Annotated in this window: 60 protein-coding genes and 1 other RNA gene (1 of these 61 running past the window's edge); 29 read left to right on the forward strand and 32 right to left on the reverse strand. The window is 45.0% G+C overall.

Annotated features, from left to right (window positions below; genetic code table 11):
- Positions 1–180: 180 nt before the first annotated feature.
- Entirely contained in the window at positions 181–636 is a 456-nt protein-coding gene (locus tag H6G17_RS21230) for a hypothetical protein (RefSeq protein ID WP_192160579.1), read from the forward strand.
- A gap of 52 nt (positions 637–688) precedes the next feature.
- Here the strand turns inward: H6G17_RS21230 and H6G17_RS21235 are convergent, their stop codons facing one another.
- Positions 689–1135 carry a DCC1-like thiol-disulfide oxidoreductase family protein gene (locus tag H6G17_RS21235; protein ID WP_192160581.1) on the reverse strand — a complete coding sequence of 149 codons (447 nt, stop codon included), beginning with the start codon at positions 1133–1135 and terminating at the stop codon, positions 689–691.
- Between the two features lie 83 nt (positions 1136–1218).
- The gene (locus H6G17_RS21240; protein ID WP_192160582.1) at positions 1219–1671 is read right to left on the reverse strand and encodes a clan AA aspartic protease; all 453 of its coding nucleotides are present in this window, start codon (positions 1669–1671) and stop codon (positions 1219–1221) included.
- A gap of 251 nt (positions 1672–1922) precedes the next feature.
- Here H6G17_RS21240 and H6G17_RS21245 point away from each other — a divergent pair, with 251 nt between their 5' ends.
- From H6G17_RS21245 to H6G17_RS21280, 8 genes are all read left to right on the forward strand, one after another.
- Complete coding sequence (locus tag H6G17_RS21245) at positions 1923–3527, forward strand: VOC family protein (protein WP_192160585.1); 1605 nt, start codon at positions 1923–1925, stop codon at positions 3525–3527.
- Between the two features lie 87 nt (positions 3528–3614).
- Complete coding sequence (locus H6G17_RS21250; RefSeq protein ID WP_192160587.1) at positions 3615–5282, forward strand: FAD-dependent oxidoreductase; 1668 nt, start codon at positions 3615–3617, stop codon at positions 5280–5282.
- 112 nt (positions 5283–5394) lie between these two features.
- Positions 5395–5625 carry a type II toxin-antitoxin system prevent-host-death family antitoxin gene (locus tag H6G17_RS21255; protein ID WP_192160589.1) on the forward strand — a complete coding sequence of 77 codons (231 nt, stop codon included), beginning with the start codon at positions 5395–5397 and terminating at the stop codon, positions 5623–5625.
- Positions 5625–6011 (forward strand): type II toxin-antitoxin system VapC family toxin, encoded by a 387-nt coding sequence (locus H6G17_RS21260; RefSeq protein WP_192160590.1) that lies wholly within the window; start codon positions 5625–5627, stop codon positions 6009–6011. The genes H6G17_RS21255 and H6G17_RS21260 overlap by 1 nt, the downstream gene beginning before the upstream one ends.
- The gene (locus H6G17_RS21265; protein WP_192160592.1) at positions 6011–7414 is read left to right on the forward strand and encodes an ATP-binding protein; all 1404 of its coding nucleotides are present in this window, start codon (positions 6011–6013) and stop codon (positions 7412–7414) included. Before H6G17_RS21260 ends, H6G17_RS21265 begins: the two co-directional genes overlap by 1 nt.
- Before the next feature lie 84 nt (positions 7415–7498).
- Positions 7499–8299 (forward strand): alpha/beta hydrolase, encoded by an 801-nt coding sequence (locus H6G17_RS21270; protein WP_192160594.1) that lies wholly within the window; start codon positions 7499–7501, stop codon positions 8297–8299.
- A 3-nt stretch (positions 8300–8302) separates the two neighbouring features.
- Complete coding sequence (locus tag H6G17_RS21275) at positions 8303–8569, forward strand: serine hydrolase domain-containing protein (RefSeq protein WP_192160597.1); 267 nt, start codon at positions 8303–8305, stop codon at positions 8567–8569.
- A gap of 2 nt (positions 8570–8571) precedes the next feature.
- Positions 8572–9996, forward strand: coding sequence for an ATP-binding protein (locus tag H6G17_RS21280; protein WP_192160599.1), 1425 nt, complete (start codon positions 8572–8574; stop codon positions 9994–9996).
- Positions 9997–10137: 141 nt separating this feature from the next.
- Here the strand turns inward: H6G17_RS21280 and ftsH2 are convergent, their stop codons facing one another.
- Positions 10138–12024 (reverse strand): ATP-dependent zinc metalloprotease FtsH2, encoded by a 1887-nt coding sequence (gene ftsH2 / locus H6G17_RS21285; protein ID WP_192160601.1) that lies wholly within the window; start codon positions 12022–12024, stop codon positions 10138–10140.
- Positions 12025–12347: 323 nt separating this feature from the next.
- Between ftsH2 and H6G17_RS21290 the strand changes: the two genes are divergently transcribed.
- The 3 genes from H6G17_RS21290 (at position 12348) to H6G17_RS21300 (ending at position 15296) form a co-directional block, all read left to right on the forward strand.
- A complete protein-coding gene (locus H6G17_RS21290; RefSeq protein ID WP_192160603.1) occupies positions 12348–13055 on the forward strand; it encodes an SDR family NAD(P)-dependent oxidoreductase in 708 nt (235 codons plus the stop codon).
- A gap of 214 nt (positions 13056–13269) precedes the next feature.
- The gene (locus H6G17_RS21295) at positions 13270–14481 is read left to right on the forward strand and encodes a VOC family protein (protein WP_192160605.1); all 1212 of its coding nucleotides are present in this window, start codon (positions 13270–13272) and stop codon (positions 14479–14481) included.
- Positions 14482–14597: 116 nt separating this feature from the next.
- Positions 14598–15296, forward strand: a complete 699-nt coding sequence (locus H6G17_RS21300; protein WP_192160607.1) for an HAD family hydrolase — start codon at positions 14598–14600, stop codon at positions 15294–15296.
- 15 nt (positions 15297–15311) lie between these two features.
- Here the strand turns inward: H6G17_RS21300 and H6G17_RS21305 are convergent, their stop codons facing one another.
- Positions 15312–15935: a CPP1-like family protein gene (locus H6G17_RS21305; RefSeq protein ID WP_192160609.1), complete on the reverse strand. Its 624-nt coding sequence runs from the start codon at positions 15933–15935 to the stop codon at positions 15312–15314.
- A gap of 704 nt (positions 15936–16639) precedes the next feature.
- On the opposite strand from H6G17_RS21305, the gene H6G17_RS21310 reads away from it, so the two are divergent.
- Positions 16640–17350 carry a response regulator transcription factor gene (locus tag H6G17_RS21310; protein ID WP_041462394.1) on the forward strand — a complete coding sequence of 237 codons (711 nt, stop codon included), beginning with the start codon at positions 16640–16642 and terminating at the stop codon, positions 17348–17350.
- Between the two features lie 190 nt (positions 17351–17540).
- Here the strand turns inward: H6G17_RS21310 and H6G17_RS21315 are convergent, their stop codons facing one another.
- A complete protein-coding gene (locus H6G17_RS21315) occupies positions 17541–17738 on the reverse strand; it encodes a DUF2811 domain-containing protein (protein ID WP_015153536.1) in 198 nt (65 codons plus the stop codon).
- A 649-nt stretch (positions 17739–18387) separates the two neighbouring features.
- Between H6G17_RS21315 and H6G17_RS21320 the strand changes: the two genes are divergently transcribed.
- From H6G17_RS21320 to H6G17_RS21335, 4 genes are all read left to right on the forward strand, one after another.
- Entirely contained in the window at positions 18388–19371 is a 984-nt protein-coding gene (locus tag H6G17_RS21320; RefSeq protein ID WP_192160611.1) for an alpha-ketoacid dehydrogenase subunit beta, read from the forward strand.
- Between the two features lie 85 nt (positions 19372–19456).
- Positions 19457–20881: a protein translocase subunit SecD gene (gene secD, locus H6G17_RS21325; protein ID WP_192160613.1), complete on the forward strand. Its 1425-nt coding sequence runs from the start codon at positions 19457–19459 to the stop codon at positions 20879–20881.
- Positions 20878–21846, forward strand: coding sequence for a protein translocase subunit SecF (gene secF, locus H6G17_RS21330; RefSeq protein ID WP_192160615.1), 969 nt, complete (start codon positions 20878–20880; stop codon positions 21844–21846). The genes secD and secF overlap by 4 nt, the downstream gene beginning before the upstream one ends.
- A gap of 83 nt (positions 21847–21929) precedes the next feature.
- On the forward strand, positions 21930–22289 hold the full coding sequence (locus tag H6G17_RS21335; protein WP_192160617.1) for a hypothetical protein: 360 nt from the start codon (positions 21930–21932) through the stop codon (positions 22287–22289).
- A gap of 70 nt (positions 22290–22359) precedes the next feature.
- Here the strand turns inward: H6G17_RS21335 and H6G17_RS21340 are convergent, their stop codons facing one another.
- From H6G17_RS21340 to H6G17_RS21365, 6 genes are all read right to left on the reverse strand, one after another.
- Positions 22360–23340 (reverse strand): HAMP domain-containing sensor histidine kinase, encoded by a 981-nt coding sequence (locus H6G17_RS21340; RefSeq protein ID WP_192160619.1) that lies wholly within the window; start codon positions 23338–23340, stop codon positions 22360–22362.
- Positions 23341–23442: 102 nt separating this feature from the next.
- The gene (locus H6G17_RS21345) at positions 23443–24021 is read right to left on the reverse strand and encodes an L-threonylcarbamoyladenylate synthase (protein ID WP_192160622.1); all 579 of its coding nucleotides are present in this window, start codon (positions 24019–24021) and stop codon (positions 23443–23445) included.
- A gap of 166 nt (positions 24022–24187) precedes the next feature.
- Positions 24188–24859, reverse strand: coding sequence for a glycerol-3-phosphate 1-O-acyltransferase PlsY (plsY, locus tag H6G17_RS21350; RefSeq protein WP_192160624.1), 672 nt, complete (start codon positions 24857–24859; stop codon positions 24188–24190).
- A 136-nt stretch (positions 24860–24995) separates the two neighbouring features.
- Positions 24996–26276, reverse strand: a complete 1281-nt coding sequence (locus H6G17_RS21355; protein ID WP_192160626.1) for a DUF3086 domain-containing protein — start codon at positions 26274–26276, stop codon at positions 24996–24998.
- A gap of 136 nt (positions 26277–26412) precedes the next feature.
- On the reverse strand, positions 26413–26805 hold the full coding sequence (locus H6G17_RS21360; protein WP_192160628.1) for a DUF3119 family protein: 393 nt from the start codon (positions 26803–26805) through the stop codon (positions 26413–26415).
- 176 nt (positions 26806–26981) lie between these two features.
- Entirely contained in the window at positions 26982–27770 is a 789-nt protein-coding gene (locus H6G17_RS21365; RefSeq protein WP_192160630.1) for an MlaE family lipid ABC transporter permease subunit, read from the reverse strand.
- A 483-nt stretch (positions 27771–28253) separates the two neighbouring features.
- Here H6G17_RS21365 and H6G17_RS21370 point away from each other — a divergent pair, with 483 nt between their 5' ends.
- On the forward strand, positions 28254–28547 hold the full coding sequence (locus H6G17_RS21370) for a hypothetical protein (protein WP_192160697.1): 294 nt from the start codon (positions 28254–28256) through the stop codon (positions 28545–28547).
- Positions 28548–29056: 509 nt separating this feature from the next.
- Here H6G17_RS21370 and H6G17_RS21375 read toward each other — a convergent pair.
- The 5 genes from H6G17_RS21375 to H6G17_RS21395 all read right to left on the reverse strand — a co-directional run bounded on the left by H6G17_RS21375 (position 29057) and on the right by H6G17_RS21395 (position 33983).
- Positions 29057–30322 (reverse strand): insulinase family protein, encoded by a 1266-nt coding sequence (locus H6G17_RS21375; RefSeq protein WP_192160631.1) that lies wholly within the window; start codon positions 30320–30322, stop codon positions 29057–29059.
- A gap of 173 nt (positions 30323–30495) precedes the next feature.
- Positions 30496–31761, reverse strand: coding sequence for a pitrilysin family protein (locus H6G17_RS21380; RefSeq protein WP_192160632.1), 1266 nt, complete (start codon positions 31759–31761; stop codon positions 30496–30498).
- Between the two features lie 214 nt (positions 31762–31975).
- A non-coding RNA gene (ssrS, locus tag H6G17_RS21385) (6S RNA) lies at positions 31976–32157 on the reverse strand.
- A 165-nt stretch (positions 32158–32322) separates the two neighbouring features.
- Entirely contained in the window at positions 32323–33489 is a 1167-nt protein-coding gene (locus tag H6G17_RS21390; RefSeq protein ID WP_192160633.1) for a 5-(carboxyamino)imidazole ribonucleotide synthase, read from the reverse strand.
- Entirely contained in the window at positions 33486–33983 is a 498-nt protein-coding gene (locus tag H6G17_RS21395) for a pentapeptide repeat-containing protein (protein WP_192160634.1), read from the reverse strand. The genes H6G17_RS21390 and H6G17_RS21395 overlap by 4 nt, the downstream gene beginning before the upstream one ends.
- A gap of 11 nt (positions 33984–33994) precedes the next feature.
- Here H6G17_RS21395 and H6G17_RS33540 point away from each other — a divergent pair, with 11 nt between their 5' ends.
- Positions 33995–34546 (forward strand): phage holin family protein, encoded by a 552-nt coding sequence (locus H6G17_RS33540; RefSeq protein WP_242038525.1) that lies wholly within the window; start codon positions 33995–33997, stop codon positions 34544–34546.
- Positions 34547–34669: 123 nt separating this feature from the next.
- Here the strand turns inward: H6G17_RS33540 and H6G17_RS21405 are convergent, their stop codons facing one another.
- Positions 34670–35455, reverse strand: coding sequence for an HAD family hydrolase (locus H6G17_RS21405; protein ID WP_192160699.1), 786 nt, complete (start codon positions 35453–35455; stop codon positions 34670–34672).
- Positions 35456–35640: 185 nt separating this feature from the next.
- Between H6G17_RS21405 and H6G17_RS21410 the strand changes: the two genes are divergently transcribed.
- Positions 35641–36447, forward strand: a complete 807-nt coding sequence (locus tag H6G17_RS21410; protein WP_192160636.1) for an SDR family oxidoreductase — start codon at positions 35641–35643, stop codon at positions 36445–36447.
- 80 nt (positions 36448–36527) lie between these two features.
- Here H6G17_RS21410 and lpxD read toward each other — a convergent pair whose 3' ends face one another.
- From lpxD to uvrB, 3 genes are all read right to left on the reverse strand, one after another.
- Positions 36528–37565: a UDP-3-O-(3-hydroxymyristoyl)glucosamine N-acyltransferase gene (lpxD, locus tag H6G17_RS21415; RefSeq protein WP_192160638.1), complete on the reverse strand. Its 1038-nt coding sequence runs from the start codon at positions 37563–37565 to the stop codon at positions 36528–36530.
- Between the two features lie 48 nt (positions 37566–37613).
- On the reverse strand, positions 37614–39017 hold the full coding sequence (locus H6G17_RS21420; RefSeq protein ID WP_192160640.1) for an NAD(P)/FAD-dependent oxidoreductase: 1404 nt from the start codon (positions 39015–39017) through the stop codon (positions 37614–37616).
- Positions 39018–39100: 83 nt separating this feature from the next.
- The gene (uvrB, locus tag H6G17_RS21425) at positions 39101–41098 is read right to left on the reverse strand and encodes an excinuclease ABC subunit UvrB (protein ID WP_192160642.1); all 1998 of its coding nucleotides are present in this window, start codon (positions 41096–41098) and stop codon (positions 39101–39103) included.
- Between the two features lie 269 nt (positions 41099–41367).
- Between uvrB and H6G17_RS21430 the strand changes: the two genes are divergently transcribed.
- From H6G17_RS21430 to H6G17_RS21445, 4 genes are all read left to right on the forward strand, one after another.
- A complete protein-coding gene (locus tag H6G17_RS21430) occupies positions 41368–41898 on the forward strand; it encodes a hypothetical protein (RefSeq protein WP_192160644.1) in 531 nt (176 codons plus the stop codon).
- Positions 41899–42328: 430 nt separating this feature from the next.
- Complete coding sequence (locus H6G17_RS21435) at positions 42329–42508, forward strand: CsbD family protein (RefSeq protein WP_015153559.1); 180 nt, start codon at positions 42329–42331, stop codon at positions 42506–42508.
- A gap of 111 nt (positions 42509–42619) precedes the next feature.
- Positions 42620–43057 carry a hypothetical protein gene (locus tag H6G17_RS21440; protein ID WP_192160646.1) on the forward strand — a complete coding sequence of 146 codons (438 nt, stop codon included), beginning with the start codon at positions 42620–42622 and terminating at the stop codon, positions 43055–43057.
- A 71-nt stretch (positions 43058–43128) separates the two neighbouring features.
- Positions 43129–43656: a hypothetical protein gene (locus H6G17_RS21445; RefSeq protein ID WP_192160648.1), complete on the forward strand. Its 528-nt coding sequence runs from the start codon at positions 43129–43131 to the stop codon at positions 43654–43656.
- An 82-nt stretch (positions 43657–43738) separates the two neighbouring features.
- Here H6G17_RS21445 and H6G17_RS21450 read toward each other — a convergent pair whose 3' ends face one another.
- Together H6G17_RS21450 and H6G17_RS21455 are read right to left on the reverse strand one after the other, a co-directional pair.
- Complete coding sequence (locus H6G17_RS21450) at positions 43739–44761, reverse strand: hypothetical protein (protein WP_192160649.1); 1023 nt, start codon at positions 44759–44761, stop codon at positions 43739–43741.
- 317 nt (positions 44762–45078) lie between these two features.
- The gene (locus H6G17_RS21455; RefSeq protein WP_347276457.1) at positions 45079–45810 is read right to left on the reverse strand and encodes a Crp/Fnr family transcriptional regulator; all 732 of its coding nucleotides are present in this window, start codon (positions 45808–45810) and stop codon (positions 45079–45081) included.
- Between the two features lie 523 nt (positions 45811–46333).
- Here H6G17_RS21455 and H6G17_RS21460 point away from each other — a divergent pair.
- Positions 46334–47059 carry a Crp/Fnr family transcriptional regulator gene (locus tag H6G17_RS21460; protein ID WP_192160651.1) on the forward strand — a complete coding sequence of 242 codons (726 nt, stop codon included), beginning with the start codon at positions 46334–46336 and terminating at the stop codon, positions 47057–47059.
- Between the two features lie 171 nt (positions 47060–47230).
- Here the strand turns inward: H6G17_RS21460 and H6G17_RS21465 are convergent, their stop codons facing one another.
- Both H6G17_RS21465 and aat read right to left on the reverse strand, forming a co-directional pair.
- Positions 47231–47476 (reverse strand): ChaB family protein, encoded by a 246-nt coding sequence (locus H6G17_RS21465; RefSeq protein WP_015153565.1) that lies wholly within the window; start codon positions 47474–47476, stop codon positions 47231–47233.
- A gap of 161 nt (positions 47477–47637) precedes the next feature.
- A complete protein-coding gene (gene aat, locus H6G17_RS21470; protein WP_192160652.1) occupies positions 47638–48219 on the reverse strand; it encodes a leucyl/phenylalanyl-tRNA--protein transferase in 582 nt (193 codons plus the stop codon).
- A gap of 169 nt (positions 48220–48388) precedes the next feature.
- Here aat and H6G17_RS21475 point away from each other — a divergent pair, with 169 nt between their 5' ends.
- On the forward strand, positions 48389–48718 hold the full coding sequence (locus H6G17_RS21475; protein WP_015153567.1) for a hypothetical protein: 330 nt from the start codon (positions 48389–48391) through the stop codon (positions 48716–48718).
- Positions 48719–48728: 10 nt separating this feature from the next.
- Here the strand turns inward: H6G17_RS21475 and rpsN are convergent, their stop codons facing one another.
- From rpsN to H6G17_RS21500, 5 genes are all read right to left on the reverse strand, one after another.
- Positions 48729–49031 (reverse strand): 30S ribosomal protein S14, encoded by a 303-nt coding sequence (rpsN, locus tag H6G17_RS21480; RefSeq protein ID WP_015153568.1) that lies wholly within the window; start codon positions 49029–49031, stop codon positions 48729–48731.
- A 238-nt stretch (positions 49032–49269) separates the two neighbouring features.
- Positions 49270–49938, reverse strand: coding sequence for an endonuclease III (nth, locus tag H6G17_RS21485; protein ID WP_192160654.1), 669 nt, complete (start codon positions 49936–49938; stop codon positions 49270–49272).
- Positions 49935–51026: an RIP metalloprotease RseP gene (gene rseP / locus H6G17_RS21490; protein ID WP_192160656.1), complete on the reverse strand. Its 1092-nt coding sequence runs from the start codon at positions 51024–51026 to the stop codon at positions 49935–49937. The genes nth and rseP overlap by 4 nt, the downstream gene beginning before the upstream one ends.
- Positions 51027–51183: 157 nt before the next feature.
- The gene (serS, locus tag H6G17_RS21495) at positions 51184–52470 is read right to left on the reverse strand and encodes a serine--tRNA ligase (protein ID WP_192160658.1); all 1287 of its coding nucleotides are present in this window, start codon (positions 52468–52470) and stop codon (positions 51184–51186) included.
- 196 nt (positions 52471–52666) lie between these two features.
- Positions 52667–53245: a DUF3611 family protein gene (locus H6G17_RS21500; RefSeq protein ID WP_192160660.1), complete on the reverse strand. Its 579-nt coding sequence runs from the start codon at positions 53243–53245 to the stop codon at positions 52667–52669.
- 357 nt (positions 53246–53602) lie between these two features.
- Here H6G17_RS21500 and H6G17_RS21505 point away from each other — a divergent pair, with 357 nt between their 5' ends.
- Together H6G17_RS21505 and H6G17_RS21510 are read left to right on the forward strand one after the other, a co-directional pair.
- Positions 53603–53950 carry a PadR family transcriptional regulator gene (locus tag H6G17_RS21505; RefSeq protein ID WP_015153573.1) on the forward strand — a complete coding sequence of 116 codons (348 nt, stop codon included), beginning with the start codon at positions 53603–53605 and terminating at the stop codon, positions 53948–53950.
- A gap of 69 nt (positions 53951–54019) precedes the next feature.
- Entirely contained in the window at positions 54020–54550 is a 531-nt protein-coding gene (locus H6G17_RS21510; protein ID WP_192160662.1) for a cofactor assembly of complex C subunit B, read from the forward strand.
- A 187-nt stretch (positions 54551–54737) separates the two neighbouring features.
- On the opposite strand, the gene H6G17_RS21515 is transcribed toward H6G17_RS21510, so the two are convergent.
- Both H6G17_RS21515 and H6G17_RS21520 read right to left on the reverse strand, forming a co-directional pair.
- On the reverse strand, positions 54738–55052 hold the full coding sequence (locus H6G17_RS21515; protein ID WP_015153575.1) for a DUF3155 domain-containing protein: 315 nt from the start codon (positions 55050–55052) through the stop codon (positions 54738–54740).
- A 192-nt stretch (positions 55053–55244) separates the two neighbouring features.
- Positions 55245–55391 carry a hypothetical protein gene (locus H6G17_RS21520; RefSeq protein WP_192160664.1) on the reverse strand — a complete coding sequence of 49 codons (147 nt, stop codon included), beginning with the start codon at positions 55389–55391 and terminating at the stop codon, positions 55245–55247.
- A gap of 30 nt (positions 55392–55421) precedes the next feature.
- Here H6G17_RS21520 and H6G17_RS21525 point away from each other — a divergent pair, with 30 nt between their 5' ends.
- On the forward strand, positions 55422–56768 hold the full coding sequence (locus H6G17_RS21525) for a HAMP domain-containing sensor histidine kinase (protein WP_192160665.1): 1347 nt from the start codon (positions 55422–55424) through the stop codon (positions 56766–56768).
- Positions 56769–56840: 72 nt separating this feature from the next.
- Here the strand turns inward: H6G17_RS21525 and H6G17_RS21530 are convergent, their stop codons facing one another.
- Positions 56841–57281, reverse strand: partial view of an FAD-binding oxidoreductase gene (locus H6G17_RS21530; RefSeq protein WP_192160667.1) — the final stretch only. It continues 705 nt past the right edge of the window; the window shows 441 of its 1146 coding nt (coding positions 706–1146); the start codon falls outside the window, past its right edge; its stop codon occupies positions 56841–56843.

Consider the following 57281-nt stretch of genomic DNA (forward strand, 5'->3'; position numbering starts at 1 on the left):
CGCCTAATTAGTACAATGAATCAATTCAAACCCTTTTATTCTTCTGGATGAAAGGGTTTATCTAGTACTTGTTGACCTCGGAAAGTGACAGAAGAGGGATAATAGCAGCGAGCTTTCTAGAAATCTTGCTGCCCTCACTTCTCTCATCTATATTTATTTCAATCTACAGGAGTGTTTCGCGTGAATGCAGCCGAGCAAGCGATTAATCTGGAGTTTACAAGTAAGATTGCTACGGTGGTGAATTTACTCAAAGCAGAGTTTCCTGAAATTAGAGCCGATCTCAAACCTTGGACGAACGATCCAGAAACACTAGAGTTAGTCGATCCTGACTCGATCGATATTGGCTTTCATTTTCCTGGTTGGAGTAAATCGTTTCAGAGTCGCAGTATCCTAATTCAGATTCGGTTTTATCAAGATCCCATCAGCGATGTCCGGCGTTGCATCGGCGTGGAGGCTGCTGGATTCGATCATCGTGGCAAACAGTGGCAATTTTCTACTGTTGAGGAATGGCGTTGTGAAGGCGAAACTAGACCTAAACCAGAATCTAGCGACAAGTTAAAGCAGATTTGCCGTAAGATTATGGAAGTGTTTAACAGTCAAGGGAGCAGGGAGCAGGGAGCAGGGAGCAGCGAATAGTTATCAGTTGTGCGTGGTGCGTGACTTCTCTCCCCCAGCTTCCCCAGCCTCCTCAGCCCCGCGACTCTCTCTTCCCCCGACTCCCGACTCCCACAGAAGCGCAGCCACAATCGGCGGCATATACAGTTTTATATGTCGTGTCGCGTTTGCCAAATAGAGTGTAGCGGTTGTCGCGGATTTGTTCGTAAGTGCGATCGCCCATCCATTTTAAGCCAGGTAGAGAACGGTAAGCATTGACAAATATTTCACCCATCGGTAATAGTCTGCCAATTTCTTCAGCGGCGGCTGTACCTTGCCAACGACGATTGAGAGTATTAGCATCAATTAAAATCATCCCGAGTTCGCAATCTTGAGATGTAATTCCTAACTGTTGCAAAGCAGTTTCGTCTTGCATGGATATATAGCGAAATTTTTGTCCTTGGTCTAGTTTTTCTAATAATTGAACGAGAGTAGTACAGAGATTGCAATTGCCGTCAAAGATAACGATATATTGGTTCATTGGCGTAGTAATGGGTAATGGGAAGTTGTAAGTCGTAAGTCGTAAGTCGTAAGTTGGAATTAGCTGATAACTGACAAAAATATCTAAATCCGAAAAACAGGTTGGTCGGGATGAGCAGGATTGGGAATTAAGCGCTGATTTTTACAGTCTACTAGTAAATCTAATGTTTCTAATACAGTCTGACCGATTAAGACTTCATCACCAGTTACTAACACCGCTTCGGTTGTCTCCCGTCCCATAATTTCAATTATTACAGGGCTAGTTATTCCTACCATTTCCTCTCTACCATCAGCATACCTCGCAAGTTGCTGAGCGCGAATTCTTAATCCTAACTGCTGTACGATCGCCATAGGTACAACAGTGCGAACCGCACCAGTGTCTACTAATGCTTCAGTCTCATACACGCGCAATCTATCGGGATTCAGTAATCCTCGACTAATTAAATCTTCATCGGTGGCATTCGTAAGCTTAACTGGTACACGCACTGCTCCCATATTTTCACTGACTGCAACATCGATTCGATTGAAATTTACCATATTCAAATTCCTATACATTCAAGACTTTACTTTTTGATAATTTTATGGTATGCCTTGCAAGATATATTAGGCAGACAATTTAGACGAAAAACAAGGTATAAATTAAGTAATTTGCATGAGTCTGCGCTGTTCGATTTTAGTGGCGAAAATAACTAAATAGGTACTCTTAAGAGTTTGAAAACTATATAGAAAACTTAGAAACAGAGTGTACGGGCTGGTCATAGTGTCCTCACAGCAAGCAGAGAAACGACATGAGCCAAGAAATCCTGGGAATTCACCATGTGACTGCGATCGCCTCAGATCCACAGAAAAATCTCAACTTCTACGCTGGTTTTTTGGGGCTGCGTCTAGTCAAAGTTACTGTCAATTTCGACGATCCTGAAACATACCATTTCTATTACGGCGACGAATTAGGGCAACCTGGTACGATTATGACGTTTTTCGTCTGGTCTGATGCGCCCAAGGGTCGTCAAGGAACGGGACAAGCGACAATTGTATCCTTTGCTATTCCCCAAGCATCGTTGGGTTATTGGATCGAACGCTGTATTAAATATGGCATCCGCTACGAAAGTCCCGAAGAAAGGTTTGGTGAATCTGTCTTGAGTTTTAAAGACCCAGATGGATTGATATTAGAACTAGTAGCTACAGCCAATCCTCAAGCTTCATCACCTTGGTCTACTAACGGTATTCCCGCAGAACACGCCATCCGTGGAATTCATACAGTCATGCTATGTGAGGATGGCTACGAACTGACGGCAAAGTTGCTGACAGAAACGATGGGGTGGAATTTTCAACAACAAGAAGGGAATATATTTCGCTACCAAATTGGTGCGGGAGGATCGGGAAAAATTGTCGATGTCAGGTGTGCGCCAGATTTTTGGAAAGGTGCAGTCGCCGTGGGAACAGTCCATCATGTAGCGTGGCGGACTCGTAACGACGAGGAACAGGAAGCTTGGAGAAGCGCGATCGCCAATTTAGGATTTAACGTTACCCCAATCTTGGATCGTCAATATTTCCACTCAATTTACTTTCAAGAACCAGGGGGAATTATTTTTGAATTAGCTACCGATGCCCCAGGTTTTACCGTTGATGAAGCACTAGCAGAACTGGGAACTCACCTGATGCTACCCCCTTGGCTGGAAAAGAAACGGCAGCGAATTGAGGCAATCTTACCATCACTATATTTACCGCAAACTGGTACTTCTCCCATTCGTAGCAACCATCGTCCCCAAACCCAACTCGGATTTACTCACCGTTTTATCCCCGCTGCCGAGCCAAATATACCGCATACCCTGCTACTACTACACGGTACTGGAGGTGATGAAACCGATTTACTTTGGCTGGGGGAAGAATTAATCCCAGATGCAGCCATACTCAGCCCACGCGGTCAAGTTTTAGAAAATGGAATGCCGCGATTTTTCCGACGCTTAGCTGAAGGAGTATTCGATCCCGAAGACTTAAAATTCCGCACCCACGAACTTGCTAACTTTGTTGCCACTGCTGCTGACAGCTACGGATTTGAACCAGATCGAGTTGTTGCTGTAGGCTATTCCAATGGAGCAAATATCGCTGTCAGTATGTTGTTACTCCGTCCCTATATCTTGAGTGCAGCAGTATTATTCCGTCCGATGGTTCCCCTCGAACCGTCACAACTACCTAGTCTTGCTGGTATCTCCATTTTTATTGCAGCCGGACGCAACGATTCCATTGTCAGTCCAGAAGAAACAGAACGATTAGTCAAAATATTGCAAACTGCTGGTGCTGATGTAACCCTCACTTGGCATTCTGGCGGACACGCCTTGAGTGGAGAAGACGTGCAAGCAGCTAAGCAATGGCTGTTGACAGTTATCAGTTAATAGTGGCTAGTGGCTGGTGACTAGAAAGATTCTGGTTCCACTGGTTCCACTAGCTACCAGCCACTCACCAACTACCAATTACCAATCATGACAACCAAGCCTGTCATTTTAACAGTTGACGACGATCCAGAAGTTTTGCAAGCGGTGGCGCGGGACTTGCGACGTGAATATGGCGATCGCTTCCGCGTTTTACGGGCGGAATCTGGGGCAGTTGCTTTAGAGGCGCTGCAACAGCTTAAACTGCGGAATGAGCCTGTAGCATTGTTTTTAGTAGACCAAAGAATGCCGCAAATGTCTGGGGTAGAGTTTCTGGAACAGGCTTTACAGATGTTTCCAGAGACGAAAAAGGCATTACTCACGGCGTATGCAGACACGGATGCAGCAATCCGCGCTATCAATACGACTCGGATCGATTATTACTTAATGAAGCCTTGGGACCCGCCAGAGGAAAGGTTATATCCAGTATTGGACGATCTCCTCGATGATTGGTTGTCGCAATTCCGTCCGCCTTTTGATGGGATTCGCGTTATTGGTAATCGCTGGTCGCCCCATTCTCACGAAATTAAAGATTTTCTCGCCCGCAACCAGTTACCTTATCAGTGGTTAGATATTGAGTTATCAGAGGAAGCGCGGGATTTAGTTAAATACGCCGACTGCGATAAATTAAATTTGCCGCTGGTGCTATTTTCCGATGGTTCCAGTTTACTTAAACCTTCGCCTTTGGAGGTTGCAGCTAAAATTGGATTGCAAACTCAAGCTGGAAAACCATTTTACGATTTGGCGATTGTAGGAGGAGGACCAGGAGGTTTAGCGGCGGCGGTTTATGGTGCTTCAGAAGGGTTGCATACGGTATTGATCGAACGAGAAGCCCCTGGCGGACAAGCGGGAACGAGTTCGCGCATTGAGAATTATTTGGGATTTCCTGTGGGTTTGAGTGGCGGCGATTTAGCTAGACGGGCAGTCACGCAGGCTAGGCGTTTTGGTGTAGAGATCCTCAATCCCCAAGAAGTGCAGGGAATTCGGATAGAAGAACCCTATCGGATTATAACTCTCGCCGATGGCAGCGAAATCAGCTGTCATGCTTTAATTTTGGCGCTAGGTGTTTCTTGGCGGCGGCTGAACGTCCCAGGAATGGATCGGCTGACTGGGGCGGGCGTGTACTATGGTGCAGCGCAAACCGAAGCCCTAGCTTGTCAAGGGGAAGAAGTCTATATCATTGGAGGTGCAAACTCCGCCGGACAAGGGGCGATGTATTTTTCGCGGTATGCCCACCACGTCACGATGTTAGTACGGGGCGAGTCTCTGGCTAGTAGTATGTCGCAATACCTGATCGACCAAATTGCCGAGACACCAAATATTACAGTTAAGGTGCATTCTCAGGTGGTGGAGGTAAAAGGGGAGACAAATTTAGAGGCGATCGCCATTCAAAATACCCAAACAGGTGAAACCGAAGTCGTTCCGGCTAATTCCCTATTTATCTTCATCGGGGCTGTTCCGCGCACGGAATGGTTAGATGGAATTGTCGCACGCGACGATCGCGGTTTTGTTTTGACTGGAACAGATCTCAGCCAGAACGGACACCGCCCGAAAGGATGGACGTTAGATCGAGAACCCTTTTTACTAGAAACTAACGTACCTGGGATTTTTGCCGTGGGCGATGTACGTCACGGTTCCATCAAGAGGGTAGCTTCTAGCGTTGGTGAGGGATCGATATGCGTCCAATTCATCCATCGTTATTTGAGTAATGTGTTGTAGGTGGTAATGGGTAATGGGTAATAGGTAATGGGAAAGCTACAACTACCGATTACCAACTACCAATTACCAATTTTTGCGCCAGGATAGAAGTAGAAACAGCGAGGTTTTAGCTATGCAACGAGTTAATCTTATTGAGGCATCTCAGCACTTATCAGAATTAATTGAAGCTGCAATGCGCGGTGAAGAAGTCATTATCACAAAAGACGAACAGCCAGTAGTTAAACTTGTCCCACTACCAACAGAAAAAAAACGCTATCCTGCTAAAGCTGGAACTGCTATAGGTTTAGTCACAATAGCAGAGGATTTTGACGAGCCTCTGGAAGACTTTAAGGACTATATGTAATGAGGTTATTGCTGGATACTCATACATTTATCTGGTTTGTTACCAACAGTTCTCAACTGAGTATTGCAGTTAAAGAGTTGATTGAGGATGAGAATAATGAGAAGTTACTTAGTATAGCTAGTATCTGGGAGATGGCGATTAAACAAAGTATAGGTAAGCTAAGGTTTAGTCAGCCATTTCAAGTCTTTGTTCAGCAGCAACTCAGTATTAATAGCATTGATGTATTAAATATTAATATCAACCACCTTACCGTAGTCTCATCCTTACCTCTTCACCATCGAGATCCGTTCGATCGCCTATTTATTTCACAAGCTATGGTAGCACAATTATCAATATTGAGTATCGATTCTGCTTTTGATTCCTATCCAATTCAGAGGCTTTGGTAATGAGCGAACAATGCACGCACGCTAAATTATCCCTACAACAAGTAACAATTTTTGCTCATTTAGATGACACGCAATTGCAGTGTTTAACTCAACTCGGTACGGAAATTCAACTCGATGCAGGTACGCAAATTGCCAAACAAGGAGATCCGCCAGATGGATTTTATATCATTTTAGAAGGAGTTACAGAATGGACGCGAACTGTAGAAGGACAAGCAGCACATGCCGTTAATTTAGGTTCTGGGGAAGTATTTGCAGAATTAATTTTACTGCTAGACGAACCCTATCCTACTAGCGGACGCGCCTTGACTCCGGTTACACTTTATAAACTCAATCCAGAAGCTTTTTGGCAGATGTTAGAAATCTGCCCGCAAGTATGGCGCAGTATTTTAAAAATTGCCACGCAGCGATCGCAACTTCACGAATCTGTCACTCATCAACAAGCAAAATTAATTTCTCTTGGCACTTTATCGGCTGGATTAGCACATGAATTAAATAATCCGGCGGCGGCGGTAAAAAGAAATGTTCAAAATTTAGATGAGATTTTACAGCAATTACCTACTTTAGCATTACAACTACATCAACAACCTTTAAATAAGGAACAAATCAATTTTTTGGGCGAGTTATACAAGCAGGCGATCGCAACTGCAAAAACTTGTTCTCGTCGCGATCCAATTGCTCAAAGTGAAGCTGAAGATGAGGTGACTGATTGGTTGGACGATCGCAACATTAAAGAAAGTTGGAAACTTGCCCCTACTTTAGTTAATGCTGGAATTACAACAGAAAAATTAGATGAAATTACAGCTCATATTACACCTGAATGTTTGAGTAGTGTATTACGTTGGCTAGAAGCAACAGTCACGGGAAGCGGATTATTACATGAATTATTACAGAGTTCGGGGCGGATTGGTGAATTAGTTAAAGCGATGAAAGAATATTCCTTTATGGATCGCGCCCCCATGCAAGAGGTAGACATTCATGAGGGAATTAATACTACGTTAACGATTCTCAAATACAAATTGAAACAAGGTGTTAGCGTACATAAAGAATATGGAAATTTACCTAAGATTAGTGCTTATGGCAGTCAGTTAAATCAAGTTTGGACGAATTTAATTGATAATGCGATCGATGCTACAGGTGGTAAAGGACAGATTTGGATTAGGACTAGTCAAGAAGGCGATCGCGTTTTGGTAGAAATTGTTGATAATGGTATGGGGATTGCGCCAGAAATTCAGGCGCGGATTTTTGAGCAGTTTTTTACTACTAAAGAAGTTGGAAAAGGCACGGGTTTGGGGTTGGATATTGTTCGTAGGATTATTGTCGGACAGCATAAGGGTGATATTAGGTTTGAGACAAAGGCAGGGGAAACTAAGTTTCAGGTGAGGTTGCCAATAAAATTGAATTAAAGATCGCGCAAAGACGCAAAGGCGCAAAGAATGGAAGGTATTTTACTATCTGAATAAGATTCAAAGTAGAAAAAGGAGAGAAGAATGCCTTCAGCTAAGTTGAGCAATATTAATATGTACTATGAGGTACATGGAGCTGGAGAGCCTTTAGTCCTAATTCAAGGTTTGAGCTTGGATAGTAGTGCTTGGGCAGATCAGATTTCTGCATTTTCTCAAAAGTATCGAGTTATTGTTCTTGATAATCGTGGCGTAGGGCAATCTGATTCTCCTAATATACCTTACTCTACTGAAATGATGGCTAACGATACGGTAGAATTATTGAAATTTTTAAATATTAAAAATTGTCATATTTTAGGTTTCTCAATGGGTGGGAAAATCGCTCAGCAAATTGCTTTAAAATACCCAGAAATTGTCAAAAGCTTAATATTAGTAACGACAGCCGCTCGATTTCCGGCTAGGGCTAGATATTTGACTAAACTGTGGTTAAAGATGTCAACAGAACAAGTTTCGGCAGAAATACGTCTTCAAGAGATTTGTTTATGGGTTTTTACAGATGAATTTTTGGCAGATGAGGCGCGAGTTACAGCAGCAGTGCATCTAGGGTTAGCTCATCCATATCCCCAACCAATTCACGGTTTTGCTGGACAAGTCGCTGCTCTTTTACAACACGATACGCGAGACAAAATTAATCAAATCTCTGTTCCTACTTTAGTATTGATTGGTAAAGATGAAATTTTTATTCCATTGAGATTATCTGAGGAACTAGCTGCAAATATTCCTAATGCAGAGTTAGTCGTATCGGAGAAAGGCGGACATAATTATTGGATGGAGTTCCCAGAAATATTTAACCAAGCAGTCATGCAATTTTTAGCTAAATTAACTTAAAAAATGATTGAGATCGACGAATATATTGAAAATTTAAGGATTGCTCGTTCTATTCCTGGGCTTTCTATTGCAGTAGTAAAAGATGGTATTCCCTTGCTAATAAAAGGTTACGGATTAGCAAATGTAGAATTATCAGTTCCAGCAACAGAAAATTCTATTTACGAATTGGCATCAGTTGGCAAAACTTTTACTGCTGCCACGATGATGTTAGTGAAACAAAATAAAAGTAGAAACCCGCCCCTACCACTTTTGACATGCCACGAAGGATAATTATGACTAACACTCAAAATCCTCCACGTCAGCAACTCAATATCAAAGACGCACTCCGCCAAGTACCGCTATTTGTTAAATTACCAGAAACAGAATTGCAGTGGTTATGCGATCGCGGACAAGAGGTATGGCGGGAAGCAGGAGAAGTCCACCGTCAAGAAGGAGATCCCGCCGATTACGTGTTTATCCTCCTAGAAGGAGAAATTCGGATTACTCAGCAAGTCGGAAATCAGCAACTCGTTCTAGCTACCTACGACACGCAAACCCTGTTTGGCGAATTACCCGTATTAATGGGACAAGATACCTATTGGGCGAGTGGAATTTCTATTAAGCGATCGCGCATTTTTGAATTACCGAAAGACGCATTTTGGCGCTTACTATCTACTTGTTCCTGCGTTACTGCCTCCATTCTCAGCACGATGGCGCAGCGAATGCAAACGGTGCAAACCATAGCACAGCAACGAGAAAAATTAGCTGCTTTAGGAACATTAGCAGCTGGACTCGCTCATGAAATGAATAATCCCGCCGCCGCTGTCAGACGCAGTGCCAAACACCTGCACGAACTTTGGCAAGATATACCCTGCTTCACTTTAAAGCTGAAGCAGCAGATGACAAACGAACAACTCGGCTTTTTGATTGATATGCAGTGCGAGGCAGTGCAACGGGCGCAAAATATATCTGCCCTCGATCCACTGACACAAAGCGATCGCGAGGATGAAATAGCTGAGTGGCTGACAACCCATCATGTAGAAAATAGTTGGCAACTCGCCCCCATTTTAGTTGGAACTGGGTTAGATTCAACTTGGCTAGAAAGCATCGCCCAGAAAATACCTACCGATGCCCTATCTGGGGCGATTTCTTGGTTAACTGCATCCCTTACAGGTGTTGGGGCAATTGAAGAAATCGATCGCTGTGCCGATCGCATTTCTCAGTTAGTCCAGGCAATTAAAGATTACTCTTACATGGATCGCGCCCCTCTACAAGACGTAGACGTACATCAAGGGCTAGAAAGCACTGTGACAATTTTGAGTCACAAACTCAAAGGTGGCGTGACTGTAATCCGCAACTACGATCGCAACTTGCCGCGAATTGTCGGTTACGGTGGGGCATTGAATCAAGTGTGGACGAACCTCATTGATAATGCGATCGATGCCATGCAGGGACAGGGTAAGATTTGGCTGCGGACTTGGCAAGAACACGACCACATCGTAGTTGAAATTGCTGACAACGGATCGGGCATTCCCCCTAACATTCAGTCCCGCATTTTTGAGCCATTTTTCACCACCAAAGGCGTAGGACAGGGTACGGGCTTAGGTTTGGATGTAACGTATCGAATTATTGTGGGCAAGCACCACGGTGACATCAATTTTACGTCAAAGCCTGGAGACACCTGTTTTCGAGTACGTTTACCGATCGCAGCTTCATAATTCCCTACGCCAAAACAAAAGCCCCCTGATAAAACAAGTCAAAAGTCAAAAGTTAAAAGTCAAAACAAAAGCCCCCCAATTTATCGGGGGGTTGGGGGGATCTAACCTGTGGCAAAAACCAACAGAATTGATGTGACAAACTTACAGCGTTGGCACGTACTGCTGCTTTTCTGGTACGTCGGTGTATTCAGCCACAATCTGACGAAACTCTTCGCCGTCGATGGTTTCTTTTTCGATCAACAAATCGACTAAACGATCCATCACAGTGCGATTGTCACGGACGAGTTTCTTTGCCAACTCATAGCATTGATCGACAATAGCGCGAACCTGAGCATCGATGCGAGAAGCGATCGCGTCTGAGTAATCGGAACGAGTCATCAAGTCACGTCCCAAAAATACCTCTGAACTTTGGCTATCTAACGACAGGGGACCCAAATCCGACATCCCAAATCTTGTCACCATCTGTCGCGCCATTCCCGTTACTTGTTGCAAGTCATTACCTGCACCAGTAGTCACTTCTGCCGTGCCAAAGATAATATCTTCAGCAGCTCTACCACCCAAAGCACCGCTAATTCTTGCTTTGAGCTGCGATCGCGAGATCAATCCTTGTTCTTCGCTAGGAGTAAACCAAGTCAAACCTTGAGCTTGTCCGCGTGGTACTAGAGTCACCTTCTGTACCGGATCGTGGTCTTTAATTAGAGTACCGATTAAAGCATGTCCGATTTCATGATAGGCAATCAACCGCTTACTCTTGCTATCTACCAACGGTGTGCCTTCCATCCCTGCGACAACACGGTCTACAGCGTCGTCAATTTCTAACAAGGTGATAGCGTCTTTACGTCGTCTTGCCGTCAAAATCGCCGCTTCGTTCAGCAAGTTAGCTAAATCTGCTCCTGTAAAGCCAGGAGTGCGGCGAGAAATTGCTTCTAGCGATACAGTCTCAGCAAGCTTCTTGTTTCTGGCGTGGACTTTGAGAATTTCCAAACGCCCTTTGATGTCTGGTGCATCTACTGTAACTTGGCGATCGAATCGACCGGGACGTAATAATGCCGCATCGAGTACGTCAGGACGGTTAGTCGCGGCAATGATGATAATTCCCGTATTGCCTTCAAAACCGTCCATTTCTGTGAGTAATTGGTTGAGAGTTTGCTCTCTCTCGTCGTTTCCGCCACCAATTCCCGCGCCTCTTTGTCTACCTACTGCGTCAATTTCATCGATGAAGATCAAACACGGGGCGTTGTCTTTGGCTTTCTTGAATAAATCTCGTACCCGCGATGCACCAACACCGACGAACATTTCGACGAATTCGCTACCGGAGATACTGAAAAATGGGACTCCTGCTTCCCCAGCGATCGCTTTTGCTAGTAGAGTTTTCCCTGTTCCTGGGGGTCCTACTAACAGTACGCCTTTGGGAATGCGTGCGCCAACAGCAGTGAAGCGTTCTGGCTGTTTGAGGAAAGTAACGACTTCTTGTAATTCCTCTTTGGCTTCGTCAATTCCCGCTACGTCATCAAATTTTATACCCGTCTTGGCTTCCATCTGGAATCTAGCACGGGACTTACCAAAGTTAAGTGCTTGCCCTGGTCCACCTGGAATATTGCTAGAGCGACGGAATAAGAAGAATAAACCGCCAATCAACAGCACGGGGAAAATGAGATTACCCAGTAAACCCCAAATTGCCCCGTCATTTCGCATCGGGTGAGAATCAAAGCTTACATTTCCCGCTCTGAGTTTAGCAATCACTTCGGGAGCGCTGTATGGCAGGTCTACCCGCAGCCTTTGAACTCGATTGTCCAGTTCTGGATCGACTGCCTCTACAATTGCCGTCCGTCCGCCTTCATATAGGTCTACACTAGTGACGCGACCAGCATCTAGATATTCCAGAAAACGACCGTAAGTCATCCGAGTACTGGCGGCGTTCTTACTCATATCAGCAGGAGCGCCAGCAAATGCCCCCTGCCAGAAGAAGAAGCCGATCACGAGTGCAGGCAGTGTCCACAGTACTAGGACTCTCCAAGAAAATTTCATCAGTTAGTTGCCTCTAGGTGTAGATACAACAAATCAGTTTGACTACAGGCGGGCGCTTTTATCCCGTAAATGATAGTCCTTAAACAGATATTGTTAACTTTTCTTTCAATCAGTAAATCTTCTAGTGTATGAAGATACTGATAGAAGTTTGATTACTATCTTAATCAAATTTAACGTAATTTTAAGCGATTGCGCTAATTCAGTGACTAGTAAACTGGTGCGTGGTGCGTAGTGATTTGACTTACGACTTACCAAACACCCATTGCCTCGTTACCATGCAATTCATCTACCATGTAGAAAGATGTAAACAAATGTAAAGAAAGATGCAAGACAAGGTGGTTGTAGTTGTCGGTGCAACTGGGGGTATTGGTTCAGCTTTAACTCGCAAACTGGCTCCAACTGGAGCGCGTCTGGTGTTGGCAGCTAGAAATAGCAGCGCGCTGCAAGACTTGGCAACACAGTTGTCAGTTAAGTCAGTATTGACTGTTCCCACAGATATCACCGATCGCACCTCGGTAAATGCCCTAATGGAGCAAACTACGGCTCAGTTTGGAAAAATTGATGCTTTAGTAAATGCAGCTGGTGCAGGAATATTAAAGCCTTACAATGCTCTAGAACCAGCCGATCTAGAGGCGATGTTAGACCTAAACTTGAAGGGTAGTTTCTACACCTGCCAAGCCGCATCTGAATTCATGCAACGGCAGAAATCCGGGCATATTTGTAATGTAGTTGGAATTTTGGGCAAGCATTCAATGGCAATGGCAGCAGCATACAGCGCTTCCAAGTTTGGTGTAGTTGGTTTCAGCAAATGCATGGCGGAAGAGTTGAAGCGTTTTGGTGTGAAGTTCACGCTATTCTATTTTGGTGGCGTAGACTCTCCCTTCTGGGACAACGTACAGCTAAAAGTCGATCGCAAAAAAATGCTCAGTACCGAAACTGCTGCCAATGCAATCTTTTATGCCCTCCAAGCAGAACCACAAGCAGTCCCGATGGAAATTAATATTCAGCCAGACAGTCACTTGTTTTTTTAGGGAGCAGGGAGCGCACGAGCAGGGAGCAGAGGGGCTTCAGGTGCAGGGGAGCAACTACCAACTACCAACTACCAAACTACCAATTACCACTCTTCACTACTCCCTACTCCCTACTCCCTAATTATGCAATTCTTGCTTAAGAGCGAATAGTAAATTCAGCAAAACAGGCAAAATTTACAAAGAGATAGGCTGTGATGCTGAATTTTCCAAAAATATGAAAATCGATCGGATTCACTTCTATGTAGAAGATGCAAAAGCTTGGCGTGACTGGTTTGTCAGCAAATTAGGCTTTCAAACTGTAGCTAGTCACAGCCGCGATCGCTACACCGATACAGAAGTGGTGAAGAGTGGTTTCGTCTGCTTCGCTCTATCGTCACCGCGATCGCATTTCAGTCCAATCTGGCAGTTTTTGCGCCATCATCCTCCTGGTGTGGCGGATGTCGCCTTTGTTGTAGAAGATCTCGAAGCGATCGTCCAAAGAGCGATCGCTCACGGCGCAAAAGTCTTACACCCCCCACAATTACAGCAAGGCTACAAGTGGAGTAAAATCTCTGCCTGGGGTTCTCTGGCTCATACCTTGATCGAAAGGAGACAGGAGACAGGAGACAGGAGACAGGAGAAGACAAGGAAACAGAAAAGAGCTGAGGAAACTGAGGGAGAAAAAATAACCAACCACCAACTACCAACTACCCATTACCCATTACCCATTACAAACGCCACGCAACACACACTACCCTCAATCACAGGCATCGATCACATCGTATTAAACGTTGCTGCGGGGGATTTGGAGACGGCTGTGGCATGGTATAAAGAGATTTTGGGTTTTCGCTCTCAGCAGGCTTTTACTATTCAAACCGATCGCTCTGCTTTGCATAGTCAGGTGATGGTTTCTAGTAATAGCTGCGTTCAGTTTCCAATCAATCAACCTGCATCGCCTAATTCACAGATTCAGGAATTTTTAGATTGCAATCAAGGTGCGGGAATTCAACACATCGCCCTCAAAACTAGCAACATCATCGAAGCGATCGCGCAATTTCGCAATAAAGGCGTATCTTTTCTTTCAGTTCCTCCTACTTACTACACTCAGCTACAGCAGCGTTTGGGATTACCAATATCATTTCCAATCTCAGTTGACGAGTTACAAGCGATCGCCCAACAGCAAATTTTAGTTGACTGGCAAGATTCCCAGCCCGATGCTTTGCTACTACAAACTTTTACTCAACCCATCTTTACCCAACCAACTTTCTTTTTTGAAATTATCGAACGCCGCTCCCAAGCCACGGGTTTTGGCGAAGGGAATTTTCGCGCTTTGTTTGAAGCGATCGAACGAGAACAGATGAAGCGCGGTAGCCTTCAGGTGCGGGAGTCGGGAGTCGGGAGTCGGGGGGACAAGGGAGACAAGGAGGACAAGGGAGATAACTTATAAATGACTAATGACCAATGACTAATTAGCATTTCTAAACTCACTCATCAAATATTCAAAATTTCACCTTATGCCATCTGAGCTAAGGTGTTAGTGAGAGTTAGTATCTTAACTATAAAATGATTAGATTAATTACTGATTTTGACGGACCCATTATTGATGTTTCGGAGCGATACTACCGTGTATATCAATTATGTTTAGAGAAAACTCGCCATCCAGAACAAGCTGTAACGCAGTTAAGTAAAGCGGAATTTTGGCAGTTAAAGCGCTCTAAGGTTCCTGAGAAACAGATTGCTATCCTCTCTGGACTAGATGAAACCCAAGCCAAAACATTTACTAATTTGCGGCGACAAACGGTACACGCTCATCCTTACTTTCGATATGACAAACTAGCTCCGGGCGCAGTAGCAGCTTTAGAGCAAATGCAGCAAGCTGGTATCGATTTAGCAGTGATGACAATGCGTCGCGTACGCGAGTTAGACTATGCTTTCGGACAGCACGATCTAGGTAGATTTTTTCCTGAAAATCGCTGCTATTGCTTGAGCAATGATTATCTGAAAACTCGCGACATTGATGATAAACCTTTGTTGATGGCAAGGGCTTTAGTAGAATTGCCCCCTGCTAGCGATGTTTGGATGGTTGGTGATACGGAAGCGGATATTATTGCGGCGAAAAAGCACGGGATCAAAGCGATCGCAGTAGAATGCGGAATTCGCGATCGCGTTCGGCTACAACAGTACCAACCTGATTTAATTGTGAAAGATTTAAATGCAGCAGTCGAGTGCGTTCTCAACGCTGCATTTGCCCAAGCTAGCTAGTATCTCGATCTTTTCTCAGCGTAGAAAGCTAGAAATCACCCACAACAACACAAAAGTTAGGGCAGTAGAAAATTGTTCTACTGTTACAATGCTAGCAATCTGGGTTTGCAACAAACTACCGATCAGCCCACCACCAATTAAACCAACAATCAAACCTGTGGCTGTTAGCAGTACTGCTCGACCAAATTTTTGTTCTTTCCGATAGAGAAAATAGAGGCTCGAACAAACACCAACGATTAACAAAAATTGCAAGATTTGAGTGCCGACAGCGCTATAAAACACTCCAATACAGCTCAACCCTAAGTACAGCACTCCAGGCATGAGAATCTCAGTCAAGCTAGGCTTGTCTTGTATACCTTGCAGCCACGCTGGGGCTTGGGGTGCAGGCGATGAGACTTCTTTAGGGGGAGATTGGATGGACGTCTCAGCGAAGCGGATACCTTCTGGAACCTTAATCTTTCCTTCTTGGCGCAGTCGCAAACGCTCCATTAAGATGGCATCATAAGCTGCTTCCACTGTCTCCAACAGCTGCTGGTCGTTGCTGCACTGCTGTACGAGGCGAGTGCGAGCTTCTTGGATCTCGTCGAATGTCGCGTCTTCTGATAACCCAAGTTTGTCGTAGGGACTTTGCTCGATCATGTGAATTTATCGCCTTAGCGGAGTCGGGGGCGAATATAGAAAAATGTACAACAAGGCGTATGCTGTCAGCCTAGCCTATTTGGATCTATTCTAATAGACTATTGCGGTTATCGGTTATCGTCGTACTTAACCAGAATATCACTTATTCGTTTTTTACTGTCATGTCTTCTAGGCAATGCGATCGCCGACCCTGGCTCTTACCTCAGATTTACTGAGATCGGACACTTGCTTTACTGTTTTTGACCAGAACTGCTAAGCTTTTCTGCTTTACCTCGGTAATTGTACGAAAACGTAACATAAGTTGTAACACCGAGCCATGCTGTCGTAAATAGCACGACTGAGTTCAAGCAGAATTGAGCGATCGACAGTCGAAAAGAAAATTTTAGTCGCAAAATCTGCCGTCAGTGAAACAGATGCAAAAGCAAACAATACGTAGTTGGCAATTTTTGCCGTTTTGCTACCGCGAGTCTGTTCGATTGAGAACTTCTCAAGTTATTGTGGGTTAAGTGATTTGCGCGCCCCTACTGGCGATAAAATCCCTGGGAAAATTCTACTAGTATATTAGAACACCAGGGTCGATCTCAGAGTTGGCATTCCTGAATTATCGATTAATAATTGTGGTAGTTTCGATCTGCTTGTTCTAGGGCTACCAGCCAGGTTGCTGAATAAGCTTTTTTATTCCTTCTCTGCTCAAAGTAATGCCTATGGCTGTTGCCAAAATTCTAGTTGTTGATGACGATCCATCAATTCGTAATTTAATTCAACGCTTTTTAACCAAGCATAACTATCAGGTAGAGGCTGCCGAAGACGGTAAGACTGCCTTGGCTCTATTCGAGCAATTTAACCCCGATCTAGTCATCCTAGATGTAAATTTACCAGATACGCTTGGTTACAATCTCTGCCAAGAGATGCAAAACCGCACTAAAGTTTTTGTACTCATGCTGACAAGTCGAGCTGATGAGGCAGACAAAATCAGAGGCTTTTCTCAAGGTGCGGATGACTATTTAACCAAACCATTTAGTTTAGGAGAGTTAGAAGTCCGAGTTGGAGCAATTTTGAAACGCCAACGAGTAGTTACGACTGCGGAAAAACAACGTCTGGTGTTCGATAAACTGACAATCGATCCAGAACGGCGAGAGGTGACAATTAACAATGAATTGATTCCCTTAACTGCGTTGGAATTTGATTTGTTACGCTTTCTTGCCAGCCATCCAGGTCGAGTTTGGCGGCGTGCCGAGTTAATTCAAGAGGTTTGGGACTATGAATATGTAGGAGATCAGCGGGTGGTAGACGTGCATATCGGTCAGATTCGCAAAAAAATTGAAATTGATGCGGCTCAGCCGATCCTGATTCAAACAGTACGTGGTGTCGGATATAAATTTGAGGCTCCTAGTAAGGCTGGGAAAAGTCAATAGCACGCCACTCTCAATTACAAAATCAGAGCTAGAAGGCTACACTCTTGCTGCTGAGGGAAAAACTATAGGGTCTTCATGCGGTTGAAGACCCTTTTATTTTGTCAGTTATCAGTGGCTAGTGGCTAGTGGCTAGAGTTTTCATATCTAGTCACGAGTCACTAGCCACTAGTCACTCACACTCATTCTCAAATTAAGAGTGATGAAATAGGGTTTCTAGATAGACTCTAGCAGCGCGGCGATCGCCATTACTATTTTGTAGCAAAAACAAGGATAATGCTGCGGCAAACACTCGGTCTTGATCCCAATCAGGATGGGTTTCTAAGTAATTTTGCATTGATTCGTGTAATGACTCGGGAATTTCAGTCAAAATGCTAACGGTGGCGGACATGGAGAACCTCTCTTCAAACAGTTACATGAATGGGATAAGCTGACTTCCACGACATAAAAAACGCAAGTTAAAAATCAAGTTAAAGATGCAATGCCTTCGGCAGTTCGTGCAGCAACCATAATTGCACCTGTGGCACTGAAAAATCCTCGTTGCTAAAGCATAATCATCACTTCGATGGAGCGCGATCGCCCGATCGTTTTCTCGGCAGGTTTTATAAAGGGAAGTCGCATCATTGTGCGACAAGTTTCACTGTCCCGTCAATGCTGCGAAATATTACAACGGTTCTCAACACAAAAAAATCAGTACGATAAAATCAGGGTTTTAACTATATTTTTGTCATACTTCTTTACAAATTTTCTCAGATTCTCAGCAGACTGAAAGCAAGGTGAGAAATTCACAACTAGAGCAGTAAACCCAGATTTCTGAAGTCATCTCTTGTGGAAAAACTCAAGCCTGCTGTGGAAAAACCCAGGCTACCTGTGGAAACAGTGGGGAATACCTGGGGAAAACTCGACAGAAAAATAAGAATTGCAAAGAGTGTCATTCGTCATCGGTCATTTGTCATTTGTAAGAGCAAGTGACGAATGACGAATGACCAATGACAAATAGCGCTAAGATGCTAGATTAGTCAACTAAAGTTGTAAGGTTAATGGCAGAAACGTTATTCTTTAATGCCCTGAAAGAAGCCATCGACGAGGAAATGGCGCGGGATTCTACTGTATTCGTTTTGGGTGAGGATGTCGGTCACTACGGCGGCTCGTATAAAGTTACAAAAGATTTGTATAAGAAATATGGCGAGCTGCGGGTATTAGACACCCCCATTGCCGAAAATAGCTTCATGGGTATGGCAGTAGGAGCAGCGATGACCGGCTTGCGACCGATTGTCGAAGGAATGAATATGGGGTTTTTGCTGCTGGCTTTTAACCAAATTTCTAATAACGCAGGAATGCTGCGCTATACCTCTGGTGGCAACTTTAAAATTCCGATGGTGATTCGCGGACCTGGCGGAGTAGGCAGACAGTTGGGTGCAGAACACTCGCAGCGGTTAGAAGCATACTTCCAAGCAGTGCCTGGATTGAAGATAGTCGCTTGTTCTACTCCCTATAACGCTAAAGGATTGCTTAAATCAGCAATTCGCAACGACAATCCCGTTCTGTTCTTTGAACATGTACTACTTTACAACCTCAAGGAAAACCTACCAGAACACGAATACTTAGTCCCGTTAGACAAAGCAGAAATCGTGCGACGTGGCGAAAACGTGACAATTTTGACCTACTCGCGAATGCGACACCACGTCATGCAAGCAGTCAAGCCACTAGAGAAAGAGGGGTTCGATCCAGAAGTTATCGATCTCATTTCTCTAAAACCCCTAGATATAGAAACCATTGCTACTTCCGTCCGCAAGACGCATCGCGTCATTATCGTGGAAGAGTGCATGAAAACTGGGGGTATAGCCGCAGAATTGACGGCATTAATTAACGATCGCCTCTTTGATGAATTAGATGCGCCTGTCTTGCGTCTATCTTCTCAAGACATTCCCACACCCTACAACGGCAGTCTAGAAAGACTTACCATCGTTCAGCCAGAGCAAATTGTCGAAGCTGTGAAAAAGATGGTTGCCGTTCAGGTGTAGAGTTTTAGGGTCGATCGAGCTAGCTCGATCGACCCTAGCCTCACAAAAAGAGGTTATTATAGCACTTGTTGCCGCAACACTTAGCATGCAAAAACAGCGATCGCTATTAGCTTTAATTGTCGTTCTCATCATCGCCGCAATTGTCGTAATTGTGAAATTTCCCGTACCCTTGGGGTTAGACCTCCAGGGGGGTTCGCAATTGACAATTCAGGTCAAACCTAACGAGGAAATCAAACGCATCACCGAACGCGAGTTAGAAGCAGTGCAAACTGTGGTGGAAAACCGCGTCAACGGACTAGGGGTATCGGAACCCGTGATTCAAACGGTAGGACAAGACCAAATTCTCGTCCAACTCCCAGGAGTCAACGATCCAGAACAGGCAGAAAGGGTACTGGGTGGTACAGCTCAACTGGATTTTCGTCGCGAGAATGCAGAAAATAGAGCTTTTGTCAATAATAGACAGCAACAAATTCAGGGATTGCTGGAAGAACAACAAAAGTTACAAAGTGCGAAGGAACGAGACGAAAAGGCGATCGCGGCAAATAATGCCCAAATAGAAGCCAAAATTAAAGAAATTACCGAGCTAGAAGCAAAACTGTTCGAGCGCACGGGGTTGACGGGGAAAAATCTTAAGTACGCTCAGGCGACACCTACACAAGGCAGCAACTGGAGTGTAGCTTTAGAATTTGATGCCAAAGGCGGCGAATTATTCGCCCAACTAACAAAAGAATTGGCAGGCACGGGAAGACGTTTGGGAATTTTTCTCGACGATAAACCAATTAGTACGCCCGTAGTTGGTCAAGAATTTGAAAAAACAGGTATTGCAGGCGGACGAGCAGAAATTACAGGGAACTTTAATTTCGAGTCTGCGAATGAATTAGCGCTGCAATTACGAGGCGGTGCTTTACCCGTACCCGTGGAAATCGTTGAAAATCGAACTGTGGGCGCGACTTTGGGACGCGATAGCATTCAACGCAGTATTTATGCTGGGGTTGGGGGGTTGTCCTTAGTCTTGATCTTTATGGTGATTTACTACCGCCTGCCCGGACTCATAGCCGATCTAGCGTTGGTGATTTATGCTTTGCTGACATGGGCAACTTTCGCTTTGTTGGGTGTCACCCTGACGCTGCCAGGTATCGCTGGATTTATCCTCAGTATTGGCATGGCAGTGGATGCCAACGTGCTGATTTTCGAGCGGACGCGGGAAGAATTGCGGGCGGGTAAATCGCTCTATCGTTCCGTAGAATCTGGCTTTTATCGTGCTTTTTCTAGCATTTTAGATAGCAACGTCACGACTTGGATTGCTTGTGCGGCGCTGTTTTGGCTCGGTTCTGGCTTGGTGAAAGGTTTTGCTCTGACGCTGGCGTTAGGGGTTGCCATGAGTATGTTTACCGCGATTACCTGTAGTCGTACCTTCTTAATGTTGGCGATCGCAATTCCCAGTTTGCGCAAACCAGAGTTATACTGTCCGAGCTTGCCAGCATCGAATAAGGCACAGGGGGCGACATGAAACTCAATATTAACAAACAGCGATCGCTTTGGTGGGGAGTTTCCCTGATCGTGATTCTGGCTGGTTTAGTGGCGATGGGGATTTCTTGGCAAAAATATGGTGCGCCCCTGCGTCCGAGTCTCGATTTTGTAGGTGGAACGCGATTGCAACTCCAGCGCGACTGCTCTAAACCAGAAAACTGCGCCAAACCAATTGACATCAATGCCGTCCGTCAAATTATGTCCGAGCGCGAATTGGGCAATAGTAGCATTCAACTGCTTAGTGACGAACGCGGACAACAACAAGGGATTTCGATTCGGACAAAAACCCTCAATGTTGACGAGAGGACGCAGTTACAACAAACACTGACTCAAGAAATTGGCGCGTTCGATCCCAAAGCAACCCAAATCGATACAGTAGGTCCAAGCATCGGACAACAGTTGTTATCTTCGGGTTTAATTGCTCTCCTCGTCTCCTTTGCCGGGATCGTCGTTTATTTAAGCCTACGCTTCCAGTTAGACTACGCCATATTTGCGATCGTGGCTCTGTTCCACGATGTTTTGATTACCACGGGGATTTTCGGGATTCTAGGCTTAGTCCAAGGCACTGAAGTTGATAGTTTATTTATCGTTGCGTTGCTGACAATTACGGGTTTTTCTGTCAATGACACGGTGGTAATTTACGATCGCATCCGCGAAACCCTGAAACTTAGTCCCGATCTACCAATAGACCAAGTGGTAGATAATGCGGTAAATCAAACCTTGGGGCGATCGATCAACACCACCTTAACCGTATTGCTGACTTTGCTGACCTTATTCATCTTTGGTGGCGAAACGCTGAAAAACTTTGCCTTAGCACTCATGATTGGTTTCGCTGCTGGGGCGTACTCTAGTATTTTTATCGCCAGTACCCTACTTTCCTTGTGGCGAGAACGGACTGGTCAATCTCAGAACAGCAACCAGTTGTCAGCAACCAGCGACCAGTGATCGGTTGTCAGTTATCAGTGACTGGTGACTAGAATTGCTCCTCTGCTCCTAGTCTCCCCCCTCTCCCAAGTCTTCCCCATCAGATGCAGCCAGAAGATCCACCCTTTGTACCGATAGAACTTGACCCAACTTTTGAGCGACAAGTACAAAAGCTGTATCTGCTTATCGCATATAGCAGATGGTTGGTTGTCGGGTGTTTGTGGCTGAGTGTTGGTGTTTTAAGTCTTTGGGGACTGCGTTATGAAATTAGTTTATTGTGGCAATATTTCACTTGGGTAGCCGTGCGATACGGGCTTTATTATAATCCTCTACCCACTTTTGGTTTGGCTTGTTGCGCGGTCATGACAATTTCTAATCTCCTTTGGCAGGGTCGCATTTTACTATTTGGACTACCACCAAAGGAATTGCGTCGCTTAGCGAAACAAGTACAGCAAATTCGCTAACAGGGTAAAAGTCATCCTTTGTGGAAATGGATTTGTCAGTAGAAGAGTGAAGGGTGAGACAAAATTCTTTCTAGTTTTCTGTTGCTTCCGAAACGGTTTCAGGTTCGAGAGTTACCAAGGGAATCATCAATTGCAGTCGCGTGTAAGATTCATTCTCTTCGTCTGTTGATGTTGAGTTTGACATTGATAGAATTTCTAACCGACAGTGCATCAGATCTAGAAGAGTCTGAGTCAATAGCAGAATCATTCCCGGTGAAAAAGCAAAATCTTTTGTTTCTAATGGTGATAAACGATCGCTCTGAGATACATCAATTGAATCTGACCAAATCCGATGTGGTAGCTCGGTATCTATGCAAACTGCCATCTCGTTAGTAGCAAGATCGGAATTAGTAGAAACAAAAATTGTTCCCTCTTGCATTTGAGTCAAACAAATGTCAAGTAGATCGATCGCAACCTGCCGCAACCAGCGCGGGTCGGCTAAGACATAAGTTTCGGTTTCAGGTAGGGAGAGTTGTAACCGCAGATTGCGATTAGCAGCAATGAGATAAGTAGAATTATAAACGTCTGTCAATAGCGCGGCTAAATTAATTGGCTGGATTTCTAGTTGTGAGCTGCCATGTTCTAGGCGAGAAACATCGATCGCCCGATCCATTAAATTCATGAGCTTCAAGGCTGACTGATGAGCTTGGGCAATAAATGTCCTCTCTTCCGCAGGGTCATCGCATAGATCGGATAAAATCAATTGGTGCAGACCGATTAAACTGTTGAGCGGCGATCGCAATTCATGGGCGGTTCTTGTCAGAAATCCTGCTTTAAACTGACACATTTTCCGTGCTAACTGATAGGCAATCTGGCTTTGCTGTAGCTGACTTTGTAGAGCCAGGATCTCATTCCTATCCGCCGTGAGAGGCTTCTGCTCAGGTGTGGGATCGTTGGCATTATTAGCAGTAAGCGATCGCTTAGATTTGTCTAGCCACCAGCGTCCACCTAGACCTAAGCCCAGTCCTAAAAACAGCCCAAATAATAAATACACCCATTCATTCCAGCTCATAACTTCCCAAAGACTCACACCACAAAAAATTGAAATCTTACCCTGAGTTTGGTAGTATTGAGCCTCTTTCGACCAAGATAGTTCCGTAGTTAAAACTAATAATTATATCTTTAACACTACCGCTCCTTGGCGCAAAATTACCCAACCACTACCCATCCACTTAGCTACAGTAGAAGGAACACCGATTCCAGAAACATCTGAGATTTGCAGGGTTAAAACATCGGGAAACTGAGCTGCAATTTCTGTCAGGGTTTCTAATGGTGGTTGCCCCGATAAATTAGCACTGGTAGTAGCTAAAGGTCCAGTTTGAGCTAATATTTCTCGCACGATCGCGCTTTGAGGAACGCGCACGCCTATAGTCGTAGGATCGGTAGGGTTCATGGCTTTAGGGACGCGATCGCTTGCTGGCAGTACCAAAGTCAAAGCCCCAGCCCAATATTGTGCCGCTACCTGTTGCCAAACTCGCCATTCTGCTTCCGTCCCCATTACGTAATCCCACAAATCTTCTGCCTTTGCTCCCATCAAAATCAACGGCTTATCCTGACTGCGCTGTTTAGTTGCAAAAATTAGATCGGCTCGTTCTGGTAAAGCTGCCAATGCAGGAACGGTATCGGTAGGAAAGCTAACCACACAACCAGCGCGGACACCAGCAATAAGATCTGCAATTGAAACTTGGGGCATGAAGGAAGGGAGTAGGGAGTAGGGAGCGGGGAGCTGAGGGAGTGAAGGGCTGAGGGAGAGTCGCCCAGATGAGGAGATAAAATGACTAACTGGTCACTGGTCAGAAGTCACTGTCACCCCACACCCGATACCCGACACCCATTCTTCACTGATAACTGATAACTGTTCACTGATTTGCGGTAGATGATTTTTGCCCTAGTTGAGGTTCCGTACCATCTAGTAAGCGTTGAATATTGCTCTTGTGGCGCAAAATGACGTAGATACCACCTACTATCCCAAATAGTACGTAAGGTAAAGGTTGATGAAATAGCAGCATTAACAGCGAAACTGCGATCGCGCCTGCGATCGAACTGAGTGAGACGATCCGCGAGATGGCGATCGCAATGCCAAATACCCCGACAGTTGCTAAAGCGACCTGCCAATTCATCGCCAACAATACACCTAAACTCGTAGCGACAGATTTTCCCCCACTAAACCCCAACCAAATCGATTTGCTATGTCCCAAAATGGCTGCTAACCCCGATAACGTTACCATCCAGGATAGCCAGAGCGTAGGGTCAACAGTAGGAGGCAGAAGATTTTGCCCAGTAGCAAAGCTAAACAACCAAGGTACGAGGGCGATCGCCAAAATCCCTTTGAGAGCATCAATAACTAATACAAATGCGCCTGGTCCCTTGCCCAAGGTTCTCAAAACATTAGTTGCTCCAGTTGAACCAGAACCGTGCTCGCGAATATCAATTCCTTTTAAAAGTTTTGCTAGCGTGAAACCAGTGGGCGTAGAGCCAATTAGATACGCTACTAGTAAAGTTACTACGCACAGAGTGAGCCAGATAGTCATACGTAAGGGCTAGTTTTTTGAAAGCAAGGGAGACAGTTTAAATTCTAAATTCAAAATTCACGCATTCAAAATTGGGACAAGGGGGACAAGGAAGACAAGGGGGACAAGGGAGCAACTACCAATTACCCATTACTCATTAATAATCAAAATCTCTTTCTCTGAGAGTTTGGGGATCGGGGGCGAAGGCTAGTAATAGAGGAAATTGTAGCAGAGAGAGGCTGATTTTTTCCTCGGAGTCATCAATGATAATCAGTGGCATTTGATTGGCTTCGATCGCTCTTTCAGCTCTGACGGCTGCTGCTTCTGCATCTTCAAACAAAGTTACACCGCGATCGGGACCAAAATCTGTGCGAGAAATGCCAAGACAGTCTTGCAAACCACGCCGCCAATCTCCCAGCCGTTCGGGAGTATTAGCTAACACCAAAACGCGGAGGCGAGTATCGTACATAGTGTTTAGAATTGAAATAATCGCCGAGCTAATTAGAATATTTTGCAGGCGACTACCTGTAGTTCGTAAAGCCCCCCGTCCTCCTTGCTTGAAAAACCAATTGGATACTCGTTCCGCCTGCACTGGTTCAAACGTGCGGCGCAGTTGCCAAGGGGGACCGTAATAATCTGGTTGGTTGCGGTATTGGTCGAGCAGGCGGCGAATTTGTTTTGTGGTAGCTTGAAATCTCTGTTCGGTAAATTGAGGCGTGGTGGGTTGCTCCGGCTCTTGAGGTTTGGTTTGTCTGGCTGCTGGTTGCGGCTCTGGTCTAGTTTTTGGTGCTAGCTCTAATTGCTCTACTGCTGTTGCCAAATCTTGCAAGCTGCCTGTGAGATAGTCTTTAAAACCCTGCACTCGAATTGCTAAATCTTGGGAAACTCCAGCAAAACTTGTCCGCATTTCCGCCCGAATGCGTTCTTGCCGCCGTTCTAACTGTTCGATTGAAATTTGTAATGCTTGCTTGCGTTGCTCCATTTGAGCAAGACCTTCTTGCACCACTTTACTCATAGCAGATTGAGTTTGCGCTAACTGAGCAGATAGCTGTTTGTGCGTTGCTTGGAGGCGTGCAATGTCTTGTCTTAAAGCTTGTTCCTGCTGTTGCAATTGAGACAAGTTGGATGGTTTTGCCAGTGGAATGAGCGGAGTTTCCGCTGGAGTTTCTCGTGCAGAATTTGGCGTTACTAACTCTTGCAAAAACTCATCTTCTGCTTCTTCGGATGGCGAGGCAAAAAAGTTAAAGTTTTCTAAATCTAAGTCCGTATCTGTATCTTTATCTGTATTAGATTCAGATCGAGATTCATCTAGTAAATTTATTTCTTCTAATTTCCCATTTGGCTCATCCATCGAGAAGTTTAGAGGTTTGTCTTGTTCCTCTGAATCTTCCCAAGGTTGATTATCTGGCTTTGGTGTTTGGGATTCATCTGAAGTCATAATCAGTTATCAGTTATCAGTTATCAGTTATCAATTATCAGTGACTAGTGGCTGGTGACTAGTGACTAGAATTGCTTCCTCGTCCCCCTTGTCCCCCAAGTCTTCCTTGTCTCCCTCAGTTTCGCGACTCTCTCTTTTAGCCTCTAGCTTCTAGTCTTGGACAGCGTTGCTCTAAACAAGTTTGTAGCATTTTGGGGTCAAAGAGAATGGGCAAAAAGTGAATGCTTTTCACTTCTCGAAAGTAGAACAGGATCGGCACTTGATGCCAAAAAATTTCCCAATGTTGCCATTCTTGATAGGGAAAGTGCCGGATGATGGTTTCTCCTCTGTAGATATCTAAGGCAGTATCAGTGAATTGTAGACGTAGGGTTGTAGCTTGAAACATCAGAAACAAACCAAATAAGGCAATTATGCCACCTACCCAGGCTGAAACGAGTATTAAAGGAATTGCCCCTAAGACTATGAATAAAGGTAGCTTATAGCTGGGAGCAAGCTGAACGGTTGATCTTACAGATGGGGAAGTCGTCACTGTTTTTGTCCTGTCTGAACAATAGACTCTAACACTCTTATTTTAAGGTTCAGCCGGGAGTCGGGAGTCGGGAGGAGCCAGTTGCGTGCGGGGGTGTCCCCCGTTGAGCAAACTGGCGTTCGGGAGTGGGTAATTGGTAGTTGCACCTGAAGCTTCTCTGCGCGTGCGTTCTCTGCTTACAACGTCGAGCGCCCCAAGCCTTGAAACATGACCCAAGATAAGAAAAAGTTCATGATGAAGATTGATAGTAGCGCCGTGACTACAGCAGCTGTGGTTGATTGTCCGACTCCCTTGGCTCCGCCTGTGGTTGTCAAACCCCAACTGCATCCAATAATTGCGATCGTTGCTCCGAAAACAGCACCTTTGATTAAAGCACTGGTAACATCCCAGACATCTAAGAAATTGCGAGCTGAATCAATAAATACGCTCTGAGATAGGCGATACAAGTTGGTTGCGATCGCTAAGCCGCCAATCATACCTGTAATTGCAGATAATAGGGTCAAAATTGGCAGCATGACGCAGCAGGCTAACACGCGCGGAATGACAAGATAATCAATTGGATCGGTTTTGAGCATATAAAGAGCGTCAATCTGCTCTGTGACGCGCATCGTGCCGATTTCCGCCGCAAATGCGGAACCAACTCGCCCCGCGAGAACTACAGCTGTCAATACAGGTGCGAGTTCCCGAGTTAAGGCAAGAGCTAAGACCCCGCCAACTGTTGTTCCAGCTCCAAATCGAATAAATTCCCGTGCTACTTGAATCGTAAAAACTGCGCCGACAAAAACTGCTGTGATGAGGGCGATTAGCAATGAGTCCGGTCCCACTGCTGCCATCTGTTCTACAGTATTTCGGCGATGAATCCTACCTTGGAGCAAGTGAATTAGGACTTGCCCACCTAGTAAAATTGCTGCCAGCAATCGCTGACTCCATACTCCCAGGAAAGAACTCGATCTTGCTTCGCTCAATTTTTTTCTGCTCGATAAACTCTGTGTCCAGAATAACTAAGTTCAGAATCACTAGGTGCAAAATAACTTAAGTTAGTATCACTAGCTTTCACTCTAGCCATAGATAGATTTTTGCCTTATTGTGTCGTTCGATCGCGCCGTCTTGTCAAGGTTCGCTTCGTCAATGTTTACCAATTTTTAAGCGAATCTGAGAAATTTGCCGATCGACTTAAGTAGGAAGCCGTTGTTAGGGGCGGATGCTGCGATCGCCTACCGTGTCTTACTTAGCTAGCAATAAAAATACGTTACAGTCTCACCACGCTCCGCTAGAAAAATTTAATCTAATTCCCAGATCGTTAATATCGCTTTGAAGTTGTAGACAAAACTTTTAACGATCGCTTAAGATTTTTGAAATTTGCGGCAACGGTAGGCGATCGCTCTTATTGTAGAAAGTGGCACTCGTATCGGATTTTTATTGTCAACCGATTGACCAGAGTACGCTTCATGAGCATTCTGCCTAACTTTCTCCGTTCTCTATTACTGACAATTATTCTGAGCTTTGTCGTCCCCACATTTCTAATTGGTGGGGGTTTAGCAAGCGTGTCTCTGCTGAAGTACGTTCCTGGCTTGCAAGGAATCGGTCAGGCAATTGCTTCTGCTATGCAACAGTTCTTAGCTACGTTTGGCAGTGGTAGTGCTGGGCGAGGGCTGTGTATCATCGGTATGACTTGTAGTTTAGTCGGAGCGCTGTTCGATACATATGCATTCTACCGCTATCAAAATCTGCGGGGCGACTAATTTCAGGGAGCAGGGAGCAGGGAATAGAGAACGGTGTAGAGATATGAAAACAGCAAACCCGCCTCGGTTAATTGATTTTGGAGGCGGGTTATTCAGAGAGTTTGGATTTAGTTAAAAGCAGCAAAAACTAGATGAACTCAAATAGGGTGGACAAATTCGCAATTTACCTGACAATCAAACTTGGCTTGTATTTGTCGCTCAATCGGGATTCTTTAGTAAACCGGACACCTCCTTTTATCTGCTAGAAAGTAGAAATATTTAGGCAAGAACGTTTTTTTCACTCAACGTTTCTTGTACTACAAGTGAGGTATTGTCAAGTTCAGGTACTTTGCGATAGGACTAGAGCGGGAGGCACAGGCTCTAATCTCTAAGAGTTTTTTCTCTTAAGAATCTCCTTTTGTGCCTTCATTTAAAGTAGCATGGCTTTCCTCGGGCAGAGCTTGTTAATTTATTAAAGTTTATGAGGTTTCATGGGCTGTAATAATTGCTAAAAACTGTTTACAAACAAGTCATCGATCGCCAATCGCTGTTTCCGGTCCAACCATAGAAATATAGGGTTCGAGTAAATAACGGCAAGCTGCTTGTTGTGTTGCTTCAGCGCTCACTTGGGCAATTTCTTGTTGAAAGGAGCGATCGAATTCAATTCCCAACCCTAAAATTTCATACCAACCATATACTTGAGCAATTTGTCCGTTCGTTTGTTTGCCAAGAGCATATTGACCGAGAAGCTTATTTTTAGCTGTTTGTAAATCTTCCGTGCTGAGTTGTGCTTGACAGAGTAACTCTACTTCCGTTTGCAAGCGCTCGCGGGCGATCGCGGTATTTTCTGGCGCAGTACCGATGTAGGCGACAAACGTAGCGGGTGACATGCGAGTAGGGTAAAATGCCGAAACTTCGTAAGCTAAGCCCAACTTTTCGCGCAGTTCGACAAACAAGCGGCTAGATAGCCCGTTACCTAAATGGGTAGAAAGTAGTTTTAAGGCTGGATAGTCCGATTGATGTACGGAAGGAGCTAAGTAGCCCAGCATGATAATCGATTGCTGAGTTGGCTGGGCAGTTTTGAGCTGCTGAGGGGCAGGAGTCAGGCTGGGCAGTTGCAATGATAGTATGGGCGATCGCGGCGCTTCCCAGTCGCCAAAAACTTTTTCGATTTGGGCGAGCGCGGTATCGGCGGTAATTCGACCTGCTAAGCTAATGACAACATTATCGGGACGAAAATAAGTCTGGTGATATTGTTGTAAGTCAGTTCGCTCGATTTTAGCTACCGTTTCTTCCCATCCCAAACCAGAAGAAGCATAGGGATGATTTTGGTAAATTGCTTGTCGGAGTTGGTCAAAAGCAATTGTAAATGGCTGTTCTTGTTGAGAACGAATGTGTTGGATTGTCAGCCGTCGTTCGAGTTCCACTTCAGCAGCAGGAAATGAGGGCGATCGCAACAATTCCCCTGCTAATGCCAAGATTTCGGGAAAATCTGCCGAAACAGTTTTCATGCTCAACAGAAAATAATCTGAGGCTGCATCCACGCTCAAGCTTGCGCCAACGGACTCTACCCGTTCGGCAATTTCCATTGAGGAGAGTTCTGTGGTTCCCTTTGTCATCACCGCAGATAGCAAATGCGCCAATCCAGCTTGCTGTTGTGGTTCCCAGCAACTCCCTGCTTTGAGAAAAATACGGGTAGCAACAATGTCTGCGGCTGGGTTTTCGATCGCCAGAACTACCATGCCGTTAGGTAAAACTGTGCGATGGATCTGTTGAGTTGGTAAAGAGGTTGTCACGGGAATTCAGTTATCAGTTATCAGTTATCAGGGGAGGCTAGGGGCAGAGGATAATTATTACCACTCTTACCCCATACCCTACACCCTACACCCTTTCTTCACGCACCACTCTTTCCCGACTCCCGTACGGGCGGTTTTCCAAACCCGCCCCTAGCGACTCCCAACTCCCTAAGTTAACAAGGTTTGACAACTGTTACCGCGTAGGAATAGGGAGAGAGATATTGTTGGGCAATTTGTTGGAGTTCGACGGAATCGAAGGATTTGATTTGCTGGGGATAAGTTGTGGCTAACTCTGGTTCGCCTAGAGTTTGATAGTAACCATACAACCCTGCCAGTTGTTCTGGTGTTTCAGTGGAAAAAGCATAGTCGTTACACAGAACTCGCTGAGCGCGCGCGAGTTCTTCCGGGGCGATCGCCGCTGTCTGTAACTGTTCTAAATGGGCGCAAATTAATTCTTCTACTTTTTCTAAATGTTGCGGCTCCAACCAAACACTAATGGTAAATAAACTAGCATCTTGCAGGAGGGAAAACTGGCTGCTGAGTGCTTGGACTAACTGTTTATCTTCCCTGAGAGTACGGATTAAGCGGGAAGAACGTCCCGCACCCAATATAACTGAAATGAGATCTAAACCGTAAGCACTGCGCCATTGGTCGATCCCTGGTGCGATCCAAGCCATGAGTAGCCGTGCTTGTTCCAGTCTTGGTAGATATAATTCCTGGCGGCGAATTCCAGCTAGCAGTGGTTTTTTGACCAGTTCTACAGGTGGTAATTCTATCCGTGGTAAAAATCGGTCGAAACTGCAGTTGACGATTTCAATCGCTCGTTCTGTTTCGATTCCACCCGCGATCGCGACAGTCATATTTTCGGGTTGGTAATGAGCGCGATGAAAGCACCGCATTGCCTCTGGTGAATGCTGCATTAACTCTATTTCCGTACCCAGAACCGATCGCCCGTAGGGATGCTGTTGGTAGATACTTTCACTCAGAGTTTGAAATCCAATCCAGTCTGGATCGTCGTAACAAGCATGAATTTCTTCTAAGACAACTTCCCGTTCTCGATCGAATTCGTCTTCTGGAATAGCAGCATTTAACAACAATTCTGCTAAGTACGGCAGCGTATCTTCCCAGTAAGGAGCGGCTGTTGTCAAATAAAAGTGCGCGTAGTCGTAGCTAGTAGCAGCATTTGTCATTCCACCTCTATTTTCCACGACGCGATCGAACACTCCTGGCGGGATCGTCTCCGTCCCTTTAAATATCATGTGTTCCAGAAAGTGAGCCATCCCGTACCATGCTTCCGGCTCCGCGATCGCACCTGCCCGCAACCAAACATCTGTGACTACCACTGTAGTTGCAGGAAGGTATTGATGTATGAGAGTTATACCAGAATCTAATTGAAGAATAGTCGGCGAGTGACTGGGTGCTATCAGTAGAGGCGACAAACGCTTAAGCCCAAATTAAGACTAGATTAAGTTTATTTATATTACTGTTAGCACAAATAATGAATTGCATAAATTGATACAAAAATTTATTGAGAATAGGTAATGGGTGATTGGTAGTTGGCAAGCTAGGCTAGAGGCAACTGATAGCTGATAACTAACAACTGACCAAAATCAAAAACTCCTTCAGCCATTAGCCAAAGGAGTTCATGCTTGTAAGTCCACCGCAACGCCGTCTTACCTCAGTTTTGACCTGGAAAATCCAGGTGGGAATCGATTAGCTGAACTTAAAGTTTCCGAGTACTTGCTCGGTCTACTGCCGTTAGCAATTTTGACTCCCTTAAATGTTTAAGCATAGATCAAAAACATTATTGGCAGTCACCAACGCCGCAGTTGAACTCCAACCATTATAACTTTTTAGTGAGAATCGACAAGCACGCGGGAGTCGGGAGTCGGGAAGAGGGAGTCGGGAAGAGGGGGACAAGGGAGACAAGGGGGACAAGGAAGCAACTATCAACTACCCATTACCCATTACCCATTACCCATTACCCCACTTACCACTGGTCACTGATAACTGATGACTGAATACCAAATCGATTCAATCTGTTGGGCGATCGCCTCTGCTTTGTGACGGTCGCGATCGTCCACTAATACCGTAACGTGTCCTAGCTTGCGTCCTGGGCGAGATGCGGTTTTACCATACCAGCGAAGGTATGCTTGAGGAATTTGGGCGATTTGTTGGCGTTGGGCGAGATAGTCGCGCCTAGAAGAAGTTTCGTAGCCCAATAAATTCACCATCAGCGCCCCAGCACTGCGGAGGGTAGAATTTCCCAATGGTAAGCCGCAGATAGCGCGAAGATGTTGTTCAAATTGCGAAACTTCACAAGCATCTAGGGTAAAGTGTCCAGAATTATGCGTGCGGGGAGCAATTTCATTGACCAATACCCTACCTTCTGAGGTGAGGAATAATTCGATCCCAAATATACCAACAGCTTGTAAACTTTCTAAAAACGTGCGGGCGATCGCTTCGATGTCTCGAACTAATTCTGCACTAAGATCCGCAGGGGCAAATACCCGCCGACAAACTTGCTCTTGTTGCTGCGTCTCGACAATGGGATAAATTGCGATCTCGCCTGTAACGGAACGAGCGGCGATAACTGCCAATTCGCGATCGAAAGGGATAAATTCTTCTAATAGATACTGAGACTGTTTTTCTAGATGTCGAGATGCAGATAATTTTTCTTGTAAAGTCTTTGCATCTTGAATAATAAAAGTCCCTTGTCCGTCATATCCGTGACGACGAGCCTTGAGTACGACAGGAAACTTTTGTAGGAACGCATAGCTATGCTCCCCTACATTTGATTCTTCTAAAGCGATAAACTTGGGGACAGGTAAACCAATTTGCTGTAAATAGCAGCGTTGCTCGTATTTATCGAGAATGTGAGATAAGACATCTAGCCCAGGACGAAAGCAGGCTCCTTGCTCGACTAAAGTTGATAAAGCGGTTAGATTGACGAATTCATTTTCAAAAGTCACGATCTCGCAATCTTCAGCTAGGGCTTTTGTTGCCTCGGCATCATCGATCGCGGCGATAATTGTTTCTGTGGCGATCGCTACTGCTGGATCGCTCTTATTCGGTGTTTGTACTACCAGTTCGATCCCTAACTTCTTGGCTCCATCAGCCATCATCCAGGCTAACTGTCCGCCACCAATAACACCGACACGCTTCATTGACACCCCAAAGATTCGCGAGTTGCAATACCTGTTTTTGAGTTAATTCCACTTGCTCGTTGGCACAATTCTTTCACCTGCGCCCCGTCTAAAATCGCGTCGCTAAAATCTGCACCTGTAATATCAACACCAGTAAAGATAGTACGGAGTAAAAGGGCTTCTTGCAATACAGCATCGCTCAGATCGGCTCCAGTCATTTTTACCTGATCGACCATAGCAATACTCAAATCTGCACCGTGCAAGTTTGCCTGTGTCATCACTGAAGCACTCATAATTGCCCCGCGCAAGTCAGCATCAGTAAAATTAACCTGTTCCATATTGGCATTAGAAAACTCTGCGGCTCTTAAAATTTGTCTCGAAAAGTCTTTACCTGTCAGCTCTGCATTGCTGTAGGAGAGCGGCGGCGGATAATCTAAAGCTTGGGCAGGTAAAGTCCAAATTACGAATAGAGCGATCGCAATACATAATCCTGCCAGTTGCCGCAAAAATACCATGTGAGATCTCAATGCTACTCTTTTCAGCTTATCGCATTCACTCTGAAAGACAGAGGGTAGAGAACAGAGGGCAGAAGCGTAACCCATACTCTCCAGCCAATTGCCTAAAATTAGCAGCTAGAGAGTGGCAGATTTATAACAGACAAACACCACTGTGGTATGTATTAAATAAGGAAGAATATCATCTTGTCATTTCAGTAGAAACTACCATGATACATTTCCTGTTGACTTGGCTCGTGACCGCAGTTTCCTTACTAATTACAGCTAACCTCGTCAATGGCTTTATCGTCACGAACTTTGCCGCAGCTTTAATTGCAGCAGTTGTTATTGGTTTAGTTAATGCTATTATCAGACCGATTTTGATCGTGTTAACTCTACCACTCACAATCTTGACTTTAGGATTATTTCTGTTCGTAGTCAATGGGATAAGCATTTGGATTGCCAGCGTTTTGTCACCTGGTTTTACTGTCGCGGGATTGTTACCAGGTTTGCTAGGCTCAATTGTATTGACGTTAGTTGCAGGCATCATTAATTTTGTAGTTGAGCGAGTTGTACAGAGCTAGATTGCAAAATCTTGAAGTAAAAAACCGAGAATCATCGCTCGAATAACTACCTTTAAAATTGCTCTCAAATACAAGAAAAATCCCCAGCATTATACAGATATCTTCGCATTGAAGTTTGAAACTTTAGTTGCTCAATTTACCTGAAACCCTGAGAATTTTCCTACATGCCTCACAAAAGCCTTGTCCTTCACTTGCTTTTGTAATATAAGCAGGCTGGTAGCTTAAATGATTCGCATACTCAAGCGCATTTGCAACTCCGACAGAAAAGGGAAAATACTGAGGATTAAATAAACTCTCATCGTTAGGACTATCGCCAACAGTTAACACCTGTTCTGGCAGACATGGTAAGTAATCTTGTAAAACCTGCATTAAGCCAGTTGCTTTATCTTGATTTAGCGGCTTAATATGACACTGAACGTTGCTGTAAGTAAAGCCCCAACCTAATTCCAGACAAAGACTACTGAGTCGATCTAATTGTTCTACACTTAATCCTCGTACATCAAAAGTCCAATCAGTAATCCGAAAGCAATTGTCGCTAGACTCGCAAATTTGAGGAAAGTATTGTTGAAGTTTTTGAAAAACTGCTGCTAATTCTTGCCGATGTTCTAATCTATTAGAAATAGGTGTCAGCGCGATTACCTCTTCATTTTCCGCTGAATAAAACAAACCGCCATTTTCCGCGATCGCCCCAGCAATCGGTAAATAATTGACTAATCCACTTACCCATCCAGCCGAACGTCCAGTCACAATCAAAACTTGGAGATCCGCCACAGCCAACTTTTCAAACATCAGCAACAAATCTGACGTAAACTTCCCTTTTTGCGTCAGAGTTCCATCCATATCAGTAGCAATTATCTTAATATTTTTGAGAAAATCGCCCTCGATCTGTGCGAACGGAGTAAAACCCATAATCAACCAATAATTTAAACATCCTTGTATTCTAAAAAATTGTAATTTAAAAACACTTCGCGTCTTTGCGGCTTTGCGCGACATAAAAATCTTTTTCTTGACTCGTTCGCGAATTCTGCCAACAGAGGGAGGTAATAAAACACGAATAGCCAAGTAATAGATACTAGTGATAGTTTACTTTCGGTATGGCTCCAATAGCACTGATTACAGGCGCATCCCAAGGAATCGGCGAAGCAACTGCCTTGCTTTTTGCCAGCAAAGGTTACGATCTCGTGCTGGCTGCGCGACATAGAGATCGCCTCGCGGTTGTAGCAGAGGATATCCAAAAACTAGATCGCCAAGCCTTGGTAGTCCCTACAGATGTTAGAGATCCAGACCAAGTAAAAAATCTGACCGACAAAGCACTAGAACATTATGGCGCGATTGATGTCCTCATCAACAATGCCGGAATATACGTCTCTGGTCCGGTAGAAAGCTTTTCTCTAGAAGAGTGGCATCATACAATCGATACCAACCTCTGCGGCTACGTTCATACAATCCACAGCGTTTTACCGCACATGCTGGCACGCAGACAAGGCGCGATCGTCAATATCAGTTCGATTGGAGGTAAAGTACCAATTCCTTACCTAGCTCCCTACACTGCCACTAAATTCGGCGTTGCTGGCATGACAGCAGCCATGCATTCAGAACTTAAGCCTAAAGGAATTCACGTCTGCGGCATCTATCCCAACATCATTAAAACCAGTTTTACAGAACGGGCAATTTTTACCGGGCATGATGATGCAGATGCCCAATCGCGCCGACAACAGTTAGAAGAAATATTACATACCCCTTTTGTCGAAAAGCCGGAAGATGTAGCGAAAGCAATTTGGGAAGGAGTTAAACACCAACGGGCTGAAGTTGTAGTTGGCTCTGCTAATTTCGCTCAAGCTGCATACAACGTGTTCCCTGGGGTCGTGCAATGGTTGTCTCGGCAAACATTTAAAAAGTAGGTCGTAGGGGCGGGTTTTGACCAACAATTTAGGAAGAAGGTCAATCTATCTGCTAAACCTGCCCGTACACAAATCTGATGTTATTTTTCTTTCATTTTCTGTTTGAAAAATTCGTACATTTCTGGCAATCGCTTGTAAATAGCCGAGTTTTTGAGATGAATTTTGTGGGGAATAGCAGGATAACCGGAAACAATGTCTTTCGGTTTAACGTTGTGATAAATTCCTGTTTTTGCCGAAGCGATCGCCCCATTCCCCATTTTGACTTCATTGGCAATTCCCACTTGTCCGCCGAGAATTACACCATTTCCAAGTTCCACTCCTCCCGCTAAACCAACTTGCGCCGCCATCGCACAGTTAGCACCAATTTTGCAACCGTGACCGATGTGTACCAGATTATCGAGTTTGGTATTGCGACCGATGCGGGTTTCTCCTGCAGCAGGACGATCGATCGTGCTATTACATCCTACTTCTACGCCCTCTTCTAGCACCACAAAGCCAGACTGTTCCATTTTGAACCAACCAGTTGCCGTAGGCACGAAGCCAAACCCTTCTGCCCCAATGACAACGCCGCTATGGATCGTGCAATCAGCGCCAATCTGACTGCGTTCTTGGATCGTACAGTTAGCGTGTAACACCGTGCGATCGCCAATTTCTACATCTGGATAAATCACGACATTAGGATGAATGCAAACGCGATCGCCAATTTTTGTCCCAGCTTCAATGACAACGTGAGCGCCAATCGCCACTTCTGCACCCAGATGTACTGAAGAATGAATCACAGCCGTAGGATGAATCGCTGGTTTGGGACGATAGGGCTGATAGAACAACGCCAGCATCTGGGCAAACATCAATCTGGGTTGAGACGTAGAGATCCACGCAATTCCCCGTTGTTGCGCTTGCTCCTTTAAAGTTTCATCTTGAGGCAAAATCAAGGCGCTAGCGCCAGTTTCATGAATGTAAGCAGCAAATTTGTCTCCGTCAATGTAGCTGATATTTTCAGCCGTTGCCCGATCGACTGCGGCTACACCCGTAATTTCTGGATCGCAGTCTGGGTTAGCAGCAAGGCTGTTATTGCTAGCCGCCTCACCCAATTTGCTGACAATTTCGCTAAATTTCATCTTATCTTTCCTCCTACTCCTGTACGGGCGCGCAGCTGCGCCCGTACCCTACTCCTCACTCCCCATCGCTTGTCCTGCCAACCACGCAGTTGTCCAGGCACTTTGAAAGTTGAAGCCTCCAGTTACGCCATCAATATCGAGGATTTCGCCAGCAAAGTAAAGCCCTGGGACGAGTTTACTTTGCATGGTTTTAAAGTCAACTTCTTTTAAGTTGACTCCACCACAGGTAACAAACTCTTCTTTGAAGGCTCCTTTGCCTTGGATAAGGTATTCAGCTTGAGCAATTTCTTGGATCAGGCGATCGATCTCCTTATTAGAGATTCCCGCCCAGCGGTCTTCTGGCGCAATTCCCGCCCGTACAATTATGTATTGCCAGAGACGGTGCGGCAACACATTCACGCCACGATAAGAAGCGATCGCCTTTTTTGGTTGTGCTGTTTTGACGGAGAGAATTTGCGATCGCAGCGTTTCCCGATCCAATTCTGGCAACCAGTTAACCAATAATTTCGCTTGATAATGACAGTCATGCAATGCCCTTGCCCCCCATGCAGAAAGTTTGAGGACGGCGGGACCGCTTAAACCCCAATGGGTAATCAGCAACGCACCCGTTTGTTCTAATTTTGTCTTGCTATCCGTCAACAATCGTAGATGCACGGGGTTCATACTCACCCCTGCCAACTCCCGCAAACTCTTATCCAAAACATTGAAAGTAAACAAAGACGGGACTGGCGGCTCAATTTGATGTCCCAGCGATCGCGCTATGCGATAACCCGCTACATTACTACCCGTCGCTAATAACAGGCGGTCGCATTCTAGGACTTCACCTGATTTTAGTTCGACTTCAAATTTGGGGTAATAGGTAATGGGTAATGGGTAATGGGTAGTTGGTAGTTGGTAGCTGGTAGTTGGTAGTTGGTAGTTGTCCCCCTTGTCCCCCTTGTCCCTCTTGTCTCCCTTGTCCCTCTTGTCTCCCTTGTCCCCTTGTCCCCTTATCCCCTTGTCCCCTTGCCCTTCTTCCCGACTCCCGACATACGACACAGCAGCCACTGGCGCGTTATTCCGTATCTTCACGCCTGCTTTTGCAGCTGCATGGATCAGACATTCGATGATGGTTTCGGAATTATCGGTGATGGGAAACATCCGCCCATCTGCTTCAGTTTTTAACTGTACGCCGCGACGAGTAAACCAATCGACAGTATCTTGACTTTGAAACCGAGTAAATGCACCCTGCAAGGCTTTCCCACCTCTAGGGTAATTTTGGACTAGTGCAGCTGGGTCGAAACAAGCATGGGTGACATTACAGCGTCCCCCGCCAGAAATCAATACTTTTGTCAATGGTTGACGACCAGCTTCTAGTAAAGTGACTTGCGTATGGGGATGGTTTTCAGCACAGGCGATCGCGCTAAAAAAACCCGCCGCCCCACCACCGATGACTATGACTTTCAATTGCAAGGTAATTGGTAATTGGTAGTTGGTGAGTGGCTAGTGTCTGGTAGCTGGATTCTTTATCTAGCCACTAGTCACTAGCCACTGATTTAATGTCCCAGCAATTTATCCCGCAAATGCTTGATGCGATCGCGATATTTTGCTGCTTCTTCAAATTCTAAATTCTTTGCCGCTTCTTTCATCTGTGCTTCCAGTTGGGTAATTAATTCTGGAATCTGTTCTAAGGGTAAATCGCTGGCTTGTTCGTAAACAGTTTCTAATTCTTGGGCGTTTAAACGACGCGACACGGCTAAGAAGGATAAAATCGCATTACTTGATTTTTTCACGATCTGCTGGGGCGTAATCCCGTGCTTTTCGTTATATTCGATTTGGATTGCCCGTCGTCGTTCTGTTTCTGAAATCGCCTTTGCCATGCTATCTGTGAGGTTATCGGCGTATAGAATTGCCTGTCCGCGCACGTTTCTGGCTGCCCTACCGATAGTTTGAATTAGCGATCGCTCTGCCCGCAAGAATCCTTCTTTATCTGCGTCTAAAATTGCCACTAGCGAGACTTCGGGTAAGTCCAATCCTTCCCGCAACAAGTTCACTCCTACCAAAACATCAAAACTACCTTCGCGCAAATCTTGCAAAATCTCGATCCGTTCGATCGAATTAATCTCGGAGTGAAGGTAGCGGACGCGAATACCGTGGTCTTGAAGATATTCTGTCAGGTCTTCTGCCATCCGCTTTGTCAGGGTTGTTACTAGCGTCCGTTCGCGCCAATCCACCCGCTGTTTAATTTCACCTAAAAGATCGTCAATTTGCCCCTCGGTAGGACGGACGAAGATTTCTGGATCGACTACACCTGTAGGACGAATCACTTGTTCTACTACTCGTCCCTCCGAGACTTCCAATTCCCAATTACCAGGAGTTGCGGAGACAAAGACGCACTGGTTCATCTTTGCCCAAAATTCTTCTGATTTTAACGGGCGGTTGTCGGCGGCGCTGGGTAAGCGGAAACCGTGATCGATCAAGACTAACTTACGGGCGCGATCGCCGTTGTACATCCCCCGAATTTGGGGTACGGTAACGTGAGACTCATCTACAACTAACAGCCAATCGTTCGGGAAATAATCGATCAAACACTCTGGCGGTTCCCCTGCTTGTCTTCCCGCTAGGTGACGGGAATAGTTTTCTACGCCATTGCAGTAACCGACTTCACGCAACATTTCTAAGTCATAGCGCGTCCGCTGGTCGATGCGTTGTGCTTCGAGTAACTTATTCTCTGCTTCTAGTTCAGCTTTACGCTGTTTTAGTTCCGCCGCGATCGCTTCTAGCGCGACTTCTAACTGGTCTTCTGGAGTGACAAAGTGTCGCGCTGGATAGATATTCAACGCTTCCAAACTCTGAAGTATTTCCCCTGTCACCGGATCGACATATCGAATTGCGTCGATCTCGTCCCCAAAGAATTCTACTCTGACGATTCGGTCTTCGTAAGCAGGTCCAATTTCTAATACATCACCCCGCACGCGGAATTTTCCCCGCCCCATTTCTATATCGTTGCGGTTGTACTGTACGGATGCTAAGCTGCGTAAAATTTCCCGCTGATTCACTTCCATTCCTACTTGTAAGGGAATCGAGGCGCGGAGGTATTCGGCTGGCATTCCTAAACCGTAAATACAACTGATGGAAGCAACGACGATCGCGTCTCGCCGTTCAAAGAGCGATCGCGTGGCGGAGTGGCGCAGCATATCGATCTCGTCGTTGATCGAAGCGCTTTTTTCAATAAATGTATCGGTGACGGGGATGTAGGCTTCTGGTTGGTAGTAATCGTAATAACTGACAAAGTACTCCACCGCATTGTTCGGGAAAAACTCTCGCAACTCGTTACAAAGTTGGGCAGCAAGGGTTTTATTATGAGCGAGTACCAGTGTTGGCTTGCCAATCTTTTCAATAACCGCAGCCATTGTAAACGTCTTACCCGTTCCCGTAGCTCCAAGTAAAGTTTGGTAACGATGTCCGGCTTGAATGGACTTTACAAGTTGAGCGATCGCCGGCGGTTGATCGCCTGTAGGTGTAAACGGCGCTTGAAGGCTAAATTGCATCATGAAGTAGGGTAAGAAAGAGTTGAAGGGAGAGTTGCGGAGCAATTACCAATTACCAATTACCAACTACCAATTACCAACTACCAATGAAAAATAACTTTCATATATCTTAACATATTTAAGTTTTTCTATGTTTATCCCGTTAAGATACCTATAACTATATAATCTTTTTTAACGTTAAACTCAGATAGCAGTAATTAACCGACAAAAACCACTCGGAATTTTCTCTGGCTATTTGCTATTTCTGGATAAAAACTTAGAGGTTTGCGATTATGACTAATGCCAGTAATGCGAGAAAAAATGGTAACGGTTCGACCAGCCGTAGACCGCGTGCCAAGAGTACCGAGTCTACGGCTGAAAACCAAGTGGTGACTGGCGAGATCGAAAGTTCGGCTTTGAGTGTGTCTGCCGATGGTAAACCACTGGCTAGTGGTAGTGTTGTCAACGTGGCAGGGCTGCGCCCTATCGCCGCCAGCAGTCTAGTGGTGCGAGAAGAAGTAAACATGCATGGGATTCGCCCCATCATGGCTACCGATTTTGATACATTCGACACTGTTAACATCTCTGGTATTCGCCCGATTGAGGCAAATCATTTAGAGATTGTGGATACAATCAACTCAGCTGGATTGCGTCCGATTATGGCAGACGCGTTCAAGTACTCCAACATTATCCCCTTGATGGGCGATCGCCCCATTGCCGAAGATGCCTTCGATTTCTCCACCACTTATGTGTCTTCTGGAATGCGTCCAATTGCTTCTAATGAAATCGATAACTATCCACATTTAATGGGTTATATCGATTAAGAAATCACAATACAATCGTGCCTTTACAAACCTAGTTGTTTAATACAGCTAGGTTTTTTATTGGTTATTGGTAATTGGTAATTGGTGAGAGTATGGTGAGCATTGCCCACCCTACATTTCAATTTCAAGCATTAAAATAAGATTTTGAATCAACTCATTACTACATCGTAATATTTTCATTAGTTGCAACTGCTAATGAGAAGTTATGAAGTAGCGCGATCGATTTCAAAATTCACGTTTTTGACTTTTATCTTTTAACTTTTGACTTAACTTAACATTTGTCTCTTTCTTTTTATAGAGAACTCGAATCAGTCTTGTGGCAGAAGGCTAAAACTATTATTTTCAGATAGATTGGTCAGTGTAGAGACAAAAGCTCTCTCAAGTTGGCACTCAACTTAGAAGCTAATTTGAATTCACAAGGAGAAATAGCATGAGCGCAGAAGATAGAGCAAAGGCTACTGCTAAAAATATTGAAGGAAAAGCCCAAGAAGCTTTAGGAAATATTACAGGCGATCCTGAAGATAAAGCAGAAGGTAAAGCTAAGCAAGCAGAAGGTCAAACACGTCATGCTGCTGAAGACGTAAAAGACGAAGTGAAGAAGAACCTCTAATCAAATTTTAGAAAGTTGGGAAGGTAAAAATAAGAGAGGTTATGTAATTTTACCTTCCTCATTTTTTTCAAAAACAGAATTGAAATCAATAATTTTAGGGAGGAAGCGGAAGTGAATTTCATGCAGCACTTTCGTAGGATTGCGATTGTTCTTTCAGCAATTTTCTTACTGACAACAACAGTTGCTTGTAGTAGCAGCGTACAAGCAAGGCAACCCAATGCAAATGTACCAACAGTTAGCCGCAGTGCAGATTACGGACAAATTGCTCGTGGAAATACACCAGTTGGACAAGATTTCGGGACTTGGGTAACTCGTACGGGGAAAGGACTGGTTCAAGACGCATATGTAAGAGACAACAACAAGCTAGGCGTAGTTATTACCCCGGATGTTCGTCCGAATGAAGTGAAGCCATTAGCGAAATCCTTGGCACAAGGGTTTCATAAAAACTTCCCTAACCAGGACTTGACAGTTTTAATGTATGCTCCTGACAAAAAACTGATTTTGACAGCACGGTACGATGTGCAAACAAATCAAATTCAGTACAAGTAGTGTCATTTGTCATTTGTTGAGTTGCTCACGATTGATGCCAAGTCAACGGTTTAAAAAAGGAGATTGGAGTTATGACTAGCAGCGACAAATACAGAAGGGAAATCATGAACGATCTAGCGCAAGGTAGCACGGAAAATCTTGACGCATATCCCTCAAATAATCCACAACAAGAGTACGAAAACTTTGACGATTTCGCCCAAAGATCGTCATACGATCAGCGCCGCCAAATGTTCGGTAACTCTTTACAGCACGAGCGCATTCCTCCAGCGCAAATGGAGCCAGAATTGCAAAAAGCGATCGCCCAAATTAAACCCAACGAACGGGATGATGTGGCACGTGCTTTCTTCAAGCATTTAAGCAAAAAAGGATTACACGATCGCGATTTAGAACAACAACTGGGACTTTCTACTCACAATCCCAATCGCATGAGCGCTGATGATGTAAGCAAATTGGCTGCTTATGCATATCACAACCATCCAGACATCTTCCAAGAAGTCATGGCGGAGCAACCAGCTATTATCAAGTTCCTTAGCAATCCCCTAGTAGCAGCCGTATTGGGTATCGCTGCGGCTAAGTGGCTAGGTAGTCATCGGAAATAACATTTAGGCATAGAGATTGTATTGTGGTGCAATACATCATGTAGGGGCGCACGGCTGTGCGCCCCTACCACAACTTGTATCTCTACATAGGTGAAAGCGACATCTGAACTACTAGTTTTTCCCAGACTTTAATTGTCGATCGCAGAGGTTGAACTATGAAATGCATCATCCGATCTACCGTAGAATGAAACATTCTTAATCTGTGTTTGTTACACTCATATCCTGCTCGTTCGCTGCAATCGCGAAAAATATAAATGTCTTTCCCATCAGAATATAGACATTCATATTCTGGGTTCTCATCAAAATTTGAATAATATTTTATACACGTACAAGCTTTATCAATTTTGCCTACAGATAGTCTAAATATTAGCCTTATTGTATTTTTGGCATAAGCTATATAATTATTGAGAATATAGTTGATATTCTGCCGTTCTTGGGGTAAGGATTTCACCTTTTCGCGTAAAAGCAGTAAGTGCAAATTTGCTGCGAGTGTAAAAGCTCCCAATCCTAGTAACCCTAAACCTTGTGCTTGTTGAACTAAATCTTTAAGTGCCTCATCTAAATCGCTCTGTAAAGATATTTCACAGCAATTTGCTACATCTGAAAACGATTGAATAAAATAGTTATCGAGTAGTTCTTTCAGCAACTCAATTTGGTTTTCAAGTGTTGAGACCGCCTCTAAATCTGCTAGCTGTCTGACAATCGTACTAATATCATTAATAGTATTGTTTGTGATTTGTTGATAATCTAATTCTTGAAAGATAAACTGAAGCTGCTTCAAATCCTTTTGTTCTTCTACCAAAGCATCTGTAGTTTTCTTTAGAACCGATTGCCATGTAATTGCGAAAACATTATTGGAATGAGGCTCGGAAGAACTATGCTCGCTAAAGTAAGTAGGGCGATGGCTTGGCGTAACATTAGCAAACTCTGGCGGTGGCATTTTACTAACTTCTACTTCCAGAGGATCGCCAATAGACACGAGCTTGACATCTTGCATGATGTCTCCAACCAACTGTCGCTGCTTAGGACTGAGTTTTTGCCAACTACTACCCCAAAGCTTAGCAACTTTCTGATTTTGGATGTCGCGCTCGTTTCCTGAGGTCATAAGAAAACTCATAAGTCAAAATGATAGATGCAGCTTAGTCAAGTTAAACGGCGTTGCGCTCGACTATTAAAATTTTGATAGGCAAATAAGCTCGATTGGTCAAGGTTATTGCAATCCGATCGCCCTTGTTAGTTAAACTCTGTTGTTAAGCCCGTTAACATTGACAACGATGCCACTAAGCAGCTAGCTATGAAAAATTCAAAGCGTACAACTATGAGAATAGATATGCTTAAAGTAGTATATCTACTGAGCTAAAAAGTGACTGTACGGTAGCGAACGTAGACTCAAGAAATGTCAACAGTCAATGAAGCGGCGAATTAAGTGACATCATGTGTTAAACGTATTAAGCGATGGAACTCATTTTTAACAACTTTGTAACACTCACAGGCAGTAGATTGCAGCAGTTGGCGATCGACAATGGCAATTTTGCCACGGGAATAGCGAATCATTCCGGCTTGTTGTAGAGCTGTAGCTGCTACAGTCACTCCAGAGCGACGGATACCCAACATTTGAGCGATAAATTCCTGAGTGAGTAACAATTGTTCGGCATCAACTCGATCTTCAACTGAGAGTAACCACCGAGCAAGGCGCTGTTCTATAGTGTGACGGCGATTACAAGCAGCTGTTTGAACAACTTGAGTAAACAAAGCTTGGGTATAAAGTAGGATCAAATGATAGAAAGCTTCATGACGCTCGAACTCGGCTTTGAAGCGATCGGCTGCAATCCTTATCGCACTACCAGGAATCTGGACGATTGCCTGAGTTGTGCCACTATTACCTCCCCAGCAGACAGGTAAGCCTACCGCACCATCTTTTCCGACTATCCCGACTTCTATGGTTGTTCCGTCTTCCATGAGCGATACCATAGACACTAAAGCCTGGGTGGGAAAATAAACGTATTCGATCGGCTCGTTAATTTCATGCAAGATCTGCCGATGAGATAAGCAGACAACTTCTAAGTGAGGCTGTAGGCGTTGGTATTCCTCCGTTGGCAAAGCAGCCAGCAAGTGATTTTTTCGATAAAGCTCGTTAGCTTCAGAATCCGACACGTAAAGCTTCCTCCATCGATTTAATTGAAAATAATTGGGGTTCAACCTGCTTCGATCGCGCAAGATAAGTCTTGACATCACTCCAGCATTAGTTCCGAGGATGTCGGCGCTGTCATCTATCGAGCGTCGCAGGAAAATTAAAATGAGGGGAAAATCAAAATATTTGAGCCATTTACTACTAGCCTGCCTCTACCAAGAAATAGCATTGACATAGTATCCAATACCGAATATGAAGAATGAAAATCTCGTATTGAATTGGAGCGATAAATCGATAATATTTTGACTTCATGCAATCTGGGGTTACGGGCATAGCTCGGCTTTTCACTTCAAAATCGTACACAAACCTTAGGTAAGCCAAAGTACGATACCGTACATACACGGCTTGTTATACTGATTTTGTAGGTATTCTTAAGCAGGAGTTAAGATTTACCTCTTGGCAGGAAATACAATTAGCAAAAACACTTCCCCGTCCCATGCAACGTTCTTTCCTTATAAAGAAATAAATGGCTAGGGACATCTGCCAATGAGTGGATCTGAACTCGATCGAAAAGTTAATCAAAAGGATCTAAACAATCGCTTACTATCTGTTTTATCTCAAGAAGCCTATTGCAGCCTCCAATCTCATCTCGAAATTGTTTCTTTGGCATTCAAGCAGGTTTTGTTTCAGCCACAAGAGCGAATACCTTATGTCTATTTTCCAACTAGTTGTTTAGTTTCCCTCTTAACCGTCATGACAGACGGTACTGCCGTAGAGGTAGGTGTTGTAGGTAACGATGGCATGGCAGGAATTCCCTTATTTTTGGGAACCGACACATCCAGCTTTAGGGCGGTTGTCCAAATTCCAGGGGAAGCAATGCGGTTGAGAGCAGATGTTTTCAAGCAAGCGATCGCTCAAGTCGATACTCTATCGCTCTGGATACAACGGTATATCAATCTGCTCCTAATCCAAATTGCTCAAACATCTGCCTGTAACAGCCGCCACACCGTTGAACAACGATGCTGTCGTTGGTTGCTGATGATGCACGATAGTGCCAGAGACGATAAATTTGAAATGACCCAAGAGTTTTTAGCTCAAATGCTTTGCGTGCGACGCGCTAGCGTCACAGAGGTGGCATTAAAACTGCAAAAAATAGGGTTACTTCAATATAATCGCGGTAAGATGACAATTTGCGATCGCCAAGGCTTAGAAGCGACAGCGTGCGAGTGTTACAGTTTGCTACGAGCAGAACGCGATCGCTTGTTTAGTTGACGGTTCGCAGTTGCGATTCAATCCTAAGCAATTAAAAAATAGAAGAAACCCGCACAGGCGGGTTTGCTTAACCTTAGTTCTCTTAACCTGAGCTTTGTTCAAATTCGTGCCAGCTCATGTTAAATAGTTTTACGATCGCTGAGTCTTAGTACTGGATATTAAAACTATCTACTAATTACCACCAGATACGGTAGACTTATCGTGTACTGCGGGATCTTCTGGTTTCTGATGCCACTGACCATCTTCGCCTTGTTCGTATTCTTGGCTAACGCTGTTCCAAGCAACATTCGTTGCAGCGTCTTCACTCATCCCATCTGACTGTGCGGCATTAAATGCGGCTAAAAAGATCTGCTGTCCGTGTTGGGGTAACTTTTCGGTAATTTCTGCCGGTAATTCTTCTACATTGTTGTAAGCCACGATCTATTTTCCCTTACTTTCATTATTAGTTCAATCCTAGATAGGAAATAGAGAGGCTTCCTCTTTCCACAAGCATAAATACAACAGCAGGTAGTTTTTTCACTCGAGTATTCTAAATTACCACACTAATTATCTAGAAGTATTTTTTCGATTGATAAAGCTTAAGCGAAAGAGCAAGAGCTTTTCCAAGCGAGACGGAGTAAGGAACGATATTCTTTCTCGCTGACTGTGTAAGCCCCAAATCTTGCTAAGTGAGGGTTCATCATTTGAGCGTCGAAGAAAACAAAATGGCGATCGCGCAATCTTTCAACTAACTTTACCATTGCGACTTTAGAAGCTTCGGGGATGCAATAAAACATTGACTCACCGATAAAAGCACCACCAATCGCAATTCCTAAAATTCCTCCTGCTAATTCATCTCCTTGCCAAGTTTCAAAACTATAAGCATAGCCAGATTGATAGAGCAACCAGTAAATTTCTTTTAATTGAGAGGAAATCCAAGTTGTTTGGCGGTTAGCACATCCAGCTACCACAGCTTTGAAATCGCGATTAATGGCAACAGTAAAACGGTTAGAGTTTAAAACTCGCCGTAAAGACTTAGGATAATGAAATTTTTCATCCAAGGGAATGAAAGTGCGATCGCCGCAAGAATACCAACTCAAATTTTCACCTGTCTCGTCAGCCATCAAGAAATAGCCCTGGGCATATCCCTCTACGATTGCAGACACATCATATTTGGTCATTGGTCATTGGTGAGTGGCTAGTGACTAGTGGCTAGTGACAAGAATTGAGTCCAGCCACTAGCCACCAGTCACTAATAACTGATAACTGACACTTTTGATTCTGAACCAAAAATATAGAATAATATACTAAATTCTATTACCCCCAGCTCTTGACCCCTAGCTCCTCATCATGGCTGAACCAATTCCGCCAGTCACATTGCCACCAGCTAAAGATCCTCTACAAGAGGGGGAATGGTTGCGAGCAGCCCTGCAACAATGGCTCGATACAGAATTTCTGCCAGAGCCAGCTAATCAACAAATATCTCGTCGCGCTGCTCAAATATTCGTCCGGCAGCGAATGGAGGGAGAGAACGATCTAGGTTCACTAGCGATCGCGATCGTCACAGAAATGCAAGAATTTGATTTTTCTAAAAGCTTTTACAGCGAATTTGCTGTTGCAAATGCAGTCAGCGATCTGCTCCTAGATAGCTTGGGCATCGATCGCTGTTGCGGTCAATAAATAATAAAATTTACCAGCTTGACTTAACGACTCCTGGTAATAGCCCTTCGTGCGCCCACTCTCTCAACACGTTCCGAGACAGCCCAAAGTCTCTGTAATATCCTCTAGGACGACCCGTAACCCAGCAACGATTGTGGAGGCGGGTGCGAGAGCTACTGCGGGGTAAGCGTTGAATTTGCCGATGGATTTCTAGTTTCTCGACTTGAGATTCGGCGTTGTGAAAATCCTCAAGTAATGCCTCACGTTTGTCAGCATACTTTGCAACTATCTTTTGGCGCTTTTTCTCGCGCTCGATCATGCTCTTTTTAGCCATAAATGCTGAAAGCTATTGTTCCCTAAAGACACCGTTTACCATTGTATCTCATCAATTATCAGTTATCAGTGAAGAATGGGGTGTAGGGTGTAGGGTGTGGTGCAGGGTGTGGTGCTGTGAATCACTTCTGGCTTCTGACTTCTTCCCTACCCCTGAAGCTCATCTGCTTCCTCTGCTCCCTCAGCTCTCTTTCCCCTCACTCCTCACTCCTCACTCCTCACTCCTCACTCCTCGCTCCTCATCCCTCTAACAAAGATAGATCGGCTGAGGGACACAAATCGGAGAGCAAACATACCTGACATGTAGGATTGCGTGCTTTGCAAATAGCTCGTCCGTGATAAATAATCCGAATTGAAAAGTTTTCCCAGTCATCTGAGGGGAGCAACCGAATCAAATCGCGCTCGATGTGAATGGGATCTGTATTTTTCGTCAATCCTAAACGATAGCTCAAGCGTTTGACGTGAGTATCTACCGTGACTCCAGCATTAATCCCAAAGGCATGAGCCAGCACCACATTTGCCGTTTTTCGTGCCACTCCTGGCAAGCGTAAAAGCTGTTCCATGCTGGGAGGGACTTTTCCTCCATATTCCGCTACCAAGATCCGGCAGGCGGCTTGGATGTTCTTAGCTTTGTTGCGATAGAACCCTGTCGAACGGATGAGATTTTCAATCTCGACTGGTTCCGCCTTCGCTAGTGCTTCAGCATCGGGAAACTGCCCGAATAAAGCAGGCGTGACTAAGTTCACGCGCTCGTCCGTACACTGAGCTGAAAGGATAGTTGCAACTAGAAGCTGAACAGGTGTTGCATAATTGAGCGTACAAGGGGCATTGGGGTACAGCCGCTTCAGGCGCACTAGAATTTCCAATGCCCGTTGTTTTTTCGATGCCCACTTCCGAGTTATGTTCACTGAAAGAACTTTTGCACCCAAGGTAGGTTAGCAGTATCGCGCACGATCAGGAAAATTCCCAATCCTAACAATAGCATTAGTCCTGTTTGCATTACGCCGTCTTGAATATGAGTCGGTAGGGGCTTACCGCGCAGTCCTTCCACAAACAAGAACGCCAATTGACCACCATCTAGAGCTGGTAGAGGCAAGATGTTGATGATAGCAAGGTTGATACTGATTAAAGCGGCAAATTGCAGTAAGTTTGCTGGGTTCGATTGGGCAATATTTGCACCAAATTCTACAATTTTGACTGGTCCTGCAACTTGGTTAGCAGTTTGGCTGAAGTTACTAATCAGTTGGACGAATCCCTGACCCGTGAGAACGACAATTTTTTGGAATTCGTTTGCTCCCACGTTGAAAGCTTGCAGAATATTTGCAGCACGGCGAGTTTCTAGTTTACCGTTGGGGTTGAGTTGAACGCCGATCCGTCCTTGACCTTCAGGGCTGCGTTCTGGCGTAATAGTTAAATCTAGAGTTCGATCGCCCCGTTGAAGTTGTAGTTCTAAAGGTTGGTTGGGATGCGTTGCAATCGTCTGCTTGACGTATTCCAAAGTCCCAGGAACAGCCTCTAATCGCTTTCCCTCGATCGCTAAAATTACATCTCCTGGTTGAATGCCAGCCTTAGCAGCCACAGAACTCACATCTGTAGCTACTACAGGGACGAGTACCCCAGGTTCGGGGACGAATTTTTGCACGCCTACAGTTCCTACTTGAGTCACCAAAAGCAAGTAGGCAAAAATTAAGTTGGCAATTACCCCAGCACTAATGACAATTGCGCGATCGAGAATCGGGCGATTGCGTAAAAGGTTGGGGTCATTAGGAGGAATCGTACTATCGGGATCGTCGTCAGGAAACCCCACGAAACCACCCAAGGGAAAAGCACGAACCGCGTATTCGGTTTCCGGTCCTTGATATTTCCACAAAATCGGTCCAAAGCCCAAGGAAAAACGATTGACATGAATACCCTGTGACCGTGCGGCTATAAAGTGTCCTAGCTCGTGTACCAAAATTAAAACGGCTAAGACTGCGATCGCTGCCAAAACTGACATAGAATCAATTCTCGATAAATTTAGCTACATATTTCTTCATTCTACTAACTAGGAAGCAGGGAGCAGGGAGCAGGGGAATTTCAAGTTACAACTTACGGCTTACAACTTGTGACTTGAATTATCCCCTTTGTCTCTATATTCCTTCACTCCTCGCTCCTCACCCCTCCCCAATGACTTCTCGCCTTAAGTAAGGTTGCAACACCTCCGGTACTTTTACCGTGCCATCTGACTGCTGGTAATTTTCTAAAATTGCTGCCATTGTCCGACCTACAGCTAAGCCGGAACCGTTCAGGGTGTGGACGTACTGGGTTCCTTTTTTGCCTGCTTCCTTAAACCGAATGCTCCCCCTGCGAGCTTGAAAATCCATGCAATTAGAACAACTGGAGATTTCTCGATATTTTTCCGATGAGGGTAGCCACACTTCTAAGTCATAGGTTTTTGTAGACGAAAAGCCGAGATCGCCTGTACACAGTTCTAGAACTCTATAGGGTAGTTCTAGTGCTTGCAAAATCGCTTCTGCGTCGTGCAATAGTTTTTGATGCTCTTGTTCCGAGGTGTCGGGATGGACGAATTTGTATAATTCGACTTTATTAAATTGGTGTAGTCGAATCAGTCCCCGTGTATCTCTACCATAGCTACCAGCTTCGCGGCGGAAGCAAGGCGTATAAGCACAGTGATTAATTGGCAAATCTTCTGCTGCTAAAATTTCCCCTCGATAGAAATTAGTAATCGGAACTTCAGCTGTGGGACTGAGCCATAGATCGTCATTGGCGCACTTAAAGCTTTCTTCGGCAAATTTGGGTAGTTGACCGGAGGCTGTGAGGGATTGAGAATTAATCAAAAAGGGAGGGATAATTTCTACATAACCTGCGGCGGTTTGGCAATCGAGCATAAATTGAATTAACGCTCTTTCCAACTGCGCCCCAATACCAATTAAACTGACAAAACGGCTTTGGGCTATTTTTGTCGATCGCTCGAAATTGAGCAGACCTAGCTTTTCGCCAATTTCCCAATGAGGCAAAATATTCGCGTTTTGGGGCAGATACTTATCTCCCCAACGCCGCACTTCAATGTTTTCTGTTTCGTTTTTGCCAATCGGAGTAGAATCGCCTGGTAAGTTGGGAATTGTTAGCAAGAAAGTTTCGATTTGTTCTTTTAGCTCTCTTTCTTGCGGTTCGAGTTCGCTCAACCGAGTTTTGATCGTGTTGCCTTCTTCTCGCAAATCTTGCACTTCTAAAGAGTCAGGACTGCTACCAGATTTAATTTTTTGTCCGACGAGTTTACCAATTTCGTTACTACGGGCTTGGAGTTGCGATCGCGCTTGTTCTATGTCGCGCTGTTGACGGTCTAACTCCAACAATGGCTGCAAGTCATAGTCGCCACGACGCTGCAACCGTTCTTGCACGGCTTGGGGATTTTCTCTAATTTGCTTGATATCCAGCACGGATCTGTTTAGCTTCTTCTAGTTCTGGTTACAACACTAGCATGAGCGGTAATGGGTAATGGGTAGTTGGTAATTGGTAGTTGTTGGTTGTTGGTTGACAGTTATCGGTAGAGAGTGGCGAGTGGCTGGTGGCTGATGGCTAGATGGTTCTAACTTGCTACTTGCAAATGCGCGACTTGCGACTTGTCTTGTTCCCTCAACTCCGATTAATCCGATTGAGTAGCCACAAAGCACTGGATAATCCTAGAAAGTGAGCAAAAATGGTGTTCGTGTTTGCTTGCACTGCTAATATGTCCAATCCGCCAATGATGCGATTGGGATCGAATATTCCAGTTGCGATCGCCTGGGGTGATATGGCTCTAGCAAATAGAGTCCCAATAATCGCATAAGCTCCAAACAGACTCAAGAGCATTCCTACCAAGTTAACGACTAAAGCAAATTTGATAACTTGAATCGTATAAACTTTGCGCGGACGGTTAGCAGGATTAGATGACCGGAGTTGTCTGCCTAGTCTGGTGTATCGAAAAGCACAGTAGATGCTCATGCCAAGGGCAATCAATCCGCAGACAGCGAGAAAAATACCAAATCCAGTTCCAGGATTGTTACTGGGACTGCCAGTTCGCTGACTGAATACGGCAAATAGCAACAAAACTATGGCAGAAACAACACCCAAAACGATCTGCGACCAAAAGCCAATCCAACCAGTCAGCCGAAACTGGTTAGCAATGGACTCAAGCGATGCCGGAGGAGGCTTCGTACCCGACTTATCAAACATATTTATCTCCTGTTTGGATTTATTCAACAGATACTTATCACTCTTAAAATAGAATTCATAATTCGTAACTTGTAATAATTCTTACATCCAAAATCCTCAAACCCTACTCCACAGCCCTTCCTGTAAGAGATCTTGTCGCTTTAGGTCAGACAAGAAGCAAAAATGTAATGAATTTTGAATGAAGTTTAGCAGACAACTTATGGTTCTGCGTTTAAAATTGCCTCAACCGCATTCCGGTGCGATCGGCGAAGTTTCGCAGAGCGATCGCGGCTGAGTGTGAGAAACAAGGATTTCGTTAGAGATGATTGTCAAAAGTGCTGTTTTTTATGATTTATGGATGAGAAGTAAACTAAAGCTATGAGAATTGAGGATATTTATCAGTTTTTCCAAAATCCTCCTCCGACCTATTTGAGCCAAGAACTTGCAGTATGTTACGTGCTGTCAGTTTTGTTAAAAGGAGAATCCTACGGCACGGAACTGATTCAAAAGCTGGAGAGCGAATACCCTAATTATCGCCTTTCCGATACAGTCCTATATAGCGCACTTAAGTTCCTGGAAGATGAAAAGGCAATTCTCGGCTACTGGAAGAAGGTTGAGGGAAGAGGGCGACCGCGACGGATGTATCAGATAAGCCCAGAATGGCAAGTACAGGCGCAGGAGTTATCTCGACTGTGGCAAGAGTATATTAGTAAGGTGGTACGCTAATGGCTGATCGATCGTGCAAAAATCGATTGTGAAAAAGTCGAACAGGCGCTGTTCAAACGCAAGATAGCTATGACTCCGATTCTCTCATCGACCCTACTGCTGACTTTATTGCTGTCAGTGGGGCTATTTTTCTTCATTCGAGCCTCTACTAAAGACCGAACGCAAACGCTCCATCTGGTGTCCGCACAGCCAGAAGCTTCGTTGATGGCGCAACTACAACAGTATTTGCGCTCGCGTTCCTATACTGTTTCTGAGGTGGATGCTGAGAAAAATTCTGTTACGTTTGAGGGATTTATCCGACCGAGCTTGTTTCTAGCTGTGTTTCTCTCAATGCTTGCCACGGTGGGAATTCTTTGCCTGATCTTGGTTTGGTCGTTACTATTTCCAAACTGGACGGCGGCTTTCTCGATCCTGATTTTGCTAGCTCCAACAGCAGGTATTTTTTATTGGAAAAAAGCAGGCAGGAAAGAACGGGTATCTCTTAAATTAGAGGCAAATACGGGCGATCGCATCTCGCCACAAAGCCTACTCACAGTCACCGCTCATCGGGATGAGTTAATTCAATTGCAGCGATCGCTGAATTTGAAGCCAGCAGAGTAAGGAGATCGAAATCTGGAATTCGCGTAGCCTTGCGTGTAGCAATATTTTAGGGGAAGTATATACTTCCCCTAAATTCCATCTTCGCTTTGCCTAAACGCGACTCACTCGCGTTTGACATAACGCCAATGATTTCAAAATCTCCAATACCTAGCTTTTGGCTGTCATTTAGCTTCGGCAACGCCTTAGGCTATCTGTGTGCGGCAACGAGTTCCTTTTCAGGAGGATTTTCTAGTACCCGTAGACTAGGGAACAAGAAATGATTCTCTTCTACATACTGCGCCCCAAACAAACCTTTTTCTGCCCAGAAGTAGCGATCTGTAGTGTGCTCGTTTCGCTTAACCAGCAGCAATGCAGGCGGAGCAATTCCCTCCGCTTGAATAAACTTCCGAGCAGCAGTCACGGGTTTATCTTCGCCACTTTCAATGCTATATTGAGGCACATGCTCGAGGATGCGACGTCCTTCCTGGCGACGACGGCTTTTGCGCTTACGTCTTCTTGCCAACCTGTCTCCCTCCTTTTTTTAACCAGAAAATTGTATTTATATTTACAAAATCCGTCGTCAGTATATCGATTTGAGTTAGAAAAATCAACTTATGTTAAGCGTTTGCAACAAAAAACCCGCTAATGTTGAAAATATGATTAATAAAACGACACAAGCGATCGCAGTCAATTAACATTTGTAATCCCCGCAAAATCAGTTATCAGTGAAGAAAGGGTGTAGGGTGTAGGGTGTAGGGTGTAGGGTGTGGGGTTGAATTGTAACTTGTGACTTGTCTTGCTGCCTCAGCTCTCTTCTCCCGACTCCTGTACGGGGGGTTTGGAAACCCGCCTCTACCGACACTCCCGAATCCTTCTCCTAGTCCCCTTCATAATGCCTGCCAGTGCTGAGTTTATTTCATTGTGTCGCTCTCAAGTTGCCTTGCTAACCCAAGGAATGGGGGCGGCTTTGAGCGTGGTATATCTGACGGAAAGATTTGTAGAGGAAGGAACAGCACAGGAGAAGCTGATCCCTGTCGTAGCCTATCCAGAGACAGCAGTGAGGTGGCAGGGACTAGAGTTAAATAGTGCAGCACTTCCTGCTACAACAAGTCGCCCTCAGCCACCGCGATTGCAAGCAAAAGCCGCTGCAAAAAATATAGATACTGTATCTTTACCGGAACTACCGACCGAGGCAAATGTAGCTGAACCGCCAGAAACGGCAGATCAAGCCCTAGTACCGAGCCAACAAATTGTTTTACCACTGCTTAATGAAGGAGTGTTAATTGGACTACTCGTGACTAGTCGGGAGGATAGAGCATGGAACGAGCGAGAACGGCATGAAATTGAACGAGTGGCGCAAACGCTAACGCTGGCAAGACTTTTAGATCGGCGACGAGAGCGATCGGAGCAGCAGCTCAGCCAGCAAAAGCAACTACAAGCCCAGCAGCGAGAGTTATTAGATAACTTACTGCACCAGTTTCGCAACCCACTGACGGCGTTGCGGACGTTCGGCAAATTGCTGCTCAAGCGCCTGCTACCTGGAGATGCGAACCGAGCTGTGGCAGACAATATCGTGAGAGAAAGCGATCGCTTGCAAGAATTGCTGCAACAATTCGATCGAGTCATCGACATGACAGAGGAAGATTTAGAACCAACCAAATCCCTGCCTCCAGTCACAGAGGTGCGATCGGCAATACCTATACTCAATGCCCCTTTACCACTGCTGCCCAATCGCGAAGGCACTCAGAGCGACATTTGCACGATTGAGGACGTGCTAAAACCCTTGCTAGCTTCTGCTTGGGCGATCGCTCAAGAACGCAACTTAGATCTGCAAGCAGATCTGCCACCAAATTTACCAGCAGTGCGCGCTCATCTAAGAGAATTGCGTGAGGTATTAAGCAATTTGCTTGACAATGCGATCAAATACACTCCGCCTGGAGGCAAAATTTACGTCCAAGCAGGATTAGAGCGAGACAACTTCCAGGGCATCGCCATTAGCGACACGGGGGTAGGTATCCCCCCGCAAGACCTAAAACGAATTTTCGATCGCCACTACCGAGGTAGACAAGCAGATTCAGATATTCCTGGTACGGGTTTGGGACTAGCAATTGCTAAGGCACTGATCGAACAAATGCAAGGCACGATTGAAGTTTTTAGTCCTGCTTTGTGGCATCCCACCCCAGAAAGTAGCGGGGGAACTACGTTTATTGTTTGGTTAATGGTAATGGGTAATGGGTAATGGGTAATGGGTAGTTAGTAGTTGGTTGTAGCTCCTAGTCTCCTCTGCTGCCTACTCCCTACTCCCTACTCCCTACTCCCTGATAACTGAACGAGCAAAGCGCTGCGCTAGGGGTGGGATAATGACCAGGGGATTGCTGAATCCAGAGAAGATGTGGATGCCTGTTTTGCCAGGGATGTTACCGATTAGTGGCAGAGGATAACTTCGTTCAGCTTCGCTAACGCGGCTGAAACTAACTAAACAGTGATGCCAAGTTCCCGGCAGGTCTTTGAGTGCTGGTAAAATTTGCCCTACACTTGCTCGAATAGTAGCTTCGCTGGCTTCGGGATTAATGCTGGCTTGGGTATCGGTCAAAGTGCGGCTCAACTGCCCTAATCGCAGGCTACCATCGAGAAATTGAATCGCCCCAGTATCTAGAATTGGGGGTGCGAGTTCTAATCCTTGTTCGTCCCAGGGGCGATCGTTTGTAGTCGATGTGGCTTCTAGTTGAAAGCGTTGAAGTCGAGCTGGCAT

This window comes from Chroococcidiopsis sp. [FACHB-1243] (assembly GCF_014696895.1).
In the GTDB taxonomy this organism is placed as follows: domain Bacteria; phylum Cyanobacteriota; class Cyanobacteriia; order Cyanobacteriales; family Chroococcidiopsidaceae; genus Chroococcidiopsis.

Coding starts and splice junctions, on each gene's coding strand:
- H6G17_RS21235 (WP_192160581.1), bottom strand. CDS start 1,135: ATGAACCAATATATCGTTATCTTTGACGGCAATTGCAATCTCTGTACT.
- H6G17_RS21240 (WP_192160582.1), bottom strand. CDS start 1,671: ATGGTAAATTTCAATCGAATCGATGTTGCAGTCAGTGAAAATATGGGA.
- H6G17_RS21245 (WP_192160585.1), top strand. CDS start 1,923: ATGAGCCAAGAAATCCTGGGAATTCACCATGTGACTGCGATCGCCTCA.
- H6G17_RS21250 (WP_192160587.1), top strand. CDS start 3,615: ATGACAACCAAGCCTGTCATTTTAACAGTTGACGACGATCCAGAAGTT.
- H6G17_RS21255 (WP_192160589.1), top strand. CDS start 5,395: ATGCAACGAGTTAATCTTATTGAGGCATCTCAGCACTTATCAGAATTA.
- H6G17_RS21260 (WP_192160590.1), top strand. CDS start 5,625: ATGAGGTTATTGCTGGATACTCATACATTTATCTGGTTTGTTACCAAC.
- H6G17_RS21265 (WP_192160592.1), top strand. CDS start 6,011: ATGAGCGAACAATGCACGCACGCTAAATTATCCCTACAACAAGTAACA.
- H6G17_RS21270 (WP_192160594.1), top strand. CDS start 7,499: ATGCCTTCAGCTAAGTTGAGCAATATTAATATGTACTATGAGGTACAT.
- H6G17_RS21275 (WP_192160597.1), top strand. CDS start 8,303: ATGATTGAGATCGACGAATATATTGAAAATTTAAGGATTGCTCGTTCT.
- H6G17_RS21280 (WP_192160599.1), top strand. CDS start 8,572: ATGACTAACACTCAAAATCCTCCACGTCAGCAACTCAATATCAAAGAC.
- ftsH2 (WP_192160601.1), bottom strand. CDS start 12,024: ATGAAATTTTCTTGGAGAGTCCTAGTACTGTGGACACTGCCTGCACTC.
- H6G17_RS21290 (WP_192160603.1), top strand. CDS start 12,348: ATGCAAGACAAGGTGGTTGTAGTTGTCGGTGCAACTGGGGGTATTGGT.
- H6G17_RS21295 (WP_192160605.1), top strand. CDS start 13,270: ATGAAAATCGATCGGATTCACTTCTATGTAGAAGATGCAAAAGCTTGG.
- H6G17_RS21300 (WP_192160607.1), top strand. CDS start 14,598: ATGATTAGATTAATTACTGATTTTGACGGACCCATTATTGATGTTTCG.
- H6G17_RS21305 (WP_192160609.1), bottom strand. CDS start 15,935: ATGATCGAGCAAAGTCCCTACGACAAACTTGGGTTATCAGAAGACGCG.
- H6G17_RS21310 (WP_041462394.1), top strand. CDS start 16,640: ATGGCTGTTGCCAAAATTCTAGTTGTTGATGACGATCCATCAATTCGT.
- H6G17_RS21315 (WP_015153536.1), bottom strand. CDS start 17,738: ATGTCCGCCACCGTTAGCATTTTGACTGAAATTCCCGAGTCATTACAC.
- H6G17_RS21320 (WP_192160611.1), top strand. CDS start 18,388: ATGGCAGAAACGTTATTCTTTAATGCCCTGAAAGAAGCCATCGACGAG.
- secD (WP_192160613.1), top strand. CDS start 19,457: ATGCAAAAACAGCGATCGCTATTAGCTTTAATTGTCGTTCTCATCATC.
- secF (WP_192160615.1), top strand. CDS start 20,878: ATGAAACTCAATATTAACAAACAGCGATCGCTTTGGTGGGGAGTTTCC.
- H6G17_RS21335 (WP_192160617.1), top strand. CDS start 21,930: ATGCAGCCAGAAGATCCACCCTTTGTACCGATAGAACTTGACCCAACT.
- H6G17_RS21340 (WP_192160619.1), bottom strand. CDS start 23,340: ATGAGCTGGAATGAATGGGTGTATTTATTATTTGGGCTGTTTTTAGGA.
- H6G17_RS21345 (WP_192160622.1), bottom strand. CDS start 24,021: ATGCCCCAAGTTTCAATTGCAGATCTTATTGCTGGTGTCCGCGCTGGT.
- plsY (WP_192160624.1), bottom strand. CDS start 24,859: ATGACTATCTGGCTCACTCTGTGCGTAGTAACTTTACTAGTAGCGTAT.
- H6G17_RS21355 (WP_192160626.1), bottom strand. CDS start 26,276: ATGACTTCAGATGAATCCCAAACACCAAAGCCAGATAATCAACCTTGG.
- H6G17_RS21370 (WP_192160697.1), top strand. CDS start 28,254: ATGAGCATTCTGCCTAACTTTCTCCGTTCTCTATTACTGACAATTATT.
- H6G17_RS21390 (WP_192160633.1), bottom strand. CDS start 33,489: ATGAAGCGTGTCGGTGTTATTGGTGGCGGACAGTTAGCCTGGATGATG.
- H6G17_RS21395 (WP_192160634.1), bottom strand. CDS start 33,983: ATGGTATTTTTGCGGCAACTGGCAGGATTATGTATTGCGATCGCTCTA.
- H6G17_RS33540 (WP_242038525.1), top strand. CDS start 33,995: ATGCTACTCTTTTCAGCTTATCGCATTCACTCTGAAAGACAGAGGGTA.
- H6G17_RS21405 (WP_192160699.1), bottom strand. CDS start 35,455: ATGGGTTTTACTCCGTTCGCACAGATCGAGGGCGATTTTCTCAAAAAT.
- H6G17_RS21410 (WP_192160636.1), top strand. CDS start 35,641: ATGGCTCCAATAGCACTGATTACAGGCGCATCCCAAGGAATCGGCGAA.
- lpxD (WP_192160638.1), bottom strand. CDS start 37,565: ATGAAATTTAGCGAAATTGTCAGCAAATTGGGTGAGGCGGCTAGCAAT.
- uvrB (WP_192160642.1), bottom strand. CDS start 41,098: ATGATGCAATTTAGCCTTCAAGCGCCGTTTACACCTACAGGCGATCAA.
- H6G17_RS21430 (WP_192160644.1), top strand. CDS start 41,368: ATGACTAATGCCAGTAATGCGAGAAAAAATGGTAACGGTTCGACCAGC.
- H6G17_RS21435 (WP_015153559.1), top strand. CDS start 42,329: ATGAGCGCAGAAGATAGAGCAAAGGCTACTGCTAAAAATATTGAAGGA.
- H6G17_RS21445 (WP_192160648.1), top strand. CDS start 43,129: ATGACTAGCAGCGACAAATACAGAAGGGAAATCATGAACGATCTAGCG.
- H6G17_RS21450 (WP_192160649.1), bottom strand. CDS start 44,761: ATGACCTCAGGAAACGAGCGCGACATCCAAAATCAGAAAGTTGCTAAG.
- H6G17_RS21460 (WP_192160651.1), top strand. CDS start 46,334: ATGAGTGGATCTGAACTCGATCGAAAAGTTAATCAAAAGGATCTAAAC.
- aat (WP_192160652.1), bottom strand. CDS start 48,219: ATGACCAAATATGATGTGTCTGCAATCGTAGAGGGATATGCCCAGGGC.
- H6G17_RS21475 (WP_015153567.1), top strand. CDS start 48,389: ATGGCTGAACCAATTCCGCCAGTCACATTGCCACCAGCTAAAGATCCT.
- rpsN (WP_015153568.1), bottom strand. CDS start 49,031: ATGGCTAAAAAGAGCATGATCGAGCGCGAGAAAAAGCGCCAAAAGATA.
- rseP (WP_192160656.1), bottom strand. CDS start 51,026: ATGTCAGTTTTGGCAGCGATCGCAGTCTTAGCCGTTTTAATTTTGGTA.
- H6G17_RS21500 (WP_192160660.1), bottom strand. CDS start 53,245: ATGTTTGATAAGTCGGGTACGAAGCCTCCTCCGGCATCGCTTGAGTCC.
- H6G17_RS21505 (WP_015153573.1), top strand. CDS start 53,603: ATGAGAATTGAGGATATTTATCAGTTTTTCCAAAATCCTCCTCCGACC.
- H6G17_RS21510 (WP_192160662.1), top strand. CDS start 54,020: ATGACTCCGATTCTCTCATCGACCCTACTGCTGACTTTATTGCTGTCA.
- H6G17_RS21525 (WP_192160665.1), top strand. CDS start 55,422: ATGCCTGCCAGTGCTGAGTTTATTTCATTGTGTCGCTCTCAAGTTGCC.